At 64.9% G+C, this 56240-nt stretch carries 56 protein-coding genes, 1 tRNA gene and 1 pseudogene (2 of these 58 running past the window's edge); 28 read left to right on the forward strand and 30 right to left on the reverse strand.

The window, feature by feature from the left end; all coding sequences use genetic code 11:
- Positions 1-1948, forward strand: partial view of an NADP-dependent malic enzyme gene (locus tag DEM25_RS03195; protein WP_109768109.1) — the 3' portion only. The gene continues 401 nt to the left of window position 1, outside the view; 1948 of the gene's 2349 nt are visible here — the last part of the coding sequence; its start codon lies beyond the left edge, outside the window; its stop codon occupies positions 1946-1948.
- Positions 1949-2118: 170 nt separating this feature from the next.
- Entirely contained in the window at positions 2119-3168 is a 1050-nt protein-coding gene (locus tag DEM25_RS03200; protein ID WP_158585145.1) for a DUF2865 domain-containing protein, read from the forward strand.
- On the opposite strand, the gene gltX is transcribed toward DEM25_RS03200, so the two are convergent.
- Entirely contained in the window at positions 3086-4465 is a 1380-nt protein-coding gene (gene gltX / locus DEM25_RS03205) for a glutamate--tRNA ligase (protein WP_109768111.1), read from the reverse strand. The two genes, DEM25_RS03200 and gltX, sit on opposite strands and share 83 nt — an antisense overlap.
- Positions 4466-4483: 18 nt before the next feature.
- On the reverse strand, positions 4484-5719 hold the full coding sequence (locus DEM25_RS03210) for an MFS transporter (RefSeq protein ID WP_109768112.1): 1236 nt from the start codon (positions 5717-5719) through the stop codon (positions 4484-4486).
- 96 nt (positions 5720-5815) lie between these two features.
- On the opposite strand from DEM25_RS03210, the gene DEM25_RS03215 reads away from it, so the two are divergent.
- Both DEM25_RS03215 and DEM25_RS03220 read left to right on the forward strand, forming a co-directional pair.
- Positions 5816-6544: a VIT1/CCC1 transporter family protein gene (locus DEM25_RS03215; protein ID WP_109768179.1), complete on the forward strand. Its 729-nt coding sequence runs from the start codon at positions 5816-5818 to the stop codon at positions 6542-6544.
- Between the two features lie 19 nt (positions 6545-6563).
- Positions 6564-7178, forward strand: a complete 615-nt coding sequence (locus DEM25_RS03220) for an SH3 domain-containing protein (RefSeq protein ID WP_109768113.1) — start codon at positions 6564-6566, stop codon at positions 7176-7178.
- A gap of 65 nt (positions 7179-7243) precedes the next feature.
- Here the strand turns inward: DEM25_RS03220 and DEM25_RS03225 are convergent, their stop codons facing one another.
- From DEM25_RS03225 to rpiA, 8 genes are all read right to left on the reverse strand, one after another.
- The gene (locus DEM25_RS03225; RefSeq protein WP_109768180.1) at positions 7244-8917 is read right to left on the reverse strand and encodes an NAD+ synthase; all 1674 of its coding nucleotides are present in this window, start codon (positions 8915-8917) and stop codon (positions 7244-7246) included.
- An 80-nt stretch (positions 8918-8997) separates the two neighbouring features.
- Complete coding sequence (locus DEM25_RS03230; protein ID WP_109768114.1) at positions 8998-9384, reverse strand: GFA family protein; 387 nt, start codon at positions 9382-9384, stop codon at positions 8998-9000.
- 75 nt (positions 9385-9459) lie between these two features.
- Positions 9460-10248: a DODA-type extradiol aromatic ring-opening family dioxygenase gene (locus DEM25_RS03235; RefSeq protein WP_245412736.1), complete on the reverse strand. Its 789-nt coding sequence runs from the start codon at positions 10246-10248 to the stop codon at positions 9460-9462.
- A 175-nt stretch (positions 10249-10423) separates the two neighbouring features.
- A complete protein-coding gene (locus tag DEM25_RS03240) occupies positions 10424-11803 on the reverse strand; it encodes a class II 3-deoxy-7-phosphoheptulonate synthase (protein ID WP_109768116.1) in 1380 nt (459 codons plus the stop codon).
- Positions 11804-11913: 110 nt separating this feature from the next.
- The gene (locus DEM25_RS03245) at positions 11914-12549 is read right to left on the reverse strand and encodes a gamma-glutamylcyclotransferase (protein WP_109768117.1); all 636 of its coding nucleotides are present in this window, start codon (positions 12547-12549) and stop codon (positions 11914-11916) included.
- A 9-nt stretch (positions 12550-12558) separates the two neighbouring features.
- On the reverse strand, positions 12559-13953 hold the full coding sequence (gor, locus tag DEM25_RS03250) for a glutathione-disulfide reductase (protein ID WP_109768118.1): 1395 nt from the start codon (positions 13951-13953) through the stop codon (positions 12559-12561).
- Between the two features lie 16 nt (positions 13954-13969).
- Positions 13970-14524, reverse strand: coding sequence for a DUF2059 domain-containing protein (locus DEM25_RS03255; protein ID WP_109768181.1), 555 nt, complete (start codon positions 14522-14524; stop codon positions 13970-13972).
- 59 nt (positions 14525-14583) lie between these two features.
- Positions 14584-15282, reverse strand: a complete 699-nt coding sequence (gene rpiA / locus DEM25_RS03260; protein WP_109768182.1) for a ribose-5-phosphate isomerase RpiA — start codon at positions 15280-15282, stop codon at positions 14584-14586.
- A gap of 113 nt (positions 15283-15395) precedes the next feature.
- Here rpiA and DEM25_RS03265 point away from each other — a divergent pair, with 113 nt between their 5' ends.
- From DEM25_RS03265 to DEM25_RS03280, 4 genes are all read left to right on the forward strand, one after another.
- Entirely contained in the window at positions 15396-16082 is a 687-nt protein-coding gene (locus tag DEM25_RS03265; protein ID WP_109768119.1) for a phosphoglycolate phosphatase, read from the forward strand.
- A gap of 98 nt (positions 16083-16180) precedes the next feature.
- A tRNA-Val gene (locus DEM25_RS03270) sits at positions 16181-16255 on the forward strand.
- A 133-nt stretch (positions 16256-16388) separates the two neighbouring features.
- A complete protein-coding gene (locus DEM25_RS03275; RefSeq protein WP_158585146.1) occupies positions 16389-17108 on the forward strand; it encodes a helix-turn-helix transcriptional regulator in 720 nt (239 codons plus the stop codon).
- Positions 17109-17301: 193 nt separating this feature from the next.
- A complete protein-coding gene (locus DEM25_RS03280) occupies positions 17302-17958 on the forward strand; it encodes an acyl-homoserine-lactone synthase (protein ID WP_109768121.1) in 657 nt (218 codons plus the stop codon).
- A 651-nt stretch (positions 17959-18609) separates the two neighbouring features.
- Here the strand turns inward: DEM25_RS03280 and DEM25_RS03285 are convergent.
- The 12 genes from DEM25_RS03285 to DEM25_RS03340 form a co-directional block, all read right to left on the reverse strand.
- Positions 18610-20133, reverse strand: a complete 1524-nt coding sequence (locus DEM25_RS03285) for a putative bifunctional diguanylate cyclase/phosphodiesterase (protein ID WP_158585147.1) — start codon at positions 20131-20133, stop codon at positions 18610-18612.
- A gap of 281 nt (positions 20134-20414) precedes the next feature.
- Positions 20415-22040 (reverse strand): dihydroxyacetone kinase subunit DhaK, encoded by a 1626-nt coding sequence (locus tag DEM25_RS03290; protein ID WP_109768123.1) that lies wholly within the window; start codon positions 22038-22040, stop codon positions 20415-20417.
- Positions 22041-22052: 12 nt separating this feature from the next.
- Positions 22053-23054: an ABC transporter ATP-binding protein gene (locus tag DEM25_RS03295; RefSeq protein WP_109768124.1), complete on the reverse strand. Its 1002-nt coding sequence runs from the start codon at positions 23052-23054 to the stop codon at positions 22053-22055.
- Positions 23047-24144 (reverse strand): ABC transporter ATP-binding protein, encoded by a 1098-nt coding sequence (locus DEM25_RS03300; RefSeq protein WP_109768183.1) that lies wholly within the window; start codon positions 24142-24144, stop codon positions 23047-23049. Before DEM25_RS03300 ends, DEM25_RS03295 begins: the two co-directional genes overlap by 8 nt.
- A gap of 270 nt (positions 24145-24414) precedes the next feature.
- Positions 24415-24603: a hypothetical protein gene (locus tag DEM25_RS03305; protein ID WP_109768125.1), complete on the reverse strand. Its 189-nt coding sequence runs from the start codon at positions 24601-24603 to the stop codon at positions 24415-24417.
- Positions 24600-25538, reverse strand: a complete 939-nt coding sequence (locus DEM25_RS03310) for a carbohydrate ABC transporter permease (RefSeq protein ID WP_109768126.1) — start codon at positions 25536-25538, stop codon at positions 24600-24602. The genes DEM25_RS03305 and DEM25_RS03310 overlap by 4 nt, the downstream gene beginning before the upstream one ends.
- Positions 25535-26482, reverse strand: coding sequence for a carbohydrate ABC transporter permease (locus DEM25_RS03315; protein ID WP_109768127.1), 948 nt, complete (start codon positions 26480-26482; stop codon positions 25535-25537). Before DEM25_RS03315 ends, DEM25_RS03310 begins: the two co-directional genes overlap by 4 nt.
- A 100-nt stretch (positions 26483-26582) precedes the next feature.
- On the reverse strand, positions 26583-27902 hold the full coding sequence (locus DEM25_RS03320; protein ID WP_109768128.1) for an ABC transporter substrate-binding protein: 1320 nt from the start codon (positions 27900-27902) through the stop codon (positions 26583-26585).
- A 164-nt stretch (positions 27903-28066) separates the two neighbouring features.
- Positions 28067-29242 (reverse strand): Gfo/Idh/MocA family protein, encoded by a 1176-nt coding sequence (locus DEM25_RS03325; RefSeq protein ID WP_109768129.1) that lies wholly within the window; start codon positions 29240-29242, stop codon positions 28067-28069.
- A gap of 11 nt (positions 29243-29253) precedes the next feature.
- Complete coding sequence (locus DEM25_RS03330) at positions 29254-30114, reverse strand: sugar phosphate isomerase/epimerase family protein (RefSeq protein ID WP_109768130.1); 861 nt, start codon at positions 30112-30114, stop codon at positions 29254-29256.
- Complete coding sequence (locus tag DEM25_RS03335) at positions 30111-31169, reverse strand: sugar phosphate isomerase/epimerase family protein (RefSeq protein ID WP_109768131.1); 1059 nt, start codon at positions 31167-31169, stop codon at positions 30111-30113. The genes DEM25_RS03330 and DEM25_RS03335 overlap by 4 nt, the downstream gene beginning before the upstream one ends.
- Before the next feature lie 54 nt (positions 31170-31223).
- A complete protein-coding gene (locus DEM25_RS03340) occupies positions 31224-32252 on the reverse strand; it encodes a LacI family DNA-binding transcriptional regulator (RefSeq protein ID WP_109768132.1) in 1029 nt (342 codons plus the stop codon).
- A gap of 161 nt (positions 32253-32413) precedes the next feature.
- On the opposite strand from DEM25_RS03340, the gene DEM25_RS03345 reads away from it, so the two are divergent.
- Positions 32414-34018, forward strand: a complete 1605-nt coding sequence (locus tag DEM25_RS03345; protein WP_109768133.1) for a fumarate hydratase — start codon at positions 32414-32416, stop codon at positions 34016-34018.
- Positions 34019-34031: 13 nt separating this feature from the next.
- Here the strand turns inward: DEM25_RS03345 and DEM25_RS03350 are convergent, their stop codons facing one another.
- Positions 34032-34649 (reverse strand): pyridoxamine 5'-phosphate oxidase family protein, encoded by a 618-nt coding sequence (locus DEM25_RS03350; protein WP_109768134.1) that lies wholly within the window; start codon positions 34647-34649, stop codon positions 34032-34034.
- The gene (locus tag DEM25_RS03355) at positions 34646-34999 is read right to left on the reverse strand and encodes a gamma-butyrobetaine hydroxylase family protein (protein ID WP_109768135.1); all 354 of its coding nucleotides are present in this window, start codon (positions 34997-34999) and stop codon (positions 34646-34648) included. The genes DEM25_RS03350 and DEM25_RS03355 overlap by 4 nt, the downstream gene beginning before the upstream one ends.
- Before the next feature lie 117 nt (positions 35000-35116).
- Here DEM25_RS03355 and moaA point away from each other — a divergent pair.
- From moaA to DEM25_RS03375, 4 genes and pseudogenes are all read left to right on the forward strand, one after another.
- Positions 35117-36094: pseudogene (moaA, locus tag DEM25_RS03360) on the forward strand (GTP 3',8-cyclase MoaA); the annotation flags it as partial.
- Positions 36095-36539: 445 nt separating this feature from the next.
- Complete coding sequence (locus DEM25_RS03365; protein WP_109768138.1) at positions 36540-37640, forward strand: NAD(P)/FAD-dependent oxidoreductase; 1101 nt, start codon at positions 36540-36542, stop codon at positions 37638-37640.
- A 105-nt stretch (positions 37641-37745) separates the two neighbouring features.
- Positions 37746-38669: a DMT family transporter gene (locus DEM25_RS03370; RefSeq protein WP_196780249.1), complete on the forward strand. Its 924-nt coding sequence runs from the start codon at positions 37746-37748 to the stop codon at positions 38667-38669.
- A gap of 1 nt (position 38670) precedes the next feature.
- Positions 38671-39606: a DMT family transporter gene (locus tag DEM25_RS03375; protein ID WP_196780250.1), complete on the forward strand. Its 936-nt coding sequence runs from the start codon at positions 38671-38673 to the stop codon at positions 39604-39606.
- Here DEM25_RS03375 and gcvA read toward each other — a convergent pair.
- The gene (gene gcvA / locus DEM25_RS03380) at positions 39603-40544 is read right to left on the reverse strand and encodes a transcriptional regulator GcvA (RefSeq protein ID WP_158585148.1); all 942 of its coding nucleotides are present in this window, start codon (positions 40542-40544) and stop codon (positions 39603-39605) included. The genes DEM25_RS03375 and gcvA overlap by 4 nt on opposite strands.
- A 116-nt stretch (positions 40545-40660) precedes the next feature.
- Between gcvA and DEM25_RS17715 the strand changes: the two genes are divergently transcribed.
- From DEM25_RS17715 to DEM25_RS03430, 11 genes are all read left to right on the forward strand, one after another.
- Positions 40661-40801 (forward strand): hypothetical protein, encoded by a 141-nt coding sequence (locus tag DEM25_RS17715; RefSeq protein ID WP_158585149.1) that lies wholly within the window; start codon positions 40661-40663, stop codon positions 40799-40801.
- Between the two features lie 85 nt (positions 40802-40886).
- The gene (locus DEM25_RS03385; protein WP_109768141.1) at positions 40887-42092 is read left to right on the forward strand and encodes a multidrug effflux MFS transporter; all 1206 of its coding nucleotides are present in this window, start codon (positions 40887-40889) and stop codon (positions 42090-42092) included.
- A gap of 46 nt (positions 42093-42138) precedes the next feature.
- The gene (gene fdhD, locus DEM25_RS03390; protein ID WP_109768142.1) at positions 42139-43038 is read left to right on the forward strand and encodes a formate dehydrogenase accessory sulfurtransferase FdhD; all 900 of its coding nucleotides are present in this window, start codon (positions 42139-42141) and stop codon (positions 43036-43038) included.
- Positions 43031-43672 (forward strand): molybdenum cofactor guanylyltransferase MobA, encoded by a 642-nt coding sequence (mobA, locus tag DEM25_RS03395; RefSeq protein WP_109768143.1) that lies wholly within the window; start codon positions 43031-43033, stop codon positions 43670-43672. The genes fdhD and mobA overlap by 8 nt, the downstream gene beginning before the upstream one ends.
- Positions 43672-44223 (forward strand): molybdopterin-guanine dinucleotide biosynthesis protein B, encoded by a 552-nt coding sequence (mobB, locus tag DEM25_RS03400; RefSeq protein ID WP_109768144.1) that lies wholly within the window; start codon positions 43672-43674, stop codon positions 44221-44223. Before mobA ends, mobB begins: the two co-directional genes overlap by 1 nt.
- Complete coding sequence (locus DEM25_RS03405; protein WP_109768145.1) at positions 44220-45518, forward strand: molybdopterin molybdotransferase MoeA; 1299 nt, start codon at positions 44220-44222, stop codon at positions 45516-45518. Before mobB ends, DEM25_RS03405 begins: the two co-directional genes overlap by 4 nt.
- A complete protein-coding gene (locus DEM25_RS03410; RefSeq protein ID WP_109768146.1) occupies positions 45515-46117 on the forward strand; it encodes a cytochrome b/b6 domain-containing protein in 603 nt (200 codons plus the stop codon). The genes DEM25_RS03405 and DEM25_RS03410 overlap by 4 nt, the downstream gene beginning before the upstream one ends.
- 131 nt (positions 46118-46248) lie before the next feature.
- Entirely contained in the window at positions 46249-47040 is a 792-nt protein-coding gene (locus tag DEM25_RS03415) for an ABC transporter substrate-binding protein (RefSeq protein WP_109768185.1), read from the forward strand.
- Between the two features lie 95 nt (positions 47041-47135).
- Positions 47136-47846: an ABC transporter permease gene (locus DEM25_RS03420; RefSeq protein ID WP_109768147.1), complete on the forward strand. Its 711-nt coding sequence runs from the start codon at positions 47136-47138 to the stop codon at positions 47844-47846.
- Positions 47843-48679, forward strand: coding sequence for an ABC transporter permease (locus DEM25_RS03425; RefSeq protein ID WP_428981900.1), 837 nt, complete (start codon positions 47843-47845; stop codon positions 48677-48679). Before DEM25_RS03420 ends, DEM25_RS03425 begins: the two co-directional genes overlap by 4 nt.
- A gap of 114 nt (positions 48680-48793) precedes the next feature.
- Positions 48794-49696, forward strand: a complete 903-nt coding sequence (locus DEM25_RS03430; RefSeq protein WP_281004524.1) for an NAD(P)-dependent oxidoreductase — start codon at positions 48794-48796, stop codon at positions 49694-49696.
- Between the two features lie 7 nt (positions 49697-49703).
- Here DEM25_RS03430 and DEM25_RS03435 read toward each other — a convergent pair whose 3' ends face one another.
- From DEM25_RS03435 to DEM25_RS03445, 3 genes are all read right to left on the reverse strand, one after another.
- Positions 49704-50168 carry an Lrp/AsnC family transcriptional regulator gene (locus tag DEM25_RS03435; RefSeq protein WP_109768149.1) on the reverse strand — a complete coding sequence of 155 codons (465 nt, stop codon included), beginning with the start codon at positions 50166-50168 and terminating at the stop codon, positions 49704-49706.
- A 69-nt stretch (positions 50169-50237) separates the two neighbouring features.
- Positions 50238-50858: a uracil-DNA glycosylase family protein gene (locus DEM25_RS03440; RefSeq protein ID WP_109768150.1), complete on the reverse strand. Its 621-nt coding sequence runs from the start codon at positions 50856-50858 to the stop codon at positions 50238-50240.
- Positions 50851-51456, reverse strand: a complete 606-nt coding sequence (locus DEM25_RS03445; RefSeq protein WP_109768151.1) for a thermonuclease family protein — start codon at positions 51454-51456, stop codon at positions 50851-50853. Before DEM25_RS03445 ends, DEM25_RS03440 begins: the two co-directional genes overlap by 8 nt.
- A 120-nt stretch (positions 51457-51576) precedes the next feature.
- On the opposite strand from DEM25_RS03445, the gene DEM25_RS03450 reads away from it, so the two are divergent.
- Positions 51577-53118 carry a sensor histidine kinase gene (locus tag DEM25_RS03450; RefSeq protein ID WP_109768152.1) on the forward strand — a complete coding sequence of 514 codons (1542 nt, stop codon included), beginning with the start codon at positions 51577-51579 and terminating at the stop codon, positions 53116-53118.
- A gap of 8 nt (positions 53119-53126) precedes the next feature.
- Here DEM25_RS03450 and cobT read toward each other — a convergent pair whose 3' ends face one another.
- Positions 53127-54143 carry a nicotinate-nucleotide--dimethylbenzimidazole phosphoribosyltransferase gene (cobT, locus tag DEM25_RS03455; protein WP_245412738.1) on the reverse strand — a complete coding sequence of 339 codons (1017 nt, stop codon included), beginning with the start codon at positions 54141-54143 and terminating at the stop codon, positions 53127-53129.
- 126 nt (positions 54144-54269) lie between these two features.
- On the opposite strand from cobT, the gene DEM25_RS03460 reads away from it, so the two are divergent.
- From DEM25_RS03460 to DEM25_RS03470, 3 genes are read left to right on the forward strand one after another with little or no spacing between them, the layout of a single operon-like run.
- Positions 54270-55037, forward strand: a complete 768-nt coding sequence (locus DEM25_RS03460; RefSeq protein WP_109768154.1) for an adenosylcobinamide-GDP ribazoletransferase — start codon at positions 54270-54272, stop codon at positions 55035-55037.
- A 37-nt stretch (positions 55038-55074) separates the two neighbouring features.
- On the forward strand, positions 55075-55314 hold the full coding sequence (locus DEM25_RS03465; protein WP_109768187.1) for a DUF1289 domain-containing protein: 240 nt from the start codon (positions 55075-55077) through the stop codon (positions 55312-55314).
- A gap of 6 nt (positions 55315-55320) precedes the next feature.
- Positions 55321-56013, forward strand: a complete 693-nt coding sequence (locus tag DEM25_RS03470; RefSeq protein ID WP_109768155.1) for a TIGR02281 family clan AA aspartic protease — start codon at positions 55321-55323, stop codon at positions 56011-56013.
- A gap of 4 nt (positions 56014-56017) precedes the next feature.
- On the opposite strand, the gene DEM25_RS03475 is transcribed toward DEM25_RS03470, so the two are convergent.
- A protein-coding gene (locus DEM25_RS03475) for a sulfite exporter TauE/SafE family protein (RefSeq protein WP_109768156.1) crosses the window boundary here: on the reverse strand, positions 56018-56240 show its end. Its footprint extends 602 nt past the window's final position; only the last 223 of its 825 coding nucleotides appear in the window; its start codon lies beyond the right edge, outside the window; the stop codon is at positions 56018-56020.

Genomic DNA, 56240 nt, shown 5'->3' on the forward strand with positions numbered 1-56240 from the left:
TTCCGCGCTCGAACCGACCTTTGGCGGGATCAATCTCGAAGACATCAAGTCGCCCGAGTGCTTCGAAGTCGAGGAACGGTTGCGCGACATGATGGGCATTCCGGTCTTCCATGACGATCAGCACGGCACCGCAATCATCGTCGCCGCCGGCATCCTCAACGGGCTGGAGCTTGCCGGTAAATCGATCGAGACGGCGAAGATCGTCACTTCGGGCGCCGGGGCGGCAGCGCTCGCCTGCCTCAATCTTCTCGTGTCGCTCGGTGCAAGCCTCCACAACATCATCGTCACCGACATTGACGGCGTGGTCTATGACGGCCGCCCCGGCGAGATCGATCGCTGGAAGGCCGTCTTTGCCCGCCAGACCGAGCACCGCACGCTGGAGCAGGCCATCGACGGCGCCGACGTTTTTCTGGGTCTCAGCGCCGCCGGCGTGCTCAAGCCCGAATATCTGGCCAAAATGGCGGAAAATCCGCTGATCATGGCGCTGGCAAATCCGGTTCCCGAGATCATGCCGGACGCCGCGCGGGAGGCGCGTCCCGATGCGATGATCTGCACGGGCCGGTCCGATTTCCCCAACCAGGTCAACAACGTACTGTGTTTTCCTTACATCTTTCGCGGTGCCCTCGACTGTGGCGCGCGGACCATCAACGAGGCGATGAAGGCGGCCGCCGTGACCGCCATCGCACAACTCGCCCGTGAAGAGCCCTCAGACATCGCCGCCCGCGCCTATTCGGGCGAAACGCCGATCTTCGGGCCCGACTACCTGATCCCCTCGCCCTTCGACCAGCGGCTGATCCTCCGGATCGCGCCGGCCGTCGCCAAGGCGGCGATGGAAAGCGGCGTCGCCGCGCGTCCCATCGAGGACATGGACGCCTATCGCGACCGGCTGAACCGGTTCGTCTTCCGGTCGGGCCTCGTCATGAAGCCGGTGATCTCGTCGGCCCAGGCCGCGGCCACGCACAAGGTCATCTACGCCGACGGCGAGGACGAACGCGTGTTGCGCGCCGCCCAGATCGTCCTGGAGGACCGCATCGCCGAGCCGATCCTCGTCGGCCGTCCCGAGGTGGTCGAGGCGCGGCTGAAGCGCTACGGCCTGCGGATACGGCCCGACCGGGACTTCGAACTGGTCAATCCGGAAAACGATCCGCGCTATCGGGACTATGTCGATCATCTGATCGCCATCGGCGGCCGGCAGGGCTTCACCCCCGATTATGCCCGAACGCTTGTGCGCACCAATGCCACCGTCATCTCGGCGATCGCCCTGATGCGCGGCGAGGCCGATGCGATGATCTGCGGCCTCGACGGCCGCTATGAGCGGCATTTGCGCACCGTGCGGTCCATCGTCGGGGTCCGCGAGGGCGCGCGCGATCTGTCGGCGCTGTCGATGCTGATCTCCGGCAACGGCATGACGTTCTTCACAGACACCTATGTCTCAATCGATCCTACCGCCGAGGAACTGGCCGAGATGACGCTGCTCGCCGCCGAGGAGATCCGGCGTTTCGGCGTCGAACCCAAGGCCGCGCTGCTGTCGCATTCCAATTTCGGCTCGCGCGACAGCGCCTCGGCCGCCAAGATGCGCCGTGCTGTCGAAATCCTGCATGCCGCCCAGCCGGAACTGTGCGTCGATGGCGAGATGCATGCCGACAGCGCGCTCAATCCCGAGCTGCGCGCCCGCGTCCTGCCGCACTCGATCCTCGAGGGCGAGGCCAACCTTCTGGTCTTCCCGAACCTCGATGCGGCCAACATCACGCTCAATGCCGTCAAGTCGATGACCGATGCGCTGCATGTCGGCCCGATACTTCTGGGGACGCAGCGACCCGCCCATGTGCTGACGACATCGGTAACCTCGCGCGGCGTCGTCAACATGACCGCGATCGCGGCCGTCGAAGCCGCCCAGGCCGCGGCCCAGGGCGGCACACACGCCGGCACGGCCGTTACCGGTCGTTAACGTTCATCGTAAATTCAGCTTGAACGAGACATGCTGACCCCGCCCGCTTAAACAAGTGGCACGGTGTTTCTGTCACAGTGGTGGCGGGATGGGGTTCGGCGTTGATGGTGTACCGGCTTTTCAAAGCCTGTGTGGCGTGTCTGTGCGGAATGGCAATTGCCATGACGCTCGTGACGCTGACCGCCATGTCGGCTACCCCGGCCGGTGCGCAATCCTGCAACAGTCTGCAATCGCAACTCGCCAGCGCAAGGCGCGGCAGCGGCAACCGCGCCGAATACCGGCGCTACGCCGAGGCGGCCGAGCGCCAACAGCGCGAGTTGCGCAAGGCGCAGCGCATGTACAACCGCCAACGCTGTCGGCAGTCGGGTTCCCGGCAATGCCGGTCGCTGGGCTCGACCATCAACCAGATGCAGGCGAACCTGGGCAAGCTGCAGCGCGTGCGTGACCGCAATCGCGGCGGTGCATCGCAGCGGGAAATCCGGCGCCTCGAGCGCGCGGTCCAGCGCGCCTGCAGCCGCAGCCAGTCGACACGCATCGCTTCGGTCCGCCGGGAGCCCGGCACGGTGAGGCGGGCGCAACCCAACCGCAACCATGCATCACGGCCGGTTGCCCCTGCCCGGCCTTCCTTCGCCGGTGAACACCGGACGCTGTGCGTGCGCACATGCGACGGCTACTTCTTCCCGATCTCGTTTGCCACGAACGCCGACCAATTCGAGCGGGACAAGGCGATATGCGCAGCCCTTTGCCCAGCAGCGCCCACCATGCTGTTCACGCACCGCAGCGGCGATGATGACGGCCCGCGGAACATGACGGCATTGGACGGCACCGCCTATACCGATCTTGCCACGGCGTTCGACTTCCGCGAGCGCCGGCGAAGCGAGAACTGCACCTGCGGACGGGCCAACACCAGCCTGATCGGCATTGAGGGCATCACGCCGCGCCCCAGCGAAGTGCCGCCCGAGCAGGCCGACGAAGAGCCCGGTCGCTTGCCGCCGCCGCGCTTTCGCCCGGATCTGGCCGCCGATCCCGAAACCCGCGCCAACACGGCCCAGGGGCTTACGGTCGGGCGAATGACGGATATCGCCCGCTCCGTCAGCGTCGGAGAGATCCATGATGTCGCCGACAGCCGCGACGAAATCAGGGTCGTCGGCGGAGAATTTCTTCCCGACCCAGAAGAGGCAATAGATCTGACAAATCCGGTCCCCACGCCCTTCCCGTAAGCGCGATCCGCAGCGGCATGAACAGCGCCCTGCCCTTGCGGCCCGATTGCGCCTTCGCCGCTTCGGTCCAGCGCTTCCACAGTGTGGGGTCCACCGTGCCTTCGGGCAGGCAATCGAACGCTGCGCGCGCATAGGCCAGATCGTCGCCATCGAGCGCCGCGTCCTTGGCTGGACGATCGGTGATCACCGGCCACCAGTCGGCCGCGTCGGCCACCTTCTTCACATTGGAGCGGATCATGACCCAGAACGCTTCGGCGCGCGGATCGTCCACGTCGACGCCGGCATCGCCCAGCCGCGTGCGCACCACATCGAACGGCAGATCGTGCACCAGCGTCTGGTTCAGTCCGTCCAGATCGGCGGGGTCGAATTTTGCCGCCGATTTGGTCGTCGCCGTGATGTCGAAGGCACCGGTCAGCGCCTCCATGTCCGCCATCGCGGATATCGCGGTCGACGACCCGGTCAGGACCGCCAGGCTGGCCACCGCCATCGGCTCGTAGCCTGCCTCGGCCAGGCTCTTGATCGACAGCGCGCCCGAGCGCTTGGACAGGCCCTCGCCGCTGGCCGTGGTCAAAAGGTTGTGGTGCCCGAATGCCGGCGGCTCGGCGCCGAGCGCCCGGAAGATCGCCATCTGCACGCCGGTGTTGGTGACGTGATCGTCGCCGCGAATGACGTGGGTGACGCCCATTTCGATGTCGTCGACCACCGAAGGCAACGTGTAGAGATAGGTGCCGTCGCCCCGGATCAGAACCGGATCGGACATGGAAGCCAGATCGACGCTCTGCTCGCCGCGCACCGCATCGCTCCAGCGCACATCGGTGCGCTCGGGCGCAAAGGGATCGTCCGCGAAGTTGGGCAGCAGGAAGCGCCAGTGCGGCGCGTGGCCCCTTGCTTCAAGGTCCGCCTTTTCGGCGTCGGTCAGCTTCAGCGCCTCGCGGCCATAGACCGGCGGCAGCTTGCGAGTCAGGCGGATCTTGCGCCGCCGTTCCAATTCGTCCGGCGTTTCATAGCATGGATAGAGCAGCCCCGCGTCCTTGAGCGCCTGCGCCGCCTTGTCATAGGCATCCATGCGCTGCGACTGGTAGGCGATGCGGTCCGGGTCGATGCCGAGCCAGCGCAGGTCACGCTCGATCTGCTCGGCATATTCGGCCTTCGAGCGGGCGGTATCGGTATCGTCGAAACGCAGGATGAAGGCGCCGTCGTTCTGCCGGGCAAAGAGCCAGTTGAACAGCGCGGTGCGCACATTGCCGATATGGATATGGCCCGTCGGCGACGGCGCGAAACGAACGGTGACAGTCATGACGCCCGCTTACGGAAGTCACCCGGCATTGGCAAGAAGATGCGCTTCGCGGCGCTTCAGAAGGCGCCGCGACGCCATGGTCATGATCACGGCGACCACGGCGCAGTAGAACCCCATCACAACGATCTGCGCCGGATAGGCAACGCCGATATCGATCAGCGCGCCGGTCAGGCCCGGCCCGACGGCGGTGCCGAACACCATCATCGCCACGATCACCGCGCGGATCGCGCCCAGTTCGCGCGTGCCATAGATTTCCGGCCACAGCGCACCGAACAGCGTCGAGGAAAAACCGTAGGACACGCCGAGCAGCGCCATGAACAGGAACGCGCTCCATTGCGCCTCGAGCAATCCGAGCGCCAGACATGCAAGCGACAGGGGCACGAGAAAGATCGGCAGCAGCGCGGTCGCCGAAAACCGGTCGATCAGCGCGCCGGCGATCAGCACGAAGCAGATCGTCGTCACGCTCATCACGGCGAAGGAGGATGCAAAGACCGGCAGAGACCAGCCGCGCAACTCCACCAGGTAGACCTGATGAAAGAAGATGGTCGTGCCGATGAAGGCCGGCGCAAGAACGCCCGTCAGCAGAACCCAGAAGAGCGGATCGCGCATCACCTCCGCGCGGGACCAGTCGCGCGGCGCGACCGCCCTTGTGTCCGGCGGATCGGACAGCGGTTCGCGCTCCCGGGCGGTCAGAATGGAGATGAGCGGCAGCGCCACAAGGATCAGGATCGCCGCTCCGGCAAGCCAGGCATTGCGCCAGCCAAGCGCGGCGGCCAGGGCGACGAACGCGAACGGGAACAGCGCCTCGCCCGCATTGTGGCCGAGCGTGACAAGCGAGACCGCGCGTCCGCGATTGGCCGCGAACCAGCGCCCGGTGGCGGTCAGCGCGTTTTGCGTCATCATGCCCTGCCCGAACAGGCGCAGCACATAGATGACGACGACCAGCGTGGCGATATGTACGGAAAACGCCATGCCCACAGCGCCAAGCGCCAGCAACGGCACGATGATCATCGTCACGCGCGCGGCGCCGTAGCGGTCGACGATCCGCCCGAGCCAGGGCAGGGTCAGGGCGCTGGCGAGCGTCGCAAGCATGTAGAGCCCGCCGAACTGGCCGTGGCTGAGGCCATATTCGGCGCGGATGTCGCCCGCTGAAAGCGAGATGAAGAAGGTCTGGCCGAAGGCCGAAAAGAACGTCAGCAGAAATCCGCCGGCGATCCACCGGGCGTTGTTGGCCACAAAGCGGACAAATGGCATGAAGAGGGCCTAGACAATGACTTCGGTCGCCCTAGCGCCTGGCCCGTCAAGAGGCAACTGGCAATGCGCGCGGCGGCCCCATCGCGGAGCAGAACCATGAATCTCGAACATCGGCACGAGCCGGACGCCATCGCCGCCCGGCTGGCCGAAGGGACAAAGCCCAACTATCTGCGCGACTGGGTCTATGGCGGCATTGACGGCGCGGTGACCACTTTTGCCATCGTCGCCGGCGTGGTCGGCGCGGCGCTTTCGGCCAACATCGTCATCATTTTGGGGCTCGCCAATCTGATCGCCGATGGCATTTCGATGGCCGCCGGCAACTATTCGGCCACGAAGACCGAGCATGACGAACTTGAACGCGCCCGGGCGATGGAAAAGCGCCACATCGCGATCGATCCTGACGGCGAACGCGAGGAAATCCGGCAAATCTTCATGGCCAAGGGGTTTGAAGGCGAGACGCTCGAGCGCGCCGTCGACGCCATCACTGCCGATCGGGAGCGCTGGATTTCAACCATGATCACGGAAGAGTTGGGTTTGAGCGAGAACATCCGCAGCCCGACGGCCGCGGCGACCGCCACGTTCGCCGCTTTCATCGCCTGCGGCGCTGTGCCGCTTGTACCCTACTTTGTCTTCGAGCCATCGACGGCAAACCCGGTGGCGCTGGCCATGACAGCCACCGTCTTTTTCATCATCGGCTCGATGAAGAGCCGCTGGTCGCTGCAGCGCTGGTGGGTCTCGGGCCTCGAAACACTGACCATCGGATGTGGCGCGGCAGCCATCGCCTTCGGCATCGGATATGCGCTAAGAGGGTTCGGGGCAGGCTGAACTATTTGGGAGTATCCACATGGTCCGCGGATCTATCGCAACGCTGGCGTTCGCCGTTCTCGCCGGCATGGCCGTATCCAAGGCGCATGCCTCGCCGGGCTTCGATTTCGTGTGTTTCGACCGCGACATCGTCGCCTCGGTCGGGCTCGATCTGGAATGGGCGAACGCCTATCTGAAAATCGACGGCGAGGAGACCGTGCTGCCCGCGACCGGTCAGCGCAGCGGCAACAGCTTCGCGTTCGCCGGCAACGGCCTGTCGTTTCAAGGCTTCGTGCCAGAGGGCCAATTGACCCTGGCCGACGGGCGAACGGCGCGCTGTCACCAGACCCGCGACTCGATCAAGACGATGGCGCTTTACGGTTCCGACAACAACTTTCGGTGGTCCGCCCATGACGCGCGCGGCACGGCAAGCGGCAATGTCCGCGCCGCGCCCTCGGTCTTTGCGGAAAAGGTCGCAAGCCTGGGCGACGGAGAGCCGGTCATCATCAAACGGAACACCGACGAATTCCTGGACGGTTTCTTCTGGTTCCAGATCGAATTCGGCGAAGGCGAAACCGGCTACATCTGGGGCGCGCTCCTGTGCACGGACGCAGACGAGCCCGAACTGAACACCACCGTCCGGCGCTGCTCCTGATACCGCTGACAGCGATCGGCACCGAGACCTGCACACCACGCTGATTACAGCCTGATTTCAGAGGCTTATGTCCGGTCCCTGAATCGGTTCGTGATCGGATAGCGGCGGTCGCGGCCGAAATTCTTGCGCGTGATCTTCACGCCCGGCGCGGACTGACGGCGCTTGTATTCGGCCACATAGAGCAGATGCTCGATCCGGTGCACGAGATCGCGGTCATGGCCGCGTTCGACGATCGCATCGACAGCCATCTCGTGCTCGACCAGACATTCGAGGATGTCGTCGAGCACCGGATAGGGCGGCAGCGAATCCTGGTCGGTCTGGTCGGGTCTGAGTTCGGCCGATGGCGCCTTCTCGATGATGTTGACGGGGATCACCTCCCCCGTCGGGCCCAGGCCGCCGGGCGGCATGTGCGCGTTGCGCCAGCGCGCCATGGCGTAGACCTGCATCTTGTAGACATCCTTGATCGGGTTGAACCCGCCATTCATGTCGCCGTAAAGCGTCGCGTATCCGACGCTCATCTCGCTCTTGTTGCCGGTGGTGACGACCATCGAGCCGAACTTGTTGGAGATCGCCATCAGGATCGTGCCGCGCGCCCGGCTCTGCAGGTTTTCTTCGGTTACACCCTCATCGGTGCCGGCGAACATGTCCGAAAGCGCTCTCTCGAAGCCCTCGACCGGCGCGTGGATCGGCACCACATCGTAGCGGCAGCCAAGAGCCCTGGCGCAGGCTTCCGCATCGGCGATCGATTCGGGCGCGGTGTAGTCGTAGGGCATCATCACGCAGCGCACGCGCTCCTCACCCAGCGCATCGACGGCCAGCGCCGCGCAGATCGCCGAATCGATGCCGCCGGACAGGCCGAGCACCACATTGGCAAAGCCGTTCTTGTTCACATAATCGCGCAGGCCCAGCATGCAGGCGCGATAGTCGGCCTCCATCGTGTCGGGAATGACCGACATCGGCCCGTCGGCGAACACCCAGCCATCGCCGTCGCGCCGGCAGGTCAACACCGTGACCTGCTCCTCGAACTGGCTCATCTGGAAGGCCAGCGACCGGTCGGCGTTGAAGCCGAACGAGGCGCCGTCGAAGATCAGATCGTCCTGCCCGCCGACCTGGTTGGCATAGATCATCGGCGCATCGCTCTCGATCACCTGCCGCAGCACGACCTGGTGCCGCACGTCCATCTTGCCGCGATAATAGGGCGAGCCGTTGGGCACGAGCAGGATCTCGGCGCCACTCTCGGCCAGCGTTTCGCAGACGCCCATGTCGCCCCAGATATCCTCGCAGATCGGGATGCCGATCCGCACGCCGCGAAAATCGACAGGCCCGCGCATCGGACCCGGCTCGAACACGCGCTTTTCGTCGAACTCGCCATAGTTCGGCAGATCGACCTTGAACCATTCCGACGTGACCGCGCCACCATCGAGAACCAGCGCAGCATTGTGGCGCTTGCCGTCGCGCATCAGCGGCAGGCCCATGATCACGCCCGGCCCGCCATCGGCGGTGTCGGCGGCCAGCTCCGTTACCGCTTTCTCGCACGCTGCAAGGAAGGCAGGCTTGAGAACAAGGTCCTCGGGCGGATAGCCGGCGATGAACAATTCGGTGAACACGACCAGATCGGCGCCATGGCGCGCCGCGTCGGCGCGGGCCTGCCGGGCCAAGGCAAGGTTGCCTTGAACGTCGCCGACGGTGGGGTTCAACTGCGCGATCGCAATGCGCAAAACATCGGGGCTGCTTGTCATGGCCGACACGTATCGCGCGGCCGTTGCCCGCGCAACATGTCAGGACGCGCGATCGCTTTGGCCAACACAGCAGCGAGCCTTCAATCGCGGCCTTCGAACACCGGAAGCCCGTCGGCGAGTTCGTAATAGTCGCCCTTGTCGGCCGCAAAGATGTGGTGGCTCGCAGTCAAACCGGTCGGCAGGTCCATGCTGCCGGCCATGATCGATGTCATGCCCGACCCGTCCCTTTTCCAGAACAGCAGCGAGCCGCAATGTCGGCAAAAGCCGCGCTTCGCACCGGGCGAGGCCGCATACCAGGTCAGATCACCGGCGCCGTTGATCTCGAGCGCGTCGTCGGCGACGCGCGTGGCGGCAACGAAATGCCCGGTCTGCTTGCGGCATTGCGTGCAATGGCAATAGATCACGTCACGCAACGGACCCGTCACCGTGTAGCGTACCGAGCCGCAATGGCATCCGCCTGTCTTCATCATCACCTCCACTGGAACGAGAACACTAGCGGGGACGGCAAACGAAACAGTCGCGGGGGCGCCCTGCGCTGACGCTCAGTGGAAAATCCAGCTGTCCCAGGCAAAGAAGCCGAACTGCCGGGAGGCATGCGCATGCTCGGCCCGTGGGTTCGAACCGGCGGCGCCGGCCGCGAGGAAAAGCGGCATGAGGTGCTCGTCCGTCGGATGGTTGTCGGCGACGAACGGCGCCTTGTCGCGCCAGGCGAGCAGCGCCTCGGTGTCGCCGGACGCGATCGCGTCGGCCATCCACCCCACGAATCCATCCACCTTGGACGCCATCTCGGGATCGGACGGCATGCCTTCGCGCATCGCCGAGAAGACGGCGCGGAGATTGTGGGTGATGTGGCCGCTGCCGATCATCAACACACCCTCATCGCGCAGCGGCGCCAGCGCCGCGCCCAACCGGTGGTGATAGGCCGCATCGCGCGAGGGATCGATCGAAACCTGCACGACCGGAATGTCGGCGTCCGGCCATGCCAGCCTGAGCACGGTCCAAGTGCCGTGATCGTAGCCTCGTTCATCGGCATAGACCGGCGACAGGCCGGCGCTTTCGAGAAGCCCGTGCACGCGCCCGGCAAGCGCCGGGTCGCCAGGGGCAGGATAGACCATCTCGTAGAGTTCCCGCGAGAAGCCGCCGAAATCATAGATCATGCCCGGCTTTGGATCGCGCACCACGGTCGGCCCGTCCGTCTCGAAATGCGCCGATGCGATGACGATGGCCTTCGGCCTCGGCAGCCTTTCGGACAGGCCACGCAGATAATCGCGCGCCTCGGACGGATCGGTGACCACGTTCGGCCCTCCGTGCGAGACGAAGATGGTCGGCATCGGCTCCATTGCTTCACACTCCGCATGGTTTGACGCGAGCAACCTAGGCCCGCGCCCGCCCGCTGCATACCGGTCCCCGCGGAGACACTGCGTCCAGAACCGGTGAACGGCGCCCACAAAAAAGAAAAGCCGCGAGCCAAGGCCCGCGGCTTCAACATCGACGCGCGTGACGCTGTCAGGCGTTGGCGGCGATTTTGCTTTCGGCGCCCTTGCGGCCGTTCTTGAGCCGTTCGGCGACCAGAAACGCCAGTTCGAGCGCCTGATCGGCGTTCAGCCGGGGATCGCAATGGGTGTGATAGCGGTCAGAAAGCTGTTCCTCGGTCACTTCGCGTGCGCCGCCCATGCACTCGGTGACGTCCTTGCCGGTCATCTCGATGTGAATGCCGCCCGGATAGCTGCCTTCGGCCTGATGCACGTCGAAGAAGGCGTTGACCTCGCTCAGCACCCGGTCGAACGGCCGCGTCTTGTAGCCGTTGGCCGTGATCGTGTTGCCGTGCATCGGATCGCACGACCAGACCACCTTCTTGCCCTCGCGCTGCACCGCCCGGACGAGCGCCGGCAGATGCTGCTCGACCTTGTCATGGCCGAAGCGGGCGATCAGCGTCAGCCGGCCCGCTTCGTTGGACGGGTTGAGCGCATCGATCAGGTTGAGAAGATCGTCCGGCTGCAGCGAGGGGCCGCATTTCAAGCCGATCGGGTTCTGGATTCCGCGCGCAAACTCCACATGGGCATGGTCGGCCTGCCGCGTCCGGTCGCCGATCCAGATCATGTGGCCCGACGTGGTGTAATGCTCGCCGGACGTGGAATCGACGCGGGTCATCGCCTCTTCATAGCCCAGAAGCAATGCCTCGTGGCTGGTGTAGAATTCGGTTTCGCGCAGCCGCGCATAATTCTCCGGCGTCATCCCGATCGACGCCATGAAGTCGAGCGTCTCCGAAATCCGGTCGGCCAACTGCTCGTAGCGCTCGCCCTGCGGACTGTCGGCGACGAAGCCGAGCATCCACTGATGCACATTGTCGAGCCGGGCATAGCCGCCCTGCGCAAACGCGCGCAGAAGGTTCAGCGTGGCCGCCGACTGTCGGTACGCCATGATCTGGCGCTCGGGATCGGGAATGCGCGAGCCTTCGTCGAACTCGATCCCGTTGATGATGTCGCCGCGATAGGACGGCAGTTCGACCCCGTCGCGCTTTTCGATGTCCGACGAGCGCGGCTTGGCGAACTGGCCGGCGATGCGGCCGACCTTGACCACCGGCTTGGACGCACCGAACGTCAGGACGATCGCCATCTGCAGGAAGACACGGAAGAAGTCGCGGATGTTATCGGCGCCATGCTCGGCGAAGCTCTCGGCGCAATCGCCACCCTGCAGCAGGAAGCCCCTGCCCTCGGCGACGTCGGCCAGCGATGCCTTCAGCGCCCGCGCCTCACCGGCGAAAACCAGCGGCGGATAGCTGCGCAGCCGCTCCTCGACCGCCGCAAGCTTGTCCTGGTCGGGATAGGACGGGACCTGCAGGATCGGCTTGTTGCGCCAGCTTTGCGGTGTCCAATTGTCTGCCATGATCGTTACGCCTGAAAATGCGGAAAAACGGCGCGCCCATCGCGCCACGCGGTCCTATAGAGCAGGTTCCCCGCCGCTGTCACCCCGCAAAGGGATGCACGACCGCCCGGCTATTGCGCCAGAAAGCCGTCGACATGGTTGAGGCCAGCGGTCACCGTGTCGATAAGGTCGACCTCGTCCGGCGCCAGCTTGACCGCCCGCGGATAGAGCGGCGACGCCCGGTCGCGCACGATCGGCGTGTCGAACGCCGCCGTGCTCTCGACGAACCGCCGGGCGCCATGCTCGCCATACTGATGCAGATAGCCCTGCAGGACCGCGTCCAGATAGCTTTGCAGAATGTGATGGCGCGGTCCGCCATCGTCCGGCGGCCGGGCCACATACACATAATAGGCAACGTCCGGCAGGCCGGCGTCCTCCCTGTCCAACCGAAGCTGGGAACGGTCGAGCCGGACGCGGTCATAGCCATGCTCGCGCGCATCGACCGCCGGCAGATTGTGCACATGGTCGAAGATCAGCAGCCCGCTCAACTCGTCGATCGCCATGTCCGCATGATAGGCGCTGAGAAACGAAACAGGATGGCGGGCGGAATCGGAGCGCTGCTGCCAACGCCGGCCGAAACCGGTCAGATGCGCCTTCTCGCAATGGACGACATGGGTGCGGTGCGTATGCGCGTTGACCAGCGATCCGTAGCCGAAATAGGCAACGACATCTTCCCGTGCGTCCAGATGTGTCAGGTCGTAGGGCATTGATGGGTGTCAGGCCGCGATGCGCTCTCCCTGCCGCACCAGATAGGTCGGTTTGTAGAGCGTGACCAGTTCTTCGGCGGCGGTGGGATGAACCGCCATCGTCGCATCGAAATGATCTTTCGTACACCGCGCCTTGAGCGGGATGGCCAGCAATTGCGCCATTTCGCCCGCGCCCGGACCGATCACATGGGCGCCCACGACGATACGGCTTGCCGCATCGACGATGAGCTTCATCATCATCTTTTCCTTGCGGTCCGGCAGCACATTGTGCATCGGGCGAAACGTCGTCTTGTAGACTTCGAGGTCGCCATGGCGCTCGGCCGCCTCGGCTTCGGTGAGCCCCGCCGTGCCGATTTCCGGCTGTGAGAAGACCGCCGTCGCCACCGTGTCATAGTCGGGTTTTGTGGGATTGTCCTTGAAGGCGGTCTCGAGCATGCACATCGCCTCGTGGATCGCCACCGGCGTCAGCTGCATCCGGTTGGTCACGTCGCCGACGGCCCAGATATTGTCCACATTCGTCCGCGAATAGTCGTCGACCACCACCGAACCGCGCCGGTCCGTTTCGACGCCAGCCGCGTCCAGCCCCAGACCGTGCGTGTTGGGATGGCGCCCGAGCGCCAGCATCACCTGGTCGACGACCATCTGCTCGCCCTTCGACAGGAACGCGTTGAGGCGGCCGTCGTCGCGCCGCTCGATCCGGTCGAACACCTGGTGGCAGATCACGCGGATGCCCTTGGCGATCATCGTGTCCTGCAGATGATCGCGCAAATCCTCGTCGAAGCCGCCAAGGATCTTCTGGCCGCGATACAAGAGCGTCGTGTCCACGCCCAGCCCGTGGAAGATGTTGGCAAACTCGACGGCAATGTAGCCGCCGCCCGCGATGATGATCGATTTGGGCAGGCTATCGAGGTGAAACGCCCCGTTGGAGGTGATGCACAGCTCGTGGCCCGGCAGATCGGTGTGCAGGTTCGGGCTGCCGCCGGTGGCGATCAGGATCTGGTCGGCCGTGACCTGCTGACCGGTGGCCTCGAGTTCGATCGTATGCCGGTCGATGAGCCGGGCCCTGCTGTCGTGGATCGTCACGCCATTGGTCTCAAGGCCCTTGCGATAGAGCCCTTCCAGCCGCTCGATCTCGCGGTCCTTGTTGGCGATCAGCGTCGGCCAGTCGAAATGGATGTCGCCGACATGCCAGCCATAGCCGGCGGCATCCTCGAAATGCTCGGAAAACTGCGAGGCATAGACAAACAGCTTCTTGGGCACGCAGCCGCGGATCACGCAGGTGCCGCCCATCCGGTATTCCTCGGCGAGGCCGACCCGCTTGCCCATCGCGCCGGCCAGACGGCCCGCACGCACGCCGCCCGAGCCGCCGCCGATGACGAACAGGTCATAATCGTGCCCCGCCATGCCCTGTCCGCCCGTCCTACTGCGCCGCGCCTTCGGTTTCGGCCGCGCCTTCCTCGGCTGCGGCCGGCGCCTGGCGCAGGCCCGCCTCGGCGAGGCGCCCGCTGACCCGCTCGAGCAGGTCGCGCTCGATGCCGCGCTGCCAGATGGCGGCCGCCTCGGTCACTTCGCGCGCCGCGATCGGTCCGTTGCGGATCAGCGCCTGGCCGGCCTCGGTCCGGTAGAATTCGGCGATCGCCCGCAAATCTTCCTCGCGCAGCGCCCGGGCGTAGATTTCCGCAGCTTCCGCTTCCAGATCGCCGCGCCGCGCCGCCAGCGCCAGCGCCTCTTCGTCGACGAACATCAAAATCTCGTTCTCAAGGTCCGGATTGTTCTGCAGCAGCCGTGCTTTCAATGCCTCGGCCACGTCCGGCAGGATGCCGTCATACCGGTCGGTCGCATCGATTGCCGAGATGGCCGCGCGAGCGGCCTGCAGATGGCTGTCGGATATCTCCTGCGCGCCGGCTGCCGAAACCGCGGCCAGGCCGCAGGCGGCGGTTGCCAGAACCGCATTGCGAACTGTCTTCAAAAACATCGATTCATCCCGTCTTTTGCGTGTCCGGCAGCTTTTGCCGCCGGCAGATTCCGGCCCGCTCATGGCACAGTCAGTTCCCGGACACCAGTCTCCCCCGCGACGATCGCCAGCGAGGCCATTGACAGGAACAAACCGTTTTCGACGACGCCCGGAATGGCGTTGAGCGCGCATGCCAGCGCCTGTGGGTCGGAAATGTGGCCGAAAGATGCGTCGACGATCAAATGGCCGCCATCGGTGACGATGCTCTCGCCCTTGCGCGCCGTTCGGATCGCGATGTCGCCGGTTGCGCCATGGTCGCGCGCCACCGCTTCGACCGCGCGGCGCGTGGTCTCCACGCCAAATGCGTTGACCTCGATCGGCAGCGGAAAGCGTCCCAGCCTGTCGACGACCTTGCTGTCATCGGCGATGACGATCATGCGTTTGGAGGCATGGGCGACGATCTTCTCGCGCAAAAGCGCCCCGCCGGCGCCCTTGATCAGATTGAGGTTCGGATCGATCTCATCGGCCCCGTCGACGGTCAGGTCCAGCTCATCGACATCGTCGAGCGATTCGAGGCGGATGCCCATTTCAACGCACAGCCGCGCCGTGCGCTCCGAGGTCGGAACACCGGTGATGTCGAGCCCGTCGCCCACCGCTTCGGCGAGGTGCGCGATGAACGCTTCGGCGGTCGATCCCGTCCCGATCCCCAGCCGCATCCCCTCACGCACATGTGCCATGGCCGCCTTGCCCGCCGCCGCCTTCATCTCCTCGGGTGACATCCGCCCATTTTCCCCTTCATGTGCCCCGCGCGGTGCGTTAACACGCTCCGAACGCGCCGCCAACCGCTGCAGCGCCCGCTTTCGCCGCTTGTCCATGAACGGGACCTCAATTCATGACCCGCCCCATTATCGTGTTCGATCTCGATGGCACGCTCATCGACACCGCACCCGATCTCCTGGACAGCCTGAACCATGTGATCACGGCCGAGGGGCTTGATCCGGTGTCGACGGCGGACCTGCGCTCCCATGTCGGCCATGGCGCCCGCGCCATGCTGCGTCGCGCCTACACGGCGCAGGAACGGGCACTGCCTGACGCCCGTCTTGAACACCTGGTGGCCGTGTTCATCGAGCACTACACCGCCAACATGCCCGGCCGCTCGCGACCGTTCGACGGCGCCGTTGCCTGCATGGACCGGTTCGAGGCAGCCGGCTTCGTGCTGGCGGTCTGCACCAACAAGTTCGAGGCCATGTCGCGGCAATTGCTTGAGGCGCTCGGGATTGGCGAACGGTTTGCCGCCGTCTGCGGCGCCAACACATTCCCTGTGCGCAAGCCCGAACCCGGGCATCTGACCGGCACGATCGACAGGGCCGGCGGCGATCGCAACCGGGCGGTGATGATCGGCGACAGCGATACCGACATCAACACCGCCAAGGCTGCCGGCATCCCCGTGGTGGCCGTCGATTTCGGCTATTCGCCGCAGCCGGTGGACACGTTCGCGCCGGACCGGATCATCAGCCATTTCGACGCGCTGACCCCGCTCATGGCCAACGAATTGATCGGCGCCCGGACCCGGCCCTGAGCATCGAAGCGCCCGGCGGGCCGTGCAAGCTTGACTTGGCCATGTGCGGATGCCTATAGCTCGCGCCGTTCCGGGCGGCAGCCAGCCGCCGCCGGCACGGGCGATTAGCTCAGCGGGAGAGCACTGCCTTCACACGGCAGGGGTCACTGGTTCAATCCCAGTATCGCCCACCATCCCCCTTCGTTCGACACCGTTCTGTGCTTCTTGGCGCGCCAAGATGCGATGGACTTTCGACCTGCTTTTCAAAGTCTGCCGAAAGGTTTACGGTGCGTAATCGGGTCAAGATGCAAGCCGAGGGGGCATTCCGTGACCGATGATGATGCCTTTGACTTTGTTGCACGCGTCGATGAACACAAGACGCTGGACGCGCTGCTGACAGATCTCCGGCAGCAGGCCTCCAACTTCGGCTTTGAGCATCTCATTCTGACCGGCGTGCCCGTCGGCGGGCAACGGCTGGAGCCGCTTGTCGCGCTGAACGGCTGGCCCGAAGGCTGGTTCAAACGGTATGTCGCCAAAGACTATGCCAGACATGACGCCGTCTGCGTCCATGCCGCCCAGTCGTTTCGGTCGTTTGCCTGGTCCGAGGTGCCGCGCCGGCTGCTTGATCGGCCGGCCTGCAAGCGCATTCACGGCGAGGCGAGCGAGTTCGGGCTCTTGTCCGGCTATGTCGTCACCATGTCCTCCGAGCACCATTGGAACACGGCGGTCTCCTTCGGCTCGCCGGAAGACGGGCTGGTGATCAACAAGCGCGACCGCGCGCGCCTGAGCCTGATGGCGACCTATGCCGGCGCACGGGCCGAGGAGATACTCGGCCTCACCGGCCAAGCGGACCCGTTGACGCACCGCGAGAAGGAAGTGCTGACCCACTTCGCAGTCGGCCGTACCGCCGGCGCCATCGCCGAGCTGCTGTCGATATCCGAACGCACGGTGGTTCAGCACGCCGAAAACTTCCGGCGCAAGCTCGGCGTCAAGTCGACCGTGCACGCGGTCGCCATTGCGATCAAGCGCCGCCTCATCATGCCCTGAGCCGCCAAACGGCAACCGGACGATCCGTCACCGCGTCATCCGGCAGCGACAGACGATGGGCGATGGGCGATGGGCGATGATGTGCGTTTGCAAGTGCGATTGACCGCAAAAATCGTACCGGCATCGGAACATCTTCCGATTCCGCCGCTCACAATCCGGTGCGACAATTCCTCCAATCGCCGGAGGAAGACCGATGATCGAAGCCCACGTCTTCAGCTACGGACAGCGCCACCTTTATGCCGACGAGTGGGAGCAATGGCTCCGTTTGCGCCATCAGGTCTACATCGAAGAGAAACGCTGGCACGAGCCCAATGCGGACGGCCGCGAAACCGACCAGTTCGACAATGATGCGGCGACCTACATACTCGGCCTTCTGGATGGCCGGGTTGTCACATCCGCCCGGCTGATCCCCTGCAATCGGCCAACGCTCGTGTCCGACGTATTTCCGCACTTCTGCGAGCGGGCCGGCGTGCCCGACCGGCCCGACTGGATCGAGTGGACGCGGACGCTGACCGTCCCTGAGTTGCGGTCAGGCGGCCGGCAGAGCATCCTGACCCAGCTTTGCGCCGCGGTGATGGAGTATTGCCTTCAGGAAGGCGCGGCAAAGGTCGGCGGCATCCAGGAGCTGTTCTTCCTGCCCAAATGGAAGCATCTTGGCTGGAAGACGACACCGCTCGGACTGCCGCAGGAAATCGAGGGCAGCGGCGAATGCGTCGTGGCTTTCATCGACGTTAACGAAACCGCGCTCGGCAATATTCGTACGGTGCTGGGAACCGGTCGTTCTCCGCTGCGCCACCGAGGAGAACGTCCCCGGCTGATCGACGGGGACCGGGTGGAGTTCACGCAATGAGAATTGGTTCGACGATTGCCGGCGGCAGTGTGTCCGGACCCCAGGCTTGTCCGCCAGTCGGACAAAAACAGGAAACCCCGCAGGCTGCAACCTGCGGGGCTTCAAGGCACGGCCTAACGGGTGAGGTCTGAAACCGCGCGCGCCAAACATATTTGTTTGTTGCCTGCGGTCCATAGGATCCGTGCCGATTTGTCGCGCCCGACCCCCCCTGAAAACGGTCGGGCGCGGCAGGTTTTTCGCCCGTCCCATTTGCGCCGGTTACAGATTCAGGTGCGGTGTCGAACCGTTCATCGCTGTCAATCGCCGGGAAAAAACTTCATATTCTTCTTCAATAACAACCGCATGGCGATCGGCATCGACTGGTCGTCGCGGCTGTTTATTGAGCGGTCACAAGAAAATACACGGCGACCACAAAAATTTATGCCTTTCGCGCTCGTTAGACGCGAATCCTTGGGCGCCGATACCGGCGCATCGATGCGACAAACCCGAAAACCGTTCACAACTTATCAAATCATGCCGCTGCGGCAGCTTTTGCCTTATTGGGCATGCCGTTCCGCCAAAGGCGGCACCAGAAAGAGCTGCAAGCCCCGGTCAGCGTATGCCGGACGGCACGATTGTCTGGTCTGTCGCCGGTGCCGACTGGAGCGTCGTTCACGCCGCGTCGGTCAATGCCTTGGCGCTGTAGAGCGCGACGATCCTGTCGCGGCTGGCCGGCGCCTGATGGAAGTAGCCCTGGAACAACCGGCAGCCGGCAACGGCGGCGCGCAACCGGTCGTCCTGGGTCTCGATGCCCTCGGCGACAACCGTCCGGTCCATTTTGCCGGCAATCTGCGTCACCGCGCTGACGAAGGTGTCGGTGACCACGTCCGTGCCGATGTTCTGGATGTAGGATTTGTCGATCTTGATGATGTCGAACGGCAATTTGCGCAGCTGGTTGAACTCGCTGTAGCCCATGCCGAAATCGTCGAGCGCGATCCTGAAGCCGGCGCGCTTGATGTCCGCCATTCGGTCGACGAAATCATCGGAGGTATCGAGCATGGCGCTTTCCGTGATCTCGAGCACAACCCGGCTCGGCGGAACGTTCTTGCGCTTGAGAACATCGACATAGTCGCGCAGGAACGTGTCATGCGCGAGCTGCCAGGCCGAAATGTTCACGTTGACCGACACATCCGGCAGGGTTTCCAGATCATCGCAGACCTGCTTGAGCACATAGAGCCCGAGTTCGTGGATGAGGCGCGACTTTTCGGCGACGGGAATGAATTCGGCCGGCGAAATGGCGCCGCGAACCGGGTTGTGCCAACGAACGAGGGCTTCCAGAGAGTTGAGTGACCCGTCTGTATCCATGATCGGCTGGTAGTGGACGGTCAGTTGGCCCAGAAGAATGGCCGCGCGCAGTTCGCGTTCGATGAACCGCTCCTGCCGCGCATCGGCGAGGATCTCCGGCGAGAACACCGACCAGGCGCCGCGTCCGCCGCGCTTGGCTTGCTGCAGTGCCAGATCGGCGAACGACAACAAGTCGTTGGCATTGTCGGTGTGGCCCGGCGCGAGCGCGACGCCCAGAGACGCTGAAACGGCCTGACGTCGGTTGGCGATGAACAGCCCTTCACGCAGCGTCGCCAGATATGCCGAACAGGCATCGGTCACATAGCGTTCCGGGATGACGTCGTCGGAGGAAAAGAAGACGGCCAGTTCATCGCCGCCCAACCGGCCCACCGATGCGCCGGGAAACGCCTGGCGGGCAATGCGGGCGCAAAAGCCCAGAACGTCGTCACCCGCCCCATGGCCGAGCGCGTCGTTGATCTGCTTGAGATGATCGATGTCGATGATGACCAGCGCAACCGAGCCGGACTTGCGATGGCTGGCCACGGTACGCTTGAGATCATCGAGAAAATGGCCGCGCATGGCCGCGCCGGACACAAGGTCCGTGTTGTGCTTCAGCCGCAATTCCTCATTGATGACCCTGTGGGTCTTCAATCGCTCCGACATCAGCGCATAGATCGCACCCGCGATGATGATGATCAGCGCCGTGCTGGCCATCTCCAACTGGGCAAGCGACTGGGCCGTCACCATTGTGCTGAGCGTTTCGTAGGGCAAGACGAAATGAACCGAGTGCGCAGCGACCAGAACGACGAGAACGAGAATCAGTGCGTGTTCGACGGTGAATCGGCGAGGCAATGCGGGTTTGCCGCCGATGGTCTTTCGCAAGCTGGGATTGGGCGCAGACATTGCAGCCGGTCTCTCCGTGGCATGAACGTCTGACTGATGGGCGCCGGACGCAATTTGATCAACAAACATGCCGGGAGCGGCGTCTAGTCATCGCACGCATCATGCGCGCCGGTCGATGATGCCATTTCTAGAGCGTCATGCTCTCGTTTTTCTTAATGGCGGCCCCGCAAAATATCATGGGACCCGTCATTTCCATTCGCTTTCGCGCCGAAATCCCGTCTGGTGACGGATCAGGCCGCGCCCGACAGACCTTCCAGCAGCAGCGCGACGGCTTCGGCACCGGGATCGTTGTGACCGGCAAGGCTCCGGGCGGCCACATAGGTGGCGCGGCCGGCCTTGGCGCGTGTGATCTTCGACGTGGCGTCAGCCCCGGCGCGCGCAGCGCGCGCCGCGACGTCCAGCCCATCATCGAGTGCGGCAAGCGCCGGCGCTAGCGCGTCGATCATGGTGCGGTCGCCGGGAGACGCGCCGCCGACCTGCATGATGCGATCAAGGCCGGCCGAAAGCGCGCCGACCGCATCCTTGCCGTTGGCCGATGCGTCACCGGCGGCGGCAAAGAAAATCGCCAGCAGCACGCCGGACGAACCGCCCATGGTCTGGCTGAGTTCGCTTCCCAGCGCACGATAAAGCTGGGTCAGGTCGGCCAGGGGCATGCGGTCGAGCGCGGCCATCAGCGCCCGGCAGGCGGTTGCCAGGGTCGAGCCTGTGTCTCCGTCGCCCGATTTGGCGTCGAGCGCGTTGAGCCTGTCTTCGGCCTCAAGCAGAATTGCACAGCAGCGTTCGATCAGTGCCCTGTGTCCGGCATGCTCGGACGCCATCGGCTGGATCGGCGACAGCCCGTCGGGCAGCGGCACGATGTGCGGTTCGCCCACTTCGGCCATGCCCGGCCATGCGACAGGGGCGACCGGCGCCTTCAGCGCGTTCAGTTCGTCCACGCCCACCGGCAGCAGCGACACCGAAAACCCGCGCATGTCCAGCGATGTCATCAGCGGCGCCGGCCCGATCATGTGGCTGACCTTGCCGGCGATCGACGAACGGCACAGTTCCTCGGCCAGAACCGACATTTCGAGCGGCGTGGTCGAACCCAGATTGTTCAGCAGCGCGACATGTGGCCGGTCGTCCAGATGCGGCTTGAGCTTTTCGGCAACCATCTCCATGGCATGCCGTGCACCCTCGAAATCGACCTGCTCGACGCCGGCCTCGCCGTGGATGCCGAGCCCCAGTTCAGCTTTGCCGGCGGCGATCCGGTCTTCCTTGGGCGAGCCGGGCACCGTGCAGGTGTCAAGCGACATGCCGATCGAGAACACGCCGTCGATGGTCTTCTGCGCGAGCGCGGCGATCTCGTCGAGCGACGCGCCGGCCTCTGCCGCCGCACCGGCGATCTTGTGCACGAACAGCGTGCCGGCGACGCCGCGCGGCTGCGGCAGGTCGGGCAGCGCAACATCGTCATCGACCACCACCATCGCCACCTTGATACCGAAGGCACGCGCCCGTTCGGCGGCAAGACCGAAGTTCAGGCGGTCACCGGTATAGTTCTTGACGATCAGCAGGCACCCCGCCTCGCCGGTGACCGCGAGGATCCCGGCCAGCACCGCATCGACGGAGGGAGAGGCGAACACGTCGCCGCAGACGGCAGCTGTGAGCATGCCCTGCCCGACGAACCCGGCATGGGACGGCTCGTGCCCCGAGCCGCCTCCGGAGACGAGCGCTACCTTCGATCTGTCCCAATCGGTGCGCACGACCACCTTGATGTGCGGGAAGCCGTCGAGCCGCGCCAGCCGTCCGTCGGCGTTGCGCAAAAGCCCGTCAATGGCTTCGGTGACCACATCTTCCTTGGCGTTGATGAACTGTTTCATGGCGTGCCTCCCTCACACTACCCGGTTGCCCGCCGCATCGAAAAAGAGCGGTTCGTGCGGCGTCACCGCGACGCGGTCGCCGTGATCGAGCGTCGAATGCGCGTCGGCGAGCGTCGTCAGCACATGCCCTTCGACCTCAAGATGCACCCGCGTCTGGTCACCCAGATGTTCAACCCGGGTCACGGTGCCCGATTTGCCGCCTTCGCCGTTCAGCGAGATATGCTCGGGCCGCAAGCCGATATGGGCGGCACCGGACGGCGCGCCGCCGAACAGCCCGGCCGGCAAGAGATTGATGCGCGGCAGGCCAAGGCGCGTCGCCACATATTCGCTCACCGGGTTTTCGTAGATCTCGCGCGGCGGCCCGAACTGCACGAGCCGCCCTTCATCGAGCACGCCGATATGCGTCGCCATCGTCATCGCCTCGATCTGATCGTGCGTGACATAGAGCAGCGTCGCCCCCAGATCGGCCTGAATGCGCTTGAGTTCGATCCTCAGCTCCGAGCGCAGCTTGGCATCGAGCGAGGACAGCGGCTCGTCCATCAGATAGATCGCCGGATCGCGTACGAGTGCGCGCCCGATGGAGACGCGCTGCATCTCGCCGCCGGAAAGCTGCGTCGCCTTGTTGTCGAGCTTGTGCGGGATCTGGAGCACCTCGGCCACTTCGGCGACCTTGCGCTCGATTTCGGCCGGAGAGGTGTTCAGGATCGGCGATTTGAGCGGAAAGGCAAGGTTTTCGCGCACGGTCATGTGCGGGTAGAGCGAATATTGCTGGAACACCATGGCAACGTCGCGCTGTGCCGGCGTTTCGCCGACAACGGATCGGCCGCCGATCGTGATCTCGCCGCGGTCGGGCCTTTCGAGACCTGCGATCAGCCGCAGCGTCGTGGTCTTGCCGGCACCCGTCGGACCGAGCAAGACGACGAACGCGCCATCGGGCACGTCGAGATCGATGCCATCCACGCCGATCGTGTGGCCGAAAACCTTCGTGACATCACGCAGAACGACTTCAGCCATGGCCGAACGCTCCCGCATTGAGGTCCGAGGCAAGCGCCCGGCCGGTCGTGTCGTCGAACAATGTCAGCGTCTGCGGCAGGAAATCGAGACCCACCGTCTCGCCCGGCCGGATCGCATGCGCCGCGCCCGTGCGCGCCTTGACTTCGCCATTGGGTGTATCGAGCGTGACGATCTGCGTGGTGCCCAGATATTCCGCCGCACGAACCTCGCCGCGATAGGCGGCGCTGTCCGAAAGGACCACGTGCTCGGGCCTGACGCCGAGCACCAGCTCTCCGGCGGCCGCCTCATGCTGCACAGGAACGGCGAAATCGGCGCCGTTCAGCGTAACTCTCGATGCGCCTTCGGTGACCGTGCCATCGAAACGCAGGAAATTCATCGATGGCGATCCGATGAAATCGGCAACGAACATGGTCGCCGGCTTGTCGTAGATTTCCTGTGGCGTGCCGAACTGCTCGACGACGCCATGGTTCATCACGACGATCTTGTCGCCCATCTGCATGGCTTCCAATTGATCATGCGTGACATAGACCGTCGTCGCGCCCATCCGGTCGTGCAGCGCCCGCAATTCCTCGGCCATCCGCTCGCGGAACTCGGCGTCGAGCGCGCCCAGCGGCTCATCCATCATGAAGGCCTTGGGATCGCGGACGATCGCGCGGCCGAGCGCCACGCGCTGGCGGTCGCCGCCCGAAAGCCCGCCGACCGGCCGGTCGAGAATGCTCTCGATGCCCAGAATGCGTGCGACTTCGTCGAGCTTGCGGTTGATCTGCGCGCGCGGCATTCCCTGGCTGACCAGCGGATAGATGATGTTTCGGCGCACATTCATGTGCGGATAGAGCGCGAACATCTGGAAGACGAAGGCGATGTCGCGCTGGCTGGCCGGCTTCTGCCCCACTTCCTCGCCGCCGATATAGATTTCGCCCGATGTGGGCAGTTCGAGCCCGGCGATCATGCGCAGCGTCGTCGTCTTGCCGCAGCCGGACGGGCCGAGCAGCATGAAGAACTCGCCATCGGCAATCGTGAAGGACGATGATTGCACGGCGGTGAAATCACCGAACTCCTTGCGCAGGTCTTTGATGACGATCTCGGCCAACGTCAGGTCATCCATCCATGAACGCGATCGGATTTGGCGGCAGAAATGGCAAAGGGATGCCAGGAACCGTTCGATGAGCGGGCCGGCCGCCCGGTCGAGAGCGGCGACGCCGCGGCGCGCAGCCATTTCGCCGTCCGAAGGATAAGGACGATTTGCCCCGATACAGCGTTCCAAAGGCTTGAAAGTGCACCACACTTCCGGCGCCTTTGCGCCTCGTCTCGCAGCAAATCGTCTCTTACCAAATCAATCGGGCTCATGGATGAATGACCTTTACTCCGGAAAATGGCTGACGATGATGAACATCACCGTGCCGATCAGCGTCACGATGAACGAATAGGTGAAGAAGCCGATTGCAAAGGGCTGCATCAGCATCAGAACGCCGAGCGCGATCAGGATCGTCGCCACCATCTCCCATGGCCCCCGGCGAAAACGGGCCAGACCGGTGAAAAAGCCGTTCATTTGCGCACCGCGCCGAAGGTGATGCCGCGCAACAGATGCTTGCGCAGGGCGACGGTGAAGATCATCACGGGCAAGAGGAACAAGGTCGCGCCTGCGGCCACCGCCGGCCAGTCCTGCCCGCCCACGCCGATGATCGTCGGGATGAATGGCGGCGCGGTCTGCGCGGTGCCCGAGGTCAGCAGCACGGCGAACGCGTATTCGTTCCATGAAAAGATCAGGCAGAAGATCGCCGTCGCCACGATCCCGGTCGTCGCCTGCGGCAGCACCACCTTGTAGAAGGCCTGAAAGCGCGTGTAGCCGTCGATCAGCGCCGCTTCCTCATATTCGCGCGGGATCTCGTCGATGAACCCCTTCAGCAGCCAGACCGCCAGCGAAATGTTGACCGCCGTATAGAGCAGGATCATGCCCAGATGGGTGTCCGACAGGCCAAGCTGGCGGTACATCAGGAAGATCGGGATCGCCACCGCGATCGGCGGCATCATCCGCGTCGACAGGATGAAGAACAGAAGATCGTCCTTCAGCGGTATCCGAAAGCGCGAAAAGGCGTAAGCCGCCAGAACGCCCAGAAAGATGCTCAGGAACGTCGAGCCGAAGCCGATGATGATCGAGTTGAGGAACCGTTCGCCATAGCGCGACGGGCCGACGATCACCATGTCGTACTGCCGGACGATCTCCTCGTACCAGGTCTGCGGCGGATTTGCGGCCAGATAGTCTTCGGTCTGGCGCGTGCGCGTGGTGAAGAGGTTCACATAGCCTTCCAGCGTCGGCTCGAAGAGCACCTTGGGCGGGTAGGAGATCGCGTCCGCCGGGCTCTTGAAGCCGGTGGCGACGATCCAGACGAGCGGGACCATCGTGATCAGCGCATAGGCGATGACCAGCGTGCCGGCGATCCATTTCTGCCGGCCCGACGGCTCGTTGACCGAATAGGCGCTCATCGTTCCTTCACCTTGTTGAGGGCCTTCACATAGATCGAGGCCAGGCCGAACACGGTCACGAACAGGATGATGGCATAGGCCGACGAATAGCCGGTGCGCCATTTCTCGAACGCTTCGCGCTTGAGATTGATCGAGGCCAGTTCGGTGATGCTGCCCGGCCCGCCGCCGGTCAGTTGCACGACCAGGTCGAACATCTTGAAGTTCTCGATGCCGCGGAACAGCACCGCCAGCATCAGGAACGGCAGCACCATCGGCACGGTGATCGTCCAGAACTGGCGCCATTTCGACGCCCGGTCGATCTCGGCGGCCTCGTAGATATAGTCGGGGATGGATCTTAGGCCGGCCAGGCAGATCAGCATGACGAACGGCGTCCACATCCAGGTGTCGACGATGACGATCGCCCAGGGCGCCAGCGTCACCGAACCGATCATCTCGAACGAGGACGGGTCGGCGCCAATGAAGAAGGCGACGATGTAATTGAAAAGTCCGATTTGCGGCTGGTAGAGGAAGGTCCAGAAATTGCCGACAACCGCCGGCGACAGCATCATCGGCAGCACGATGATCGTTGTCCAAAGATCGTTGCCGCGGAATTTCTTGTTGATCAGATAGGCCAGCGCAAAGCCGATCAGCACCTGGAAGAAGATCGTCCAGAACAGGAAGTGCGCCGTCGCCTGCATGTTCAGCCAGATGTCGCTGTCGGTCAGGATGCGCTCATAATTGCGCAGCCCCACCCATTCGACCTCGCGGTTCGGCCGGTTGGCGCGGAAATTGGTGAACGACAGATAGATCGTCCAGATCAGCGGGAAGATGTTGATCGCCAGGAGCAGGAAGATCGTCGGGCCGACGAACAGCCACGCGATCGCCCGGTCCGACAGGCCGCGCACCTTGCGTGCGACCCGGGCCGGCGTGCGCTGGGCGATTTTGTCGATGGCGGTGTCCGTCATGCGGCCACAAGCCTCCCGCTCGTGCCATGGGCACGATCATGAATGCAAAATTTCCAAGGGGCAACGCCCCGGCCGAAACCGGCCGGGGCGCCGATCGGTATCAGAGCTTGCCTTCGTCCTCGAAGACCTCGGTCCAGTCCTCGATCAGCTTGTCGAGGGCTTCCTGGGCCGTGCCCTGATCGGCAACGATGTAGTCGTGCAGGCGCTTCTGCATGGCCAGCAGCAGTTCGGCATAAGCCGGCTCCTGCCAAAAGTCCTGAACGCCGTCCATGGCGACCAGGAAATCGCCGGCGAACGGCGCGCTCTCTTCAAAGCCATCGCCCTGCAGCACCGAATTGTGGGCCGAATAGCCGCCCAGCTCCCACCATTTGGCCTGCACCTCGGGCTGTGCGAACCACTTGATGTATTCGAGCGCCGCATCCTGCTTGTCCGAATAGGCGACAACCGAGATGCCCTGCCCGCCCAGCGTCGAGGCGGCCACGTTCTGCGGCGGGTTGACGAAGAAGTCGATCTTGTCGCCGCCCGTGTTCGGATCCGCATAAAGGCCGGGGAAGAAGGCGAACCAGTTCATCGCCATCGCCACCTGACCTGACTTGAAGGCGTCGAGCGACTGCTCCATGTAGGCGTCCGTATATCCGGGCGGCGTACAGCACTCGTAGAGCTCCTTGTAGAACTCAAGCGCCTCGACCGCTTCGGGCGAATTCACCGCGCCCGCCATGTCGTAGCTGCCGGGCTCGTTCTCGTACTTGAAGCCCCAGGCGTAAAGCGCGCCGGTGGCGCCCATGGTGATGCCTTCCGACCCGCGCTCGGTGAAGATGGAAACACCGTAGCGGGTCTGGCCATCGATCTCGCGCTCCTGGAAGAACTTGGCGATCTGCATGAGCTCCATCTGCGACTGCGGCTCACGCAACTCCTGGCCGGTCTCTTCCATATAGGCCGCGCGGATGTCCTCGTTCTCGAACCAGTCCTTGCGGTAGAACCAGCCGTTCGCATCGCCCATCGCCGGCAGCGCGTAATAGTTCGGCGAACCCTTCGGCCAGGTCGAATAGGCATAGACGGTCGCCGGGGCGAAATCGTCCATCGAGATGCCTTCGGCATCGAAGAAGTCGTTGAGCTTGACGTAATGGCCGTTCTCGGCGCCGCCGCCGATCCACTGGCTGTCGCCGATCAGAAGGTCACACAGCTTGCCGCCCGAATTGAGCTCGTTGAGCATGCGGTCGGCGAAGTTCGGCCACGGCACGAACTCGAAATTCATGGTGTGACCGCTCTCGGCCTCGAACTCCTTGGACAGTTCCACCAGCGCGTTGGCCGGGTCCCATGCCGCCCAGCACAGGGTCAATTCTTCGGCCTGGGCCGCGTTGGCCCCCATGAGGCCGGCGGTCGACATGGCGGTTGCCATCAACAATGCACGTTTGATCATCGATTTCCTCCCTGATGAAGCGGACTGCGGCGGCTGAACGCGAACCGGACGGGCCCTCCCAAGCGCCGAACTTCGACCAAAAGCCTAAATGAGGTACGCACCTCATGTCGAGTCCCAATTTGCCCCGGCGACAAAAAAGATCGCAGCCGGCAGGTTCGTCGCGATCAGATGGCAAGCCGCGTCCAGGCCGCGTCGCGTTTGGACGAACGCACGCACGCATCGACGAAGGCAACGCCGATCAGCCCGTCATGCGCGGTCGGATAGACCACATCGTCGGGCACCGGTTCGCCGGCGCTCACGGCGCGGATCGCCGCCGCCGCCTCGGTGTAGATGTTGGCAAAGCCTTCAAGATAGCCTTCGGGATGGCCCGGCGGCACACGGCTCATCCGGCCCGCAGCTTCCCCGGCCCCGGCGCCATTGCGCGTGATGAGGCGCTTGGGCTCACCGAGCGGCGTGAACCAGAGATAGTTGGGGTCCTCCTGCCGCCATTCGAGCCCGCCCTTGTCGCCATAGACCCGCAGCTTGAGGGCGTTTTCGTTACCCGGCGCCACCTGGCTCGACCACAGCATGCCCTTGGCGCCTCCGGCAAACCGCAACAGCACATGGGCATTGTCGTCCACGCGCCTGCCTTCGACGAACGTGTCGAGATCGGCGGCCAACGCCTCCACCTGAAGCCCCGTGACGAACTGCGCCAGATTGAGCGCATGGGTGCCGATGTCGCCGGTCGACCCGCCCGCGCCCGACCGCGCGGGATCGGTGCGCCAGGCCGCCTGCTTCATGCCTGTAGCCTCGAGCGGTTCGGTCAGCCAGTCCTGCGGATACTCCGCCTGTACAAGCCGGATGCGGCCGATTTCGCCATTGGCGATCATCTCGCGCGCCTGCCGGATCATCGGATAGCCGGTGTAATTGTGCGTCAGGATGAACAGCGCGTCCGAACTCTCGGCCAGCTTCACCAGCCGCTTGGCGTCCGGCAGGGTCGAGGTGAGCGGCTTGTCGCAGATGACATGGATGCCGCGCTTGAGGAACTCGCGCGCCACCGGATAGTGCATGTGGTTCGGTGTGACGATGGCAACCGCATCGATGCCGGTCTTCAGCCGCGCCTCGCGCTTTGCCATCTCGGTGAAGTCGCCATAGATGCGGTCGTCCGGCAGGCCGAGATCGCGGCCCGATGCCTTCGATTTTTCCGCCGTCGAACTGAACGCGCCGGCAACGAGCTGATAGTGGCCGTCGATCCGGCTGGCGATCCGGTGCACCGCGCCGATGAACGCGTCGCGCCCGCCGCCGACCATGCCCAGCCGGATCGGCCGTCCCGCAATGTCGTTCCTGCCTTCTATTGCCATTTCTTCCTCCCCTATGCGTGGGCTTCTGACGCCATCCAGCCACCCCTGACAAGCGCGATCGCTTCGGTGAAGACCTGCGCTTCGCTGTCGAACAGCGGGCGCCAGACCTTGGTCGCCGCGGCGATGTCGGGCAGCGCATGGCCGAACGCCTCGACCGTCAGCCAGCCGTCGTAACCGGCCCGTCGCAGGGCATCGAACGTCGCCTGGAAATCGATATGCCCCCGGCCCGGTGTGCCGCGATCGTTCTCGGAAATATGGACATGGGCCATCTGCCCGGCCGTCTCCGCGATGACACCGGCCGGGTCCTTTTCCTCGATGTTGGCGTGGAACGTGTCGTAGAGATAGCCGTAATTGTCCGACCCGACGGCCCGGGCCAGCGCCGCCGCCCGCTCCGCCGTATTCAGCGCGTAGCACTCAAACCGGTTCAGCGGCTCAACTGCGATCGTCAGGCCCGAGCCGGCGGCATGGGCCGCCATTTCGGTGTGTGCCGCAACGATGCGATCCCACTCGGCATCCGTCGGTCCCGATCCGCTGAAGACGCCCAGCGGCTGGTAGAACGGACCGCACAGAACCTCGGCGCCAAGCGCGGCCGAACAGTCGACCAGCCATTTCAGATAGTCGACCCCGGCCCGACGGCATGCACGATCTCCGCTGATCGGATTGCGCGCCTCGTCCTGCACGATGGCGACCGCTGTGCGGTCGAGCCCCAGACCATCCAGCCGGGACCCCAGGGCGGCGTAATGCGCCTCGTCGCCCTCGAACACCGGCACCTCGACCCCGTCATAGCCGGCCGCCTTGAGCTGCTCGAGCACGACCGTGTCCGCATCGGTGACGTGGGTCGTCCAGAGCAGCAGGTTGAAGCCGATCTTCATCGGTCGATGCCCAGCATCTTGCGGTTTGCGGCATCGTCCGTGCCGGCGCCGGCAAAATCGTCGAATGCATGCTCGGTCACGCGGATGATATGCGCATCGACGAAGGCCGCGCCCTCGCGCGCGCCGTCCTCGGGATGCTTGAGCGCGCATTCCCACTCGACGACGGCCCAGCCGTCGAAGTCGTATTGGGTCAGCTTGGAGAAGACCGCGCCGAAATCGACCTGCCCGTCGCCCAGCGAGCGGAACCGCCCTGCCCGATCCACCCAGGACTGGTAGCCGCCATAGACCCCTTGCCGACCGGTCGGGTTCAGTTCCGCGTCCTTGACGTGGAACATTTTGATGCGGTCGTGGTAGATGTCGATATTGTCGAGATAGTCGAGCGCCTGCAGCACATAGTGGCTCGGATCGTAGAGCATGTTGCAGCGCGCGTGGCCGCCGAGGCGCTCCAGGAACATCTCGAAGGTGATGCCGTCGTGCAAATCCTCGCCCGGATGGATTTCGTAACACACATCGACGCCGTTTTCCTCGGCATGGTCGAGGATCGGGCGCCACCGCGCGGCCAGCTCGTCAAAGGCCGCTTCCACCAGTCCTGCCGGCCGTTGCGGCCAGGGATAGACATAGGGCCAGGCGAGCGCTCCCGAAAAGGTCACGTGAGCGCCGATACCCATGTTCCGCGAGGCGGTGATCGCCTTCATGACCTGGTCGACCGCCCATTCCTGGCGCGCCTTGGGGTTGCCGTGCACGGATGGGTCGGCGAACCCGTCAAACGCGGCGTCATAGGCCGGATGAACCGCGACGAGCTGGCCCTGCAGATGTGTCGACAGTTCGGTGACCTCGACGCCGTTCTCCGCCCCCTTGCCCTTGAACTCGTCGCAATAATCCTTGCTTCCGGCCGCTTTTGCGAGGTCGAAAAGGCGCCCGTCCCAGCTCGGCACCTGCACACCCTTGTAGCCGCAATCGGCGGCCCATTTGGTGATCGCGTCCCATGAGTTGAACGGCGCCTCGTCGCCGGCGAACTGTGCCAGGAACAGCGCCGGGCCCTTGATGGTCTTCATGGTCTCTCCTCCCAATCGGTGAATCAAACAGGGCGCAAAGCGCAGCACCCGGCTTCAGGGCAAATTCTCCCTGAGAAAGATCTCGGTGCGGATGCGCTCCTGCGACGGGATCGTCTCCATCCCGTCCACATCCGCCTTCAGGACGCGCAGCGCCGATCGCACGATGTGACCCGGATTTTGTGCGATCACCGCATCGAACGTCCCGTCTGTCAGGGCCGCGCGCGTGCAGTCCGTCAATTCGTGGGCGATGACGGTGACGCGGTCGCTGGCACCGGCCGCGTTGAGAGCCTGCACCAGACCGTGATTGCCGGCGCCGGCCGAATAGACGCCGCCAATGCCGGGGTGTTTGGACAAAAGCCGCGTAACCTGCGCGGTCACAAGATCGCCCCGGTCGTGGCATTCGAGCGTCGGCATCACATGCAGATGGCCGAAGCGTTCCGCCATGACCTGATCGAAGCCCAGCCGCCGCTCGGCATGGTCGCGCGCGCTCATCGAGCCGGCGATCACCAGCACCGATGCCGGCGCAACCGGCAGGAAGCGGCCGAGCAATGTTGCGGCGGTGCGCCCTGCGGCGACGTTGTTGATCCCGACGAAGTGCCCGCAGCCGGCCGTCGGCAGGTCGGCGACCACCGGCACGACGCTGGTGCCGGCCGCCATCACACGCCGCACCGCATCGCGCACGCGCGGCGTCTCCGGCGCCATCAGGGCAAGGCCGTCCGGCGGTGCCTTGGCGAGAGCCCCCATCATGTCGGCAAGCGCATGGGTATCGTCGGCCGGATAGGTGCGAACGGCGATACGCATCCGCTCCATGGCAGTCATCGCCGCGCTTTCGGAGATCGCGGCCCGCAATTCGGACAGAAACTCCGTCGGCGCATCAGGCAGGATGCAGGTGAAGTCATAGGTGCGCTGGCGGGCTAGGTTCGCTGCCGCCACGTCGCGCACATAGCCGAGCTGTTCGATCGCGTCGTTGACCCGCGAAATCGTCTTTGCGCGCACACCGGGGCGCTTGTTGAGCACGCGATCCACCGTCGCAAGGCTCACGCCTGCCGTCTGCGCGATGTCGTGGACTGTCGGTCGCGACATGCGCCGCTGGCTCCCTCACCGTTTTCGATCTTTATGAGGTACGTCCATCGGCGGCGTCAATGCGCGCCGCAATATCGCTGCCGAACAACGGATTGGGCCAAAGCCTCGATTGCGCTTTGCCTCCCGTTCGTTAGAAGCGTCCCAAAAGACCGGAGCCCCCCATGAGCGCGCTGTTTCCCCTTACCAAGACCGAAACCGCCTACCGCCGGCTGACCGGCGAGCATGTTCGCACCGACAGTTTCCGCGGGCAGGACATGCTGGTCGTCGAGCCCGAAGCGCTTCGGCTGCTTTCCGAAGCGGCATTCTCCGACATCAATCACCTTCTGCGCCCCGGCCATCTCAAGCAGCTTGCCTCGATCCTCGAGGACCCGGAGGCAACCGACAACGACCGGTTCGTCGCCTACGATCTTCTGAAGAACGCCAACATCGCCGCCGGCGGTATCCTGCCCATGTGCCAGGACACCGGGACTGCGATCATCATGGGCAAGAAGGGGCGGCGCGTCTGGACCGACGGCGGCGACGAGGACGCGATCGGACAGGGCGTCCGCGACGCCTACGAAAAGAAGAATTTGCGCTATTCGCAGCTCGCCCCGCTGTCGATGTTCGAGGAAAAGAACACGCGCAACAATCTGCCTGCCCAGGTCGATATCTATCAGGAGGGCGAGGAAGCCTACGAATTCCTGTTCGTCGCCAAGGGCGGCGGGTCCGCCAACAAGACGTTCCTTTATCAGGGCACGCCGTCGCTTCTGACCCATGACCGGATGATCGATTTCCTGAAAGAGAAGATCCTGACGCTCGGCACCGCCGCCTGCCCGCCCTACCATCTGGCCATCGTCATCGGCGGCACCAGCGCCGAAATGAACCTGAAGACGGTCAAGCTCGCCTCGACCCGCTATCTGGATGGCCTGCCCACCGAAGGCTCCGAAGATGCGCACGCCTTCCGCGATCTCGCCATGGAAGCCGAGGTCCACAAGCTGACCCAGCAGATGGGCGTCGGCGCGCAATTCGGCGGCAAATATTTCTGCCACGATGTGCGCGTCATCCGCCTGCCCCGCCACGGCGCCTCGCTGCCGATCGGGCTGGGCGTATCGTGCTCGGCCGACCGACAGGCGCTCGGCCGGATCACGCGCGACGGTGTCTTTCTCGAGCAGCTCGAGACCAATCCGGCCCATTACATGCCAGACGTCGATGAAGGCGCACTTGGCGGCGCGGTGGTCGAGATCGACCTCAACCGGCCCATGACTCAGATTCTCAAGGAACTCAGCCAACACCCTGTCAAGACTCGGCTTTCGCTGACCGGCTCGATCATCGTCGCGCGCGATCTCGCCCACTCCAAGATCAGGGAGCGGCTCGAGAATGGCGAACCGATGCCCGACTATTTCAAGAACCATCCGATCTATTATGCTGGCCCCGCCAAGACGCCCGAAGGCTTTGCCTCGGGTTCGTTCGGACCGACCACGGCGGGCCGGATGGATTCCTATGTCGACCAGTTCCAGTCCTTTGGCGGCTCGATGGTGATGCTGGCCAAGGGCAACCGGTCGCGACAGGTGCGCGAGGCCTGCGCCCGCCATGGCGGCTTTTATCTCGGCTCGATCGGCGGTCCGGCCGCCCGCCTCGCCCAGGACTGCATCAAGAAGGTCGAAGTCGTCGAATATCCCGAACTCGGCATGGAGGCGATCTGGCGCATCGAGGTCGAGGACTTCCCCGCCTTCATCGTCATCGACGACAAGGGCAACGACTTCTTCAAGGAACTCAATCTGGGCTGAGCGCGGCAGGCGCTCACCACATCGTCTTGGCGGCGCGGTCGGGCCAGGCTTCGTCATAGGCCCTGCCGTCGATACCGCCATCGGTCTGCGCGGCCAGCACATCGCCCGGCGTCGGAATGGAGCCGGGCTCGACATGGCGTGCCGGGTCCCACAGGCCGGCGCGCATCACGGCCCGGCCGCATTGGGTGTAGATTTCGCCGATCGTGACGACGATGGCCGAGCGCGGCCGCTGGCCGTCCCGTTCCATCGAGGCCAGAAGATCGGCGTCCGCCGTCACGATAGCGGTGCCGTTCAGCCGCACCGTCGTCTTCGAGCCGGGAATGAGAAAGCAGAAGGCGACGCGCGGATCGCGCACGATGTTGCGCAGCGTGTCGATGCGGTTGTTGCCGCGCCGGTCGGGGATGATCAGCGTCTTGTCGTCATGGATGGTGAACGCGCCACCGGCTTCACCGCGCGGCGAACAATCGAGCCCCTCCGGCCCGACGCTGGCGAGCGTGAAAAAGGGCGAGGCTTCCAAGAGCCGGCGATACTCGGTCGTGATCCGCGTCGCCACCTTGGCGAGCGAAGCTTCGCCGGGCGTGCCGTAAAGCGCTTGGAGGGCCGCGACATCGTCGATCGAAGGAAATGTCATCGACTCAGCCCCTTTTGTTCCAGTTCGGCGAGATAGGCCGCCCATTTCTCGTCCTTTTGGATGCCCAGCTCATTGAGGTAGCTCCAGGTGAAGATGCCGGTCGCGTGCATGTCGTCGAAGGTGATGCGCACGGCGTAATTGCCCACCGGCTCGACCTTCATGATCCCGACGTCTTTCTTGCCGCCGACCGTCTTGCGCTGTTCGGGGCTGTGGCCCTGCACCTCGGCCGAGGGCGACATGACACGCAGCATCTCTGCGGTCAGAGCGTGCCTGGCGCCATTGTCGAAGGTGACGGTCAACTGGCGCTTGTCCGCCGAAACGCGCAACTCGGTCGGCCAAACATCGCTCATCGGTGCCTCCGTTTCAGGCAAATCATGACACGTTCGGTCGGGATTTGCGCCCCATGGCCTTGACCGTCAAGAAAAACCGTCAAATTGTGGCCATCGCGGATTGGATACAAAACCCCGATGCACAACCACGCGCCCACCACGCAGCCCCCGATGATCGATCCGTTCGGCCGGACGGTGAGCTATCTGCGCGTATCGGTCACAGACCGTTGCGATTTCCGCTGCGTCTATTGCATGTCCGAGCAGATGACGTTTCTGCCAAAGAAGGACCTGCTGACGCTCGAGGAACTGGACCGCCTGTGCACGGTCTTCGTCGAAAAGGGTGTCCGCAAGCTGCGGCTCACCGGTGGCGAGCCGCTGGTGCGCAAGAACATCATGCATCTGGTGCGCCAGCTTTCGCGGCACCTTGAATCGGGCGCGCTCGAAGAACTGACGCTGACGACCAACGGCTCGCAACTCGCCCGCTTCGCCGGCGAACTGGTCGACTGCGGCGTCAGGCGCGTCAATGTCTCGCTCGACACGCTCGATCCCGGCAAGTTCAAGACCGTCACCCGCTGGGGCGATCTCGATCGCGTTCTCGGCGGCATTGCCGCGGCCAAGGCGGCCGGCCTGCAGATCAAGATCAACGCGGTTGCCCTCAAGGGCGTCAACCATGCCGAGATCGTGCCGATGATGGAATGGGCCCATGGCGAAGGCTTCGATTTCACGCTGATCGAGACCATGCCGATGGGGGAAATCGACGAGGATCGTACCGACCAGTATCTACCCCTGTCGCAGGTGCGCGCCGATCTCGCGGACCGTTTCACGCTCACCGACATTCCCTACAAGACGGGCGGCCCTGCCCGCTATGTGGAAGTGGCCGAAACCGGCGGCCGCCTCGGCTTCATCACGCCGATGACCCACAATTTCTGCGAAAGCTGCAACCGCGTCCGGCTGACCTGCACCGGAACGCTCTACATGTGTCTGGGCCAGGAGGATGCAGCCGACCTGCGCGAACCGCTGCGCCGGTCCGAGGGCAACGAACTGGTCGGCGCCGCCATCGACGAGGCCATCGGCCGCAAGCCCAAGGGCCACGACTTCGTCATCGACCGCACGACCCGCNGGCGGTGGCCGCCGGCGGCCTCGCCCTCGCCGACCAACTGGCCTATGAAAATGCCCGGTTCGGCACCCGCTTCGCGCTGCCCGCGCACATGTTCACCGCCATCGATCCGCCGCCCGCCAACAGTGACGGTATCCGGTTTTTGTCCGACGATGGAGCGGCGCTCAGCATCTTCGGCCAGTTCAATGTCTTCAACGAAACGCCGGAGCAGATGCGCCAGCGGCTCGCCGGCTATCGGGCCGAAAACGCGGAAAGCGTTACCTATGAAGCGGCGGGCGACGACTGGCTGGTGCTGTCCGGCTTTTCCGGAACCGACATCTACTATGAGCGCTACGAGTTCGGCCGGGACGCGGTCGTCCACGGTGCGGTCCTGGTCCATCCGGCAGCCGACAAGGCGCGGTATCAGCGCCTCGTCGCGAGCTTTGCCGAAAGGCTGACCGGGCCATGACCGGCATCGCCGTGGTCGGCGCTGGCATTTCCGGCCTTTCGACCGCCTGGGCGCTGGCAAAACACGGCGTCGATGTCACGCTTTACGAGCAAGGGCCCATCCCCAATCCGCTGTCCGCCTCCGGTGACGAACACCGCATCATCCGGCGCGCCTATGGCGGCCAGACGGGCTATGCACGGCGGATCGACGAGGCCTATGACGCATGGAACGAGCTTTTCGACGATTTGGGCGAAAACCACCTGATCGAAAACGGCTTTCTGATCGTCTCGCGCGAACCTGGCGACGAGGCCGAGCAATACCGGAAAGGTCTTCTGGCTGGCGGCTACCCGCTGGATGTGCTCAGTCCGGCAGCGGCAGCCGACCGGTTCGGTTTCCTCGAGCCTGGAACTTTCCGTTACGCCGGTTTCAGCCCCGAGGGTGGTGCGCTTTTGTGTCAGAAGATCGGTGCCGGGATCGGCGACTGGCTGCGCGCCAAAGGCGTGACCGTCCGCGACAACACCAAGGTGACGGCCATCGACGGCACCGCGGGTACGGTGACCACGGAAGGCGGCGAAACCAAACGTTATGACCGCGTCATCGTCACCGCGGGCGCCTGGGTGCTCGCTCTGGTGCCGCATCTGGCCGAACGGCTGACTACATACCGGACCGCTGTCGCCTACTTCACCCCGCCGCCCGATCTCGCACCAGCATGGGAAAATGCACCCGTGCTGCTCGACATGGGCGGCGATTCCGACGGCTACGGCATCCCGCCGATCGGCGGCTCCGGCCTCAAGCTGGGCACGGGCAACCACAAGCGAAAATCCGGCCCCGATGAGGATCGCGACCCGGGCAGTGACGAAGCCGACGCGATACGGCGCTGGTTTTCCCCGCCCTTGGCCCGGCTCGACGAATACACACACGAGAAGACGGTCACATGCGCCTACACGTTCACATCCGACGAGCGCTTTGCCCTTCACCGGGAAGAACGGCTCTGGGTCGTCTCGGCCTGCTCGGGCCATGGCTACAAGTTCGGCGCGGCCATCGGCCGGCGCGTTGCGCGCCATGTGACCGCCAACGATGAAAACGCGCTGGTGGCCTGGCTCGAGGCCCGCGATTGAGCCGGTGACAAGATCGGCGCTGTTCACCGGCACACCGCCATGATAGGCCGATGGCGGTCGGGTTCACCGGCCGTTTTCGTTAGAGATCGAAAGCACCGGGTCACCATGCCTTTGTCGGCGAACATAAGGGGCTGCCTTTTCATGTCCCTGTCGATGGCCGCATTTACCATCAATGACACACTCACCAAGTCCGTCATGGACACGCTGAACACCGGACAGATCATGTTCGTCCGCGGTGCAGTCATCCTCGCCGGCCTCCTCGTCTATCTGCGCGTCCTGCGTCGGCCGATCCTGGCAAAGGGCATGTTCTCGGCGCCGGTCATCGTCAGGACCGGAGGCGAGTTGGCGATGACGGTACTGTTTCTCGGCGCACTGGCGCATCTGCCGCTTGCCAACGCAACCGCGGTCCTGCAGGCGGTGCCGCTGGCGGTCGCATTGGGCGCCGCGCTCTACCTTGGCGAGCGCGTCGGGTGGCGACGGTGGACCGCGATTCTGATCGGTTTTTGCGGTGTCCTTCTGATCGTTCGCCCGGGCCTTGCCGGCTTCAACGCCTACACGTTGATGGTGGTCGGAGCGGTGATTTTCGCGGCGGTGCGCGATCTTGCAACGCGCCGGATCGTCGCGACGGTGCCGTCGCTCACCATTTCGGCGCTGACCGCATTGACGGTCACGCTGACCGGCCTTGTGCTGATCGTTCCCCTTGGCGGCTGGACGCCGATGGACGCGTCCGTCGTCGTGATCTTGATGGCCGCCGCCGGCTTTCTGTTCGCCGGATACCTTTTCATCGTCATGGCCATGCGGGAGGGCGACATCGGCTTTGTCGCGCCGTTCCGCTACACGGCGCTTCTCTGGGCGCTTATTCTCGGCCTGGCGTTCTTCGGCGAGTTCCCCGACACGGCAACCCTTGCGGGCGCGGCGATCGTCGTCGGCACCGGCATCTATACGCTCTATCGGGAAAGCCGGCCCGGCCGGGCACGGCACGCCGCTCAGCGCCCGGCCGCTGCATCGAGACCGGCGCCGGGTGCCTGAGATGTCCGCGCCCCTGCCCTTGCCGGCCCCCGTTACGCGCAACCTCACCGCCATCGCGACGATGACGCTGGCGATGGCTCTGTTCGCGCTTGACGACAGCTTCATCAAGCTGGCCGCAGCCGAAATCAATGTCGGTCAGGTCATCCTGTTGCAGACGCTGATCGCGGTGGTGGTGTTCGCCATTCTCACCAGGCTTTCGGGCGATGCCTTGTGGAGCCGCGCCTTCCTCGCGCGCCCGGTCGTCCTGCGCAACACCGGCGAGGTGCTCGGTGTCGTCTGCTTCGTCACCGCGCTCGCGCTGATGCCGCTTTCGACCGCCTCGGCCATCCTGCAGGCACAGCCGCTGGTCGTCACGCTCGGCGCCGCGCTTTTCCTGGGCGAGAAAGTCGGCTGGCGCCGATGGACCGCCGTCATGATCGGCTTTTTCGGGGTGCTGATCATCATCCGGCCCGGGATGGCGGGGTTCACGCCGGCAGCGCTTCTGGCGGTCGGCGCGGTGATCGGGCTCGCGGTGCGCGATCTGGCCACGCGTCGCGTGGAGACCGGCATCAGCACGATGCAGCTGTCGACCTTTGCGAGCGTCGTCATCCTGCCGCCCGCCTTCGTCATGATGATGGCCTATGGCGGCTGGTCGCCGATGAGTTTTCAGACAACGCTTTATGTCATCGGCGCCGCGATGTCCGGCATGGGGGCCTACTACGCGATCACATTGTCGCTGCGCATCGGCGAACTGTCCGTCATCGCGCCGTTCCGCTATTCGAGACTGCTGTTCGCGCTGATCCTGGGCTTTCTCCTGTTCGGTGAACAACCCGACCTGCCCATGCTGACCGGCTCGGCGCTGATCATCGGCACAGGCATCTACGCCTTCTATCGCGAGCGTTTGCAGGCGCGGCAGCCGGCGACCGGGCCCCGGAACGAAGCCGCGCGCGAGCCTTAACCCCGGTTGCGCAACCGGTCGAGTTCGGCCTTTTCGCCCTCGATCTCCGAGCGCACGAACGCCCGGAACGCCTCGATCTTCGGCTCGGCGGTCATTTCCGGCAGGCAGCAGAAGTAGAAGCTCGCATTGGACGGCAGCACCAGATCGAACGGCGCGACGAGCCGGCCGGCGCGAATGTCACGGGCGGCCAGTGTCAGCCGGCCGAGCACGATGCCTGCCTGGTCGACGGCAGCCTCGATGGCGTGGTCGGCATGGCTGAAGCGCGCGCCGCGCGATGCATCGATGCCATGGGCACCGGCATGTTTGAGCCAGGTCGCCCAGGTCACCGCCTTGGGCAGGAACGACGCCGAATCATCGTGCAGCAGGGTCATCGACGCCAGGTCCGTCAGTGACATGGCGCCTCCGAACCGCTGTTCCAGCAGCATCGGGCTGATCAGCGGCGTCGCCGCATCTTCCGCCAGCGGCTCCACCCGCAGCCCCGGATAATTGCCGCCGCCGAACCGGATCGCCACGTCGATCGGGTCCTTTCTCAGATCGGACAGGTTCAGATTGGCCGCGATGCGAAACTCGATGTCCGGATGCAGTTCCAGAAAGCGGTGAATACGCGGCGACAGCCACTTGGCGGCAAAGGCCGGCCCGGTCGACACGGTCAGCACATGGTCGGGCGTTGCGGGCCTGAGCTGGTTCATCGCCCCGTGCAGCCGCTCGAACCCGTCCTGAACGAACGGCGCGAAACGGGCGCCCTCCTCGGTCAGCACCACGCGGCGGTTGAGGCGCCGGAACAGCGCAATGTGCAGATGCTCCTCCAGTTGCCTGATCTGGAACGACAGCGCCGAAGGCGTGACGTTCAACTCCTCGGCTGCCTTCTGGAAGCTCAGATGGCGGGATGCGGCATCGAACGCCCGCAGGGCATTGAGCGGTGGAAGACGGCGCGTCACATCAGTTTTCCTTATGCGAACCATCAGAAGTTCGCGTTTGTCGGGCCGTTTGGCAACAGTTATTTCAATCTCGACCCAAGGCCGATCAGCCGACCCCCGCACAAGGAACCGCACCGATGACCCACACCGACCCTTTCGATCGCGACATCGACTATGACCGCGCCAGACGGTTTGCCGCCCTTGAACGCAGGATGGCCATCGATACTCTGGTTCGCCGCGTGTTCCGCCTTGGACGCCGGCAGGCACAGCAACGTTGAACGGGCCGGCGGCGGATGGGCGCCGCCGGCTTCTCTTGACGGGCAATTCGGAGTAAGGACACGCGTCCAACCACCGGTTTCCCCGATGTCGCAAGCAATCCTGTCCAGGCCGGGCACCGTCAGGCCGCTGCTCGTAACGCTCGTCGTTCTGGCGGCGGTCAGCCCGCTTGCGATCAACATGTTCGTACCCTCCATGCCCTCGATCGCCGACGATTTCGGCGCCCCCTATCCGACGGTGCAACTCGGACTGTCGCTCTACCTGATCTTCATGGCGCTGCTGCAACTCGTCGCCGGTCCGGTTTCCGACCGGATCGGCCGGCGCCCCGTCCTGATCGCCGGCATGACGGTCTTCATCATCGGCTCGGTCGTTTGCATGCTGGCGCCCAATGTCGAGGTCTTCCTGTTCGGCCGCGTCGTCCAGACGGCCAGCGCCGTCGGGCTGGTGCTTTCAAGGACCATCATCCGCGACATCTATCCGCGCGAGAAATCGGCGTCGATGATCGGCTATGTCGTCATGGGAATGGCGGTGGCCCCGATGATCGCGCCCGCCATCGGCGGCCTTGCCGACGAAATGGCCGGCTGGCGCGCCGCATTCGTGCTGCTGACCCTGTTCGGCGCGGTCGCGCTTGCCGCAACCGTGATCTTCCTGCCGGAGACGAACACAAGCGAGGGGCAAACCGCCCGCACGCAGATCGCCACATGGGGCGTGTTGGCCCGCATGCCCGCTTTCTGGCTCTATGCGATGACCCCGACACTCGCGTCGATGGTCTTTTTCGGTTTTCTGGGCGGCGGGCCGGCGGTTTCCGATGCGTTTCTGGGCCAGACACCGTTCGAGTACGGGCTGTGGTTCTCGCTGTGCGCGCTTGGCTATCTGATCGGCAACTTCCTGTCGGGACGATTTTCGCAGCTGCGCGGCATCGAGGCGATGATCCGCGACGGCTCCTTCGTCACGCTGGGCAGCACGCTGACGCTGCTGGTCCTGTTCGCCCTGGGCCTGGACCACCCCGCGGCGCTGTTCATCCCGATCGCCTTGACCGGCATCGGCAACGGGCTTGTCCTGCCGAACGCGACCGCCGCGGTCATCAGCCTCAAACCGGAAGCCTCGGGCGCCGCATCGGGCCTTCAGGGTGCCCTGCAGATCGGCTGCGGAGCGATCGCATCGATCATCGGCGCCTACGCCGCGCGCGGCGGGGAGTCGCCCGTCGGGCTTGCCGTGGCGCTCACCGTGATGGCACTGGTCGCCCTCGCGGTCGCCCTGGTCGCGATCCGTTCGCCCAGCGACGCCGATTGACGGTTTTCACGTTGAGCCGACACGCGCGCTTGGGCATTATCGCGACATGACAGCCAACGCCGCTCCAACGCCGGAAGCCGCATATCTGGTCGCGCCCGACCCCGATGCCGACGGCCTGTCGGCGGAGGTCTCGGGTCATGACCAGGACGGCAACCCGATGACGACGCGGGTCGTCACCGAGCGTCCTCTGACGCTCTATCTGAACCGGCAGGAAATCGTCACCATGATGACGATCGGTGATCATCCCGACCTCCTCGCGGTGGGCTATCTGATCAACCAGAACATGCTGCGGCCCGACGACGAGATCACCGCGATCGACCATGACGACGATCTGGACGTGGTGGTCGTGCGCACGGCCCGCGCGACCGACTATGAGTCGGTGCTGCAAAAGAAGGTGCGCACGTCCGGTTGCGCCCAGGGAACCGTGTTCGGCGACGTGATGGAAGGGTTCGACGCAACGGCTCTGCCCGCCGGCGCCGTCCTGCGCACATCGTGGCTGCACGGACTGACGAAAACCATCAACACGACCCCGAGCCTTTATCTCGCCGCCGGCGCTATCCATGGCTGCGTGCTGTGCGAACGCGACCGGCCGCTGGTCTACATGGAGGATGTCGGCCGTCACAATGCCGTCGACAAGATCGCCGGCTGGATGCGGCTCAACGGCGTGGCTGGCGCCGACAAGATTTTCTACACGACCGGCCGGCTGACCTCGGAAATGGTGATCAAGACCGTCATGATGGGTATTCCGGTCCTGGTATCGCGGTCGGGTTTCACTGCTTGGGGCGTTGAACTGGCGCGGCAGGCCGGCCTCACCCTGATCGGCCGCGCCCGCGGCAAGCGCTTCACGGTTCTTTCCGGCAATGAACGGATTGTCCGCGACATGGACTGGTCGAAGGTGGCCGACGAGACGCCCGACATGCGGCGCAAGGGCGCGGGCGATGACTGATACGACCCCGCAAACAGACGCAATCCTCGGCGTCGTGCTCGCCGGCGGCCAGTCAAGCCGCATGGGCGGCACCGACAAGGCGCTGATCGCGCTCGCCGGCAAGCTCCTGATCGCCCATGTCGCCGAACGCCTTGCGCCCCAGGTCGGCGCCATGGCGGTCAACGCCAATGGCGATGCCGCGCGTTTCGACAGGCTGGACCTGCCGGTCTTTGCCGACACGATCGGCGGCCATGCCGGCCCGCTCGCCGGCGTGCTCGCAGCCATGCGCTTTGCCAGCGATCGCGGTGCGGCATTCACCCATGTCGCCACGGCGGCGACCGACACGCCATTCTTTCCGACCGATCTGGTGACGCGTCTGGCGGCCGCCGCGACAACGCCCGACACGATCGCAATGGCGGCTTCCGACGGCAATCGCCATCCGGTATTCGCGCTCTGGCCGACCGGCTTGGCCGACGATCTCGAGCGCTGGCTGGCCGGGACGGACACGTTCAAGGTGATGGCGTGGGCAAAGCGTCACCGGTTCGCGCCGGTCGAATTCGGGCCTGGGGCCCATGGCGCCGATCCGTTCTTCAACATCAACACGCCCGAAGACCTGACCGCCGCCGAACGCCAGGCACAAGCGGCGCTTGTGTGATGGCTGACAGTCCGCCCCGCTTCGGTATTGTCGGCTGGAAGAATTCCGGCAAGACGACCATGACCGCCAACCTGACACGCGAACTGATCGATCGTGGTCACCGGGTCGCGACCGTCAAGCGCGCGCACGGCGCCTTCGACATCGACCGGCCCGGCACCGACAGCCACACCCATCGCCAGGCCGGGGCGCAAGAGGTGGCGATCGTGTCATCCGCCCGCTGGGCGCTGATACACGAGAACAGGCCGGACGAGGCCGAACTGCCGCTCGACGATATCATCGCACGGCTTTCGCCCTGCGACATCGTTCTGGTCGAAGGCTTCAAGGGCGCGCCTCACCCCAAGATCGAGCTGCGCGCGAACCATGACAAAGCGCGCCCTGCCCTTGCCGACACCGATCCGGCGGTCGTCGCGGTCGCCTGCGACGACGCGCCGGGCGATGTGGCGCCGGACGGAAAGCCGGTTTTCCGGCGCGACCAGACCGAAGCGATCGCGACACTGGTGGAACAGGTCTGCGGTCTCGGCACAGGGACCGAACGGCGGTCCGCGTCATGAGCGCAGGCCGGCAGACACTGATCGACGACTGTTTCGTCAATGACGGCCAGCGCATGCGTCATGACGATGTGCTCTCCTTGCTGGCCAACCGCCTCGAACCGGTGACCGGCACGACGACGGTATCGGTGGTCGGCGCGCAGGGCCGTATCGTGGCCGTGCCGGTCACCGCACCGGGTCCGGTGCCGCGCAGCGACAATGCCGCAGTCGATGGTTACGCGTTCGCTCACGCCGCCTATCTCAAAGGCCCGGACCACCTGCCGGTTGCCGGACGGATTGCCGCCGGCGCGACCGCGACCGGACCGGTGCCGCCGGGCCGTTGCGTGCGCATCTTCACCGGCGCGCCGATGCCAGCCGGCGCCGACACCGTGGCGATGCAGGAGGACTGCACCGTTCTTCAAGACGGTGCGATCGCGGTGCCCGCTGGCCTGAAGGCCGGCGCGAACCGGCGCCGGGCAGGCGAGGACTTCATGCCGGGAGATCCCGTCGTCCGCGACGGCCAGACGCTGCGCCCGCAGGACCTGGCAGCGCTGGCCGCGACGGGGCACGGGACGGTCTCGGTTCGCAAAAGGTTGCGCATTGCCATCCTGTCGACCGGCGACGAAATCGTACCTGCCGGTGCCGAGGCAGGTGCGGCGCAGGTTCATGATGCCAACCGGCCCATGCTGCTGGCGCTTGCCGGCCAGGCCGCGACGACGGTCACCGACCTTGGTCATGTCGGCGACGATGCCGACGCGCTGCGCGAGACGCTGGCGACAGCGGCCGCAGATCATGACCTGATCATCACGTCCGGCGGCGCCTCGCTTGGCGACGAGGACCACATGCTCGCAGTGCTCGATGAACTTGGAAAACGCCATCTGTGGCAGATCGCCATCAAGCCGGGCCGGCCGATGATGTTCGGCCAGATCGGCGATACGGTCGTCCTCGGCCTTCCGGGCAATCCGGTCGCCGTGCTCGTCTGCTTTCTGCTTTATGCGCGCGCGGTGATCGGCCATCTGGCCGGCGCATCGGTGACGCCGCCGGCCGCCTATACGCTGCCTGCCGCCTTTGCCATTGACCGCAAGAAGACGGGCCGCCGCGAATTTCTTCGCGGCTGGACCGAAGCCGACCCGGAAACCGGCGTGCTGAACGCACACAAGTTCCCGCGTGACGGCTCCGGACTGGTCTCCGGCCTGCAGGCGGCGTACGGGCTGATCGACCTGCCCGAACATGTCGATGCGGTTGCGCCGGGCGACCCGGTGCGCTTTATCCCGTTTGCGGAGATGGGGCTGATGCCCGGCTGGAGCGGGGACGGATGACGACGGACGAGACGGCAGGTCACACCGCCGGGGCGGCGGAGGAACGCCCCTCCGGCCCGCCGCACAGCGCCGCCAGGCGGCCGCTGCCGGCCGACCGCTTCGGCGGCTATGCGCCGCTCTCGGTCGCGCTTCATTGGCTCAGCGTCCTGTTTGCCGCCGCACTCCTGCTCACGGCATGGCTCGACCGACCCGAACTGCACGGTTTGGCGGGCCTTGTGGCGGCACCCTTCCTGCTGGTCCATACGCTGCGACGCCTCAAACGGGGTTTTCCCCGCGCGCCGGACGAGCCGGCCATCCTGTCATTTGCTGCGCGTCTGGCGATCATCGCGATGCTGCTGGCCATGCTCGTCATCGTCCTGTCGGGGCTCTCGATCGTCTTGTCGTCAGACCGCATCTCCGGCCTCGCCGGCTCCGACATCGTCCTGCCATGGGCGCCCGGACCGGCACTGACGGCGGCGGCCCATGCGTGGCACGGAGCTGCCGCGCAACTGTTCCTTGCCGCCGCAGGCCTGCATCTTCTGGCAGCGCTCGGCTATGGCGCCCGCCGCATGCATGCGGTGACGAACCGCATCGTGCGCCCGGTCCCGGGCGGGCGCTGAAGCGGCGGCCTGCTGACACCCAGCTGTCATTTTTGGTTGCAAAGCGCTTTGGTCTCATGGAACATCGCCGCCAATGCCCATCAGGGAGGTGGGCGTTCAACCGCCCGCGCAAGCCGCGGGCCACGCGTGACATGAGGTATTCCATGCGTTTGAGCACAACAATTCTGGCCGCGGCCACGACCCTTGCCCTTTCGGTCGGCGCCGCCCAGGCCCAGGACGCCATGCAGATCAAGATCGGCACCGAAGGCGCCTACCCGCCCTTCAACAATCTCGAGGCGGACGGCTCGCTCGTCGGTTTCGACATCGACATCGCAAAGGCGCTCTGCGAGGAAATGGGCGCCGAGTGCGAATTCGTCACCCAGGACTGGGATGGCATCATTCCGGCTTTGGTGGCCGGCAAGTTCGACGCGATCATCGCGTCCATGTCGATCACCGAAGAGCGCAAGCAGACTGTCGACTTCACCGAGAAGTACTACAACACCCCGCCGGCGATCGCCGTCCCGAAGGATTCCGACATCACGGCCGCGACCGACGAGGGCCTTGCCGGCCGCACCATCGGCGCCCAGTCGGCGACGACGCACTCCAACTATGCCGAAGAGAAGTTGTCCTCGGCCGATCTGCGGCTCTATCCGACGCCCGACGAGTACAAGCTCGACATCGCCTCGGGCCGTATCGATGCGGTCATCGACGATGTCGTCGTGCTGTCCGAGTGGCTGGCCACCGACGAAGGCCAGTGCTGCAAGATCCTCGACACGCTGACGCCGGACCCGGTGATCAACGGCGAAGGCGCCGGCATCGCCATCCGCAAGGGCGAGGACGAACTTCGCGAGGCCTTCAACGCGGCGATCCAGGCGATCCGTGCGAACGGCGTCTACGAGCAGATCAATAACAAGTATTTCGAGTTCGACGTTTATGGCGGCTGATCGCGCCGTGATACATTGAGCATTGAGCGAAAAGCGGCGGGGACGGCCTGTCTCCGCCCTTTTCACATCCGCATTCCTCCGACGATGGATGGCTGATGGACGCGCTGGGCTATCTGGCATTCGGCGACACCGGCTGGAGCGACGAGATCGCACGCGGCGTGCTTGTCACTGCTTCACTGGCCTTGGTCACCCTGCCCGTCGGCCTTGCGATCGGCTTTCTTCTTGCCCTTGCAAAGCAGTCCCGCGAAGAGACGCTGCGGCTGGCCGCCGACATCTACACGACGATCTTTCGCGGCCTCCCCGAACTGCTGACCATCTTCATGGTCTATTACGGCATGCAGATCGGCATACGGCAGGCATCGCTCGCGCTCGGCTTCGAGGGCGGCTTCGAGATCAACGCCTTCGTCGCCGGAATGATCGCGCTGGCCGTCGTCTTTTCGTCGTTTGCGAGCGAGGTGTTCCTGTCCGCCTTTCGCGCCATTCCCCACGGCCAGTACGAGGCCGGTGATGCGCTCGGCCTGACGCGCTGGCAGACCATGCGCACGATCATAGCGCCGCAGCTCGTCCGCATCGCCCTGCCCGGCTTGGGTAATCTGTGGCTCATCTTGCTCAAGGACACGGCCTACATCTCGGTAATCGGGCTTTCAGACATCATGCGCCAGGCCGGCATTGCCGCGCGCGTGACCAAAGAGGCGTTCCTGTTCTTTGGCATCGCCTGCCTGCTCTATCTGGTGCTCGCGATCCTCTCCTCGATCGTCTTTTCGCGCATCGAGCGCGCCGCCCGGCGTTCGGAGGTCCGCGCGTGACCGCCATCGTCCGCCAGACGCTGCTGGCGCCGCAGCCCGCCCCGCCGGATCTGGCCAAGCAGTGGACGCGCACGCGCATTGTCGGCCATGGTCTGATGGCCGTTTGGATATTGGCGGGCCTCGGCATGGTCTGGTGGCTGATCGGCGCGTGGAACATCGAGTTCGTCGACCGCTATCTGCCGCGCTACCTGGCCGGCCTGTGGACGACGCTCTCGCTGGTCGCGATCTCCATCGTGCTCGGCGCGGCACTGTCGCTGCCGCTGGCCTTCATGCGCATGTCGGACAACCCGGTCCTGGGAGGCATCGCCTATGGCTATGTCTATTTCTTTCGCGGTACGCCGCTGCTCGCCCAGCTCTTCCTGATCTACTACGGCTTCGGCACGTTCCGCGCCGAACTGGAAGCGGTGGGCCTGTGGTGGTTCTTCCGCGATGCATGGAACTGCGCTCTGTTTGCCTTCACGCTCAACACCGCCGCCTATCAGGCCGAAATCCTGCGCGGCGCGATCGAAAGCGTGAAGCCCGGACAGTGGGAGGGCGGCGCGGCACTCGGCCTGCGCCCGCTTCAGACGTTCCGCAAGATTGTCCTGCCGCAGGCGATGATCGTCGCCCTGCGCCCCTATGGCAACGAGATCATCCTGATGATCAAGGGATCGGCGGTCGTCGCGCTGATCACAGTGTTCGATCTGATGGCCGTCACGCGACGCGCCTTTTCCAACACGTTCGACTTCCAGACCTATATCTGGGCAGCGGTCTTTTATCTGGTGATCGTCGAGACCGTCCGCATCCTGTGGAACCGGCTGGAAAAGCGTCTGACACGCCACCAACAGCGCTGAATCGGCCTGTGAAGCGCCGGAATCGGATTGTCAGCGCGTCCGGGCAACCGATTCCCATATCGGGGTTTTCCGCCTTTGCGACGGGCTGGATCGGCGCTATGTCGGCATCGGACCATTCAGGGAGACGCACACATGGCCAAAGCGGCATTCATCGGGCTCGGCGTGATGGGCTATCACATGGCGGCGCATCTGAAGAACCGCGGCGGCCATGAAGTGACCGTTTACAACCGCACCGCCGCCAAGGCCGATGCGTGGGTTGCCGAACATGGCGGCGCTGGGGCCGATACTCCAGCGGGTGCCGCCGCCGATGCCGATTTCGTCTTTGCCTGTGTCGGCAATGACGATGATTTGCGCGCGGTGACGACGGGCGCCGATGGCGCCTTTGCGGCCATGAAAAAGGGCGCGATCTTCATCGACAACACCACCGCTTCGGCCGCCGTGGCGCGAGAACTGGACGATACGGCGAAAGCCGCCGGTTTCGGCTTCATCGACGCGCCGGTGTCAGGCGGCGAAGCGGGCGCGGTCAATGGGGCACTGACCGTCATGTGCGGCGGCGATCCCGGCGTGTTCGACCGGGCCAAGCCCGTTATCGAGAGCTACGCCAAGATGGTCGGACTGATGGGTCCGGCCGGCAGCGGGCAACTCACCAAGATGGTCAACCAGATCTGTATCGCGGGCCTCGTTCAGGGCCTGTCGGAAGGCATCCATTTCGCCAAGCGCGCAGGGCTCGATGTCGAAGCGGTCATCGACGTCATATCCAAGGGCGCGGCCGGCTCCTGGCAGATGGAAAACCGCCACAAGACGATGGACGCCGGCGAGTATGATCACGGCTTCGCCGTCGACTGGATGCGCAAGGACCTGGAAATCGTTCTGTCCGAGGCCGACCGCAACGGCGCCGGCCTGCCGGTCACCGCGCTGGTCGACCAGTTCTACAAGGACGTGCAGAACATGGGCGGCAAGCGCTGGGACACCTCGTCCCTGCTCGCCCGGCTCGAAAGGATCGCCGGAGACCGCTGACCGCTGGTCAAACGGGCAGATAGTCGAGCGGCATTTCGGTGGTGAACTTGATCTGCTCCATGGCAAAGACCGACGACACGTCGCGGATCTCGATCTTCTCGATCAGCCGCTTGTAGAACGCGTCATAGGCTGGAATGTCCGGCACGACGACGCGCAGCAGATAATCGACATCGCCGCTCATCCGGTAGAATTCGACCACTTCGGGAAACTGGCTGATCACCTCCGAGAAGCGCTTGAGCCATTCGGTCGAATGCGAATTGGTGCGGATCGAGACGAAGACGGTCACGCGCGCATTGACCTTCTCCGGATTGAGGATCGCCACGCGCCGCTCGATGACGCCCTCCTCCTCGAGCTTCTGGATGCGGCGCCAGCAGGGTGTCGTCGAAAGACCCACGCGCTTGGCGATGTCGGCGACGGCGATGGTCGAGTCTTCCTGAAGCAGGCGCAGGATCTTCCGGTCGAGACGGTCCATTCTTGGGAAATCTTTCTAATCTGGAGCGATACCGCTAGATAGAATAGAAAAATCACCCACGCAAGCCGGTCAGATGAGGTTCCGGACCGCTGCGCGCAGGACCGGCAGAAGGTCGGACTCGAACCATGGATTGCGCTTCAGCCAGCCCGTATTGCGCCAGGAGGGATGCGGCGTCGGAATGACCCGCCAAGGCCGGCCCGGCACGCTCTCATAGTCCCGCCAGGCCGCTACGGTCTCTGTCAGTGTCTTGCGCCGTGCCTTGCCGAGGTGAAATGCCTGGGCGTACTGGCCGATGGCGATCACGAGTTCCACCTGCGCCATCGCCGCGAACAGATCGCCATGCCATGCGCGCGCGCACTCCTTGCGTGGAGGCAGGTCGCCGCCCTTGGCGTCGAGGCCGGGAAAGCAGAACCCCATCGGCACGATGGCGATCCTGCTGGCGTCATAGAAGGTCGCTTCATCGACCGCCAGCCAGGCGCGCAGCCGGTCGCCGGACGGATCGGTGAACGGCCGGCCCGATGCATGCACCCGCGTGCCAGGCGCCTGGCCGCAAATGACGATACGCGCCGTCGGCGAGACGACACACACCGGACGGGGCTCGTGCGGCAGGGGCGTGCCCTCGGGCGTGTCGCGACAAATACGGCAGGCCGTGATCGCGCGCGTCAGTTCATTCAGCGTCGTGCTATTCATAATGCCCTCCCCAGCCGGTCCAGGACTGGAGCCGGCGGAGCGCCGCGCCAAGCCCTGCGCGTGGCACGGCTTTCTCGTCCAGCGCCGCCCTTTGCCGGCGCCAATCGGCAGGCCGCTCGAACCGCCAGGCCCACATGCCGCGCCGTTCCGCCCGCGCCGCACGCTCCAGCCCGTCATGATCGCCATACGCCACGGCCCAGCCATCTTGCACCATCGCGGCGTTCAGCGACGACCGGCCGGCCCCGGTTCGGCAGATGCCCAGAAAGCGGCCAAAGCGGTCGGCGTCGTGGCCGGCGCAGCCGACCTCGCCACCATCGATCAACATCGCCAGATGGCGCGCCGCAAGGCGGCCGCAGGGACGTTCGGCGCCCTCGCCATCGGTGCAGGATTGGCCCATTTCGGGCGCGTCGATGCCACGCAGGCGCACCCGCTCGCCCGCAACGATCAGCGTATCGCCATCGACAATCCGCGCAACGCCGCTCAGGTCGCGGCTGTTCCATGTCTGCAGCAGCGCCGCCAACCCCGCCACCGCGATGATGAAAAGGGCTGCGATCAGAAAGTCCTTGCCGCGGCGCGCACGCCCGCCCCGGCGCCTCATCGGTGCAAGCCTCCGCCCCGGGCCATGAAGGGAGTTTTAACAATTGGGAAAGTATGTTCCGCAGGGTGTTTGTCGCGCAGCGGCGCACCACAGGCACAACGCGAGACGTCCAGCCCCTCCATGATCGCAACCGACCAGCCCGACAAGACGATCGTCGACCGCCGCAAGTCGGGGCACAACCAGGAATTGCGCCGGACGTTGCGCAGGACGCGCGACAAGCTGGCCCTGAGCGGGCGCCCGGATCGCGAATTCGCGCTGGAACTTCTGGGCCTGCATGCCAACGCGCTGATCTCGTCGATCGCTGCGGTTCCGCTTCTCATCATCCTGACGGCGTTCGCCGCGTTTTCGACCGGCTTCGACAACAAGATTGTGCTCTGGGCGATCATTGCCAACTTTCTTTATGTTGCGATGGGCGTCCTGTCCAAGCGCTTCCTGCGCCAAAAGAGCGATGCCGATCCAAGGCGCTGGCGTCTGATCTTTCTGGCGGCCCACGCCGTGACGGGTTTCTCCTGGACCTATTTTGCGGTCAGCGCATGCGCGAACTGCGGAACCGATACGGCGCTGTTCTTCAAGGCGTCGGTCCTGTTGATCGCCATCGCCGCCACGGCCACCATCTGCTACGCCATCCGCTTTTCCATCCTTGCGGCCTTCACCGTGCCCGTCATGGTGTTCGCCGCCCTCAATTTTGATACTTCACCCAACACGATGCTCGCGATCGCCATGCCGTTCTGCGCGCTTCTGTTCTTCAGCTTCGTGGCCGAAAGGCTGCAAAAATCGACCATAGCCTCGATCGCCTACCGGGCCGAGAACGTCGCCTTGATCGCCGAACTGGAGGTGGCCAAGTCGATCTCCGACGAGGCCCGGCGCCGCGCCGAGGAAGCCAATCTGGCCAAATCGCGTTTTCTGGCCTCGATGAGCCACGAACTGCGCACGCCGCTCAATGCGATTTTGGGGTTCTCGGAGGCCATGCATAGCGAGATGCTGGGGCCGATCGACAATGAGAACTACAAGACCTATGTCGGCGACATCCATGCCTCGGGCAAACATCTGCTCAATCTGATCAACGAGATCCTCGATCTCAGCAGGGTCGAGGCGGGCAAGTACGAGCTGCGCGAGGAAGCATTGCGGCTGACCGATGTCGCCGAAGACTGTATGGCACTGGTGCGCATGAAGGCCGGCCAGAAGCAGATCGCCATCAAGCCCGTTTTCCAGGACGGCCTGCCCCGCATTCTCGCGGACGAAAAGGCGGTGCGGCAAATCATGCTCAACATGCTGTCGAACGCGGTCAAGTTCACGCCCAATGGCGGGCTGATCGAGTTCAAGGTCGGCTGGACCGCATCGGGCGGCCAGTATGTGACGGTCAAGGACAATGGTCCAGGCATTCCCGAGGACGAAATTCCGGTCGTCCTGTCCGCTTTCGGTCAGGGCTCGATCGCCATCAAGAGCGCCGAACAAGGCACGGGGCTCGGCCTGCCCATCGTCCAGGCGCTGCTGGCCATGCATGGCGGCGGTTTCACGCTGAAATCCAAGCTGCGCGAAGGCACCGAAGCCATCGCCATGTTCCCCGCCGCGCGCGTCATGGAAGTGCTGCCTGCCGAGCCGGTCGCCGAAAACGAACGCCCCGCCCGCCGTGGCCTTCTGCGCCGGTCGCGCGCTGCCTGACCGGAACCCTATGCCTCCTTGCCGCTGACGCCGGCCTGCTCGAAGGTCGCCATGCCCGAATGGCATTGCGCCGCCGCCTTGACGATGCCGGCGGCAAGCGCCGCGCCCGTTCCCTCGCCCAGCCTCATGCCCAGATCGAGCAGCGGCGTCTTGCCGAGCCGTCCGACGGCCGCGCGATGTCCCGGCTCGGCCGATACATGGCCCATCAGGCAATGGTCGAGCGCGGCCGGGTCGGCCGCGTGGAGGACCGCCGCGGCGCTCGTTGCCACGAACCCGTCGATGATGACCGGAATGCGCTCGACCCGTGCGGCAAGGATCGCGCCGGCCATCGCCGCGATCTCGCGGCCGCCGAGACGCCGCAGGACCTCTAGCGGGTCGCTCAGATGTGCCTTGTGCAAGGCCACCGCGCGCGCCACGGCCTCGGCTTTGCGAGCGATGCCGGCTTCATCGGCTCCAGTCCCCGGCCCCACCCAGTCGGTCGCCTCGCCGCCATAGAGCGCATGGAAGATGGCGGCGGCAACGGTCGTGTTGCCGATCCCCATCTCGCCGATGCACAAAAGGTCGGTGCCGCCGGCGATCGCCTCCATGCCGAACGCCATGGTCGCCGCGCAGGTGCGCTCGTCCATCGCCGCCTCCTGCGTGATGTCGGCGGTCGGCATGTCGAGCGCCAGATCGAACACCTTCAATCCCAGATCGTAGGCAATGCAGATCTGGTTGATCGCCGCGCCGCCGGCAGCGAAATTCTCGACCATCTGCGCGGTCACCGATGCGGGAAAGGGCGACACGCCCTGCGCGGTGACGCCGTGGTTTCCGGCGAAAACGGCGACCAGCGGCCGCGTCACCGCCGGCGAACGTCCGGTCCAGGCCGCAAGCCATTCGGCGATCTCCTCGAGCCGTCCCAGCGAGCCGGCCGGCTTGGTCAGCGTTGCCTCGCGTGCCCGCGCGGCGGAAGCCGCCTGCTCGTCGGGTCCGGGCAGGCTGTTCAAAAGCGCGCGAAAATCGTCAAACGGCAGTCCGGTGGTCAATTCGTTTCTCCTGCGCGATGGATCGCCGCGGCGGCGGCCGGTGTTCGGGGCGCACTTGGCCTGCCGGGCCCCGCGATGTAAAGCGGCAAGCATGCCCCATTGTCACAAAACGTCGGAACGCGCGCGATGACGCCGGCTTCGGTCGCGCGTGCGCTTGGCTTTTTGACCCGCCTGCCGGTGCCGGCGCGCTTCTTTGGCGCCGGCGAGGTTGCGCTCTCGGACGATGCAGGCAGCTTCGCACTGGCCGGCGCATTGATCGCCGTGCCCGGTGCCGTGCTGCTGCTGATTGGCGCAGTCTTCGGCGCGCCGCCCTTGATGATGGCGGGCATCGCGGTCTTGGCAACGATCGCGCTGACCGGTGCCCTGCATGAAGACGGGTTGGCCGACACGGCCGATGGATTTGGCGGCGGCGCCACCGGCGAGCGGCGCATGGACATCATGCGCGATTCAGCCATCGGCACCTATGGCGTGCTGGCGGTGATCGCTTCGGTTCTGCTTCAGGTCACAGCTTTGGGCGCGCTCGCGGAAACCGGCGTGATCCAGGCCGCCTTCGCATTCGTTGCGGCCCACACCGCCTCGCGCGCCGCCATGGTCTGGCATTGGTCGAAAACGCCGCCGGCGCGCACCGATGGGGTCGCCGCGGCGTCGGGACAACCCCCCACAACAGCCGTGAACGCGGTTCTGGTCGGCGCCGGGATCGTCCTCGCATTGGCCGCGATCCTCGCAACCGGCGTCGTCGTCACGGCGCTCGCCGCGGTTGCCGTTTCTGCGGCAACGGCCGGCTTCTCGCGCCTGTCCGGCCGCCTGATCGGCGGGCACACCGGCGACACGATAGGCGCGACCGAACAAATTGCGCGCTCGGTGATGCTGGTCGGCCTTGCAATGGCCGCCTGAAGGCCCAGATCAGGACCATCAAGAACCGGAAATGCCGATGTCCGACGCCATTGAATCGCCCTGCATCCTGGTCTGTTCCATCGACATGGCGACCGGCTTTTGTCATGGCTGCGGCCGGACACGCGACGAAATCGGCGCATGGACGCTTTATTCGGCCGAACAGCGCCGGCGGGTCATGGACACCCTGCCCGGCCGCATCGCCACCATCGAGAAGAAGCCGCGCCGCGAGACGAGGCGCCAGCGCATCGCCCGCCTGAAGGAACAGGGCGAAAGCTGAACGCCGATGTTCTTCATCGTTCTTGCCATCATCGCCGGCGCGCTCATTGTCCTGTTTGCGGCAGGCGATACAACCGCCATCGCCGGCATGAGCGGAGACCAGTTCGCCTCGCTCGTCTTTCTCGGCCTGATCGGCACGACGCTGGCCGCCAGCATTCTCGCCGGCCGCCAACGCGCGGGCGACCTGATCCGCCAGATCGCCATCTGGGTCGCCATCATTCTGGCTCTGGTCGCCGGCTATGAGTACCGGTTCGAACTGCAGGATGCGACAAGCCGCATCAGCGCGGGTCTCGTACCCGGTTCGGCGCGCACCGCCACCGCCGAGGATGGCAGCCGCACCGTTACGATCAGCCGCAATCAGCGCCATTTCGCAACCCGCGCCGACGTCAACGGCCAGCCGCTCCGTTTCATCGTCGACACCGGCGCGTCATCGATCGTGCTGACCCATGACGCCGCCGCCAGCGCGGGCTTCGACACCGACGCCCTGCGCTATGTGGTGCCGGTGATGACCGCCAACGGCACCACACGGGCCGCGCCGGTGACGATCGACCGGATCGCGATCGGCGGTATCGAGCGCGCCGGCCTTTCGGCGCTCGTCGCCGAAGACGGCCAATTGTTCGAAAATCTGCTGGGCATGAACTTTCTGGATACGCTGTCCGGCTTCGAGGTCGCCGGCGACCGTCTGGTGCTGCGCGACTGAGGTCTCAGCCGGCCAGAACGCTGACCATGAAGCGCGCCGAGACCAGCAGCATGAACAGCCCGAACCCCAGTTCGAGCTGGCGCTTGTCCAGCCGGTGCGCGGCCCGCACCCCCAGCGGCGCCACCGCGAGCGTCACTGGGATGATGATCGCCACGGCGATCCAGTTGACATAGCCGGTCGACATGACGGGCAGGCCCGGCGCTGCCCACCCCGCCCAGATGGCGCCA

The organism is Oceaniradius stylonematis, from assembly GCF_003149475.2.
GTDB lineage: Bacteria > Pseudomonadota > Alphaproteobacteria > Rhizobiales > Rhizobiaceae > Roseitalea > Roseitalea stylonematis.

Bases quoted from the DNA above. Each gene is read 5' to 3' on its own strand.
- gltX (WP_109768111.1), bottom strand. From the start codon at position 4,465: ATGACTGTCACCGTTCGTTTCGCGCCGTCGCCGACGGGCCATATCCAT.
- DEM25_RS03210 (WP_109768112.1), bottom strand. From the start codon at position 5,719: ATGCCATTTGTCCGCTTTGTGGCCAACAACGCCCGGTGGATCGCCGGC.
- DEM25_RS03215 (WP_109768179.1), top strand. From the start codon at position 5,816: ATGAATCTCGAACATCGGCACGAGCCGGACGCCATCGCCGCCCGGCTG.
- DEM25_RS03220 (WP_109768113.1), top strand. From the start codon at position 6,564: ATGGTCCGCGGATCTATCGCAACGCTGGCGTTCGCCGTTCTCGCCGGC.
- DEM25_RS03225 (WP_109768180.1), bottom strand. From the start codon at position 8,917: ATGACAAGCAGCCCCGATGTTTTGCGCATTGCGATCGCGCAGTTGAAC.
- DEM25_RS03230 (WP_109768114.1), bottom strand. From the start codon at position 9,384: ATGAAGACAGGCGGATGCCATTGCGGCTCGGTACGCTACACGGTGACG.
- DEM25_RS03235 (WP_245412736.1), bottom strand. From the start codon at position 10,248: ATGCCGACCATCTTCGTCTCGCACGGAGGGCCGAACGTGGTCACCGAT.
- DEM25_RS03240 (WP_109768116.1), bottom strand. From the start codon at position 11,803: ATGGCAGACAATTGGACACCGCAAAGCTGGCGCAACAAGCCGATCCTG.
- DEM25_RS03245 (WP_109768117.1), bottom strand. From the start codon at position 12,549: ATGCCCTACGACCTGACACATCTGGACGCACGGGAAGATGTCGTTGCC.
- gor (WP_109768118.1), bottom strand. From the start codon at position 13,953: ATGGCGGGGCACGATTATGACCTGTTCGTCATCGGCGGCGGCTCGGGC.
- DEM25_RS03255 (WP_109768181.1), bottom strand. From the start codon at position 14,524: ATGTTTTTGAAGACAGTTCGCAATGCGGTTCTGGCAACCGCCGCCTGC.
- rpiA (WP_109768182.1), bottom strand. From the start codon at position 15,282: ATGTCACCCGAGGAGATGAAGGCGGCGGCGGGCAAGGCGGCCATGGCA.
- DEM25_RS03265 (WP_109768119.1), top strand. From the start codon at position 15,396: ATGACCCGCCCCATTATCGTGTTCGATCTCGATGGCACGCTCATCGAC.
- DEM25_RS03280 (WP_109768121.1), top strand. From the start codon at position 17,302: ATGATCGAAGCCCACGTCTTCAGCTACGGACAGCGCCACCTTTATGCC.
- DEM25_RS03290 (WP_109768123.1), bottom strand. From the start codon at position 22,040: ATGAAACAGTTCATCAACGCCAAGGAAGATGTGGTCACCGAAGCCATT.
- DEM25_RS03295 (WP_109768124.1), bottom strand. From the start codon at position 23,054: ATGGCTGAAGTCGTTCTGCGTGATGTCACGAAGGTTTTCGGCCACACG.
- DEM25_RS03305 (WP_109768125.1), bottom strand. From the start codon at position 24,603: ATGAACGGCTTTTTCACCGGTCTGGCCCGTTTTCGCCGGGGGCCATGG.
- DEM25_RS03310 (WP_109768126.1), bottom strand. From the start codon at position 25,538: ATGAGCGCCTATTCGGTCAACGAGCCGTCGGGCCGGCAGAAATGGATC.
- DEM25_RS03315 (WP_109768127.1), bottom strand. From the start codon at position 26,482: ATGACGGACACCGCCATCGACAAAATCGCCCAGCGCACGCCGGCCCGG.
- DEM25_RS03320 (WP_109768128.1), bottom strand. From the start codon at position 27,902: ATGATCAAACGTGCATTGTTGATGGCAACCGCCATGTCGACCGCCGGC.
- DEM25_RS03325 (WP_109768129.1), bottom strand. From the start codon at position 29,242: ATGGCAATAGAAGGCAGGAACGACATTGCGGGACGGCCGATCCGGCTG.
- DEM25_RS03330 (WP_109768130.1), bottom strand. From the start codon at position 30,114: ATGAAGATCGGCTTCAACCTGCTGCTCTGGACGACCCACGTCACCGAT.
- DEM25_RS03335 (WP_109768131.1), bottom strand. From the start codon at position 31,169: ATGAAGACCATCAAGGGCCCGGCGCTGTTCCTGGCACAGTTCGCCGGC.
- DEM25_RS03340 (WP_109768132.1), bottom strand. From the start codon at position 32,252: ATGTCGCGACCGACAGTCCACGACATCGCGCAGACGGCAGGCGTGAGC.
- DEM25_RS03345 (WP_109768133.1), top strand. From the start codon at position 32,414: ATGAGCGCGCTGTTTCCCCTTACCAAGACCGAAACCGCCTACCGCCGG.
- DEM25_RS03350 (WP_109768134.1), bottom strand. From the start codon at position 34,649: ATGACATTTCCTTCGATCGACGATGTCGCGGCCCTCCAAGCGCTTTAC.
- DEM25_RS03355 (WP_109768135.1), bottom strand. From the start codon at position 34,999: ATGAGCGATGTTTGGCCGACCGAGTTGCGCGTTTCGGCGGACAAGCGC.
- DEM25_RS03365 (WP_109768138.1), top strand. From the start codon at position 36,540: ATGACCGGCATCGCCGTGGTCGGCGCTGGCATTTCCGGCCTTTCGACC.
- DEM25_RS03370 (WP_196780249.1), top strand. From the start codon at position 37,746: ATGCCTTTGTCGGCGAACATAAGGGGCTGCCTTTTCATGTCCCTGTCG.
- DEM25_RS03375 (WP_196780250.1), top strand. From the start codon at position 38,671: ATGTCCGCGCCCCTGCCCTTGCCGGCCCCCGTTACGCGCAACCTCACC.
- DEM25_RS17715 (WP_158585149.1), top strand. From the start codon at position 40,661: ATGACCCACACCGACCCTTTCGATCGCGACATCGACTATGACCGCGCC.
- DEM25_RS03385 (WP_109768141.1), top strand. From the start codon at position 40,887: ATGTCGCAAGCAATCCTGTCCAGGCCGGGCACCGTCAGGCCGCTGCTC.
- fdhD (WP_109768142.1), top strand. From the start codon at position 42,139: ATGACAGCCAACGCCGCTCCAACGCCGGAAGCCGCATATCTGGTCGCG.
- mobA (WP_109768143.1), top strand. From the start codon at position 43,031: ATGACTGATACGACCCCGCAAACAGACGCAATCCTCGGCGTCGTGCTC.
- mobB (WP_109768144.1), top strand. From the start codon at position 43,672: ATGGCTGACAGTCCGCCCCGCTTCGGTATTGTCGGCTGGAAGAATTCC.
- DEM25_RS03405 (WP_109768145.1), top strand. From the start codon at position 44,220: ATGAGCGCAGGCCGGCAGACACTGATCGACGACTGTTTCGTCAATGAC.
- DEM25_RS03410 (WP_109768146.1), top strand. From the start codon at position 45,515: ATGACGACGGACGAGACGGCAGGTCACACCGCCGGGGCGGCGGAGGAA.
- DEM25_RS03415 (WP_109768185.1), top strand. From the start codon at position 46,249: ATGAGGTATTCCATGCGTTTGAGCACAACAATTCTGGCCGCGGCCACG.
- DEM25_RS03420 (WP_109768147.1), top strand. From the start codon at position 47,136: ATGGACGCGCTGGGCTATCTGGCATTCGGCGACACCGGCTGGAGCGAC.
- DEM25_RS03435 (WP_109768149.1), bottom strand. From the start codon at position 50,168: ATGGACCGTCTCGACCGGAAGATCCTGCGCCTGCTTCAGGAAGACTCG.
- DEM25_RS03440 (WP_109768150.1), bottom strand. From the start codon at position 50,858: ATGAATAGCACGACGCTGAATGAACTGACGCGCGCGATCACGGCCTGC.
- DEM25_RS03445 (WP_109768151.1), bottom strand. From the start codon at position 51,456: ATGAGGCGCCGGGGCGGGCGTGCGCGCCGCGGCAAGGACTTTCTGATC.
- DEM25_RS03450 (WP_109768152.1), top strand. From the start codon at position 51,577: ATGATCGCAACCGACCAGCCCGACAAGACGATCGTCGACCGCCGCAAG.
- DEM25_RS03460 (WP_109768154.1), top strand. From the start codon at position 54,270: ATGACGCCGGCTTCGGTCGCGCGTGCGCTTGGCTTTTTGACCCGCCTG.
- DEM25_RS03465 (WP_109768187.1), top strand. From the start codon at position 55,075: ATGTCCGACGCCATTGAATCGCCCTGCATCCTGGTCTGTTCCATCGAC.
- DEM25_RS03470 (WP_109768155.1), top strand. From the start codon at position 55,321: ATGTTCTTCATCGTTCTTGCCATCATCGCCGGCGCGCTCATTGTCCTG.